Annotated in this window: 49 protein-coding genes (2 of these 49 only partly in view); 21 read left to right on the top strand and 28 right to left on the bottom strand. The window is 55.0% G+C overall.

Going from position 1 to position 57,671, the window contains the following annotated elements:
* Window positions 1-1,551, top strand: the 3' portion of a protein-coding gene (locus WG219_09100; protein WXL27593.1) for an isocitrate lyase. The gene continues 45 nt to the left of window position 1, outside the view; 1,551 of the gene's 1,596 nt are visible here — the last part of the coding sequence; the start codon falls outside the window, past its left edge; it ends in the stop codon at window positions 1,549-1,551.
* Window positions 1,552-1,822: 271 nt separating this feature from the next.
* Here WG219_09100 and WG219_09095 read toward each other — a convergent pair whose 3' ends face one another.
* Window positions 1,823-2,812: a YhdH/YhfP family quinone oxidoreductase gene (locus WG219_09095; GenBank protein WXL27592.1), complete on the bottom strand. Its 990-nt coding sequence runs from the start codon at window positions 2,810-2,812 to the stop codon at window positions 1,823-1,825.
* Between the two features lie 21 nt (window positions 2,813-2,833).
* Entirely contained in the window at window positions 2,834-3,850 is a 1,017-nt protein-coding gene (gene sohB, locus WG219_09090; protein ID WXL27977.1) for a protease SohB, read from the bottom strand.
* 199 nt (window positions 3,851-4,049) lie between these two features.
* Between sohB and WG219_09085 the strand changes: the two genes are divergently transcribed.
* From WG219_09085 to WG219_09065, 5 genes are all read left to right on the top strand, one after another.
* Window positions 4,050-4,760, top strand: coding sequence for a histidine phosphatase family protein (locus WG219_09085; protein WXL27591.1), 711 nt, complete (start codon window positions 4,050-4,052; stop codon window positions 4,758-4,760).
* A 49-nt stretch (window positions 4,761-4,809) separates the two neighbouring features.
* Window positions 4,810-5,124: an SCP2 sterol-binding domain-containing protein gene (locus WG219_09080; GenBank protein ID WXL27976.1), complete on the top strand. Its 315-nt coding sequence runs from the start codon at window positions 4,810-4,812 to the stop codon at window positions 5,122-5,124.
* A 192-nt stretch (window positions 5,125-5,316) separates the two neighbouring features.
* Window positions 5,317-6,384 carry a phosphotransferase family protein gene (locus tag WG219_09075; protein ID WXL27590.1) on the top strand — a complete coding sequence of 356 codons (1,068 nt, stop codon included), beginning with the start codon at window positions 5,317-5,319 and terminating at the stop codon, window positions 6,382-6,384.
* 35 nt (window positions 6,385-6,419) lie between these two features.
* Window positions 6,420-7,187 carry an SDR family oxidoreductase gene (locus WG219_09070; protein WXL27589.1) on the top strand — a complete coding sequence of 256 codons (768 nt, stop codon included), beginning with the start codon at window positions 6,420-6,422 and terminating at the stop codon, window positions 7,185-7,187.
* A 164-nt stretch (window positions 7,188-7,351) separates the two neighbouring features.
* Window positions 7,352-8,131 carry a TSUP family transporter gene (locus tag WG219_09065; GenBank protein WXL27588.1) on the top strand — a complete coding sequence of 260 codons (780 nt, stop codon included), beginning with the start codon at window positions 7,352-7,354 and terminating at the stop codon, window positions 8,129-8,131.
* Here the strand turns inward: WG219_09065 and nudC are convergent.
* The 7 genes from nudC to WG219_09030 all read right to left on the bottom strand — a co-directional run bounded on the left by nudC (window position 8,105) and on the right by WG219_09030 (window position 16,044).
* Window positions 8,105-8,932 (bottom strand): NAD(+) diphosphatase, encoded by an 828-nt coding sequence (gene nudC / locus WG219_09060; GenBank protein ID WXL27587.1) that lies wholly within the window; start codon window positions 8,930-8,932, stop codon window positions 8,105-8,107. The two genes, WG219_09065 and nudC, sit on opposite strands and share 27 nt — an antisense overlap.
* 1 nt (window position 8,933) lies before the next feature.
* Complete coding sequence (locus WG219_09055) at window positions 8,934-10,607, bottom strand: ferrous iron transporter B (GenBank protein ID WXL27586.1); 1,674 nt, start codon at window positions 10,605-10,607, stop codon at window positions 8,934-8,936.
* A 50-nt stretch (window positions 10,608-10,657) separates the two neighbouring features.
* Entirely contained in the window at window positions 10,658-11,470 is an 813-nt protein-coding gene (locus WG219_09050; protein WXL27585.1) for a crotonase/enoyl-CoA hydratase family protein, read from the bottom strand.
* A 207-nt stretch (window positions 11,471-11,677) separates the two neighbouring features.
* Window positions 11,678-13,936 (bottom strand): Orn/Lys/Arg decarboxylase N-terminal domain-containing protein, encoded by a 2,259-nt coding sequence (locus WG219_09045; GenBank protein WXL27584.1) that lies wholly within the window; start codon window positions 13,934-13,936, stop codon window positions 11,678-11,680.
* Between the two features lie 128 nt (window positions 13,937-14,064).
* Window positions 14,065-14,805, bottom strand: a complete 741-nt coding sequence (gene dnaQ / locus WG219_09040; GenBank protein WXL27583.1) for a DNA polymerase III subunit epsilon — start codon at window positions 14,803-14,805, stop codon at window positions 14,065-14,067.
* Window positions 14,798-15,250: a ribonuclease HI gene (gene rnhA, locus WG219_09035; protein WXL27582.1), complete on the bottom strand. Its 453-nt coding sequence runs from the start codon at window positions 15,248-15,250 to the stop codon at window positions 14,798-14,800. Before rnhA ends, dnaQ begins: the two co-directional genes overlap by 8 nt.
* Window positions 15,247-16,044, bottom strand: coding sequence for a methyltransferase domain-containing protein (locus WG219_09030; protein WXL27581.1), 798 nt, complete (start codon window positions 16,042-16,044; stop codon window positions 15,247-15,249). Before WG219_09030 ends, rnhA begins: the two co-directional genes overlap by 4 nt.
* A 140-nt stretch (window positions 16,045-16,184) precedes the next feature.
* Between WG219_09030 and gloB the strand changes: the two genes are divergently transcribed.
* From gloB to fabI, 8 genes are all read left to right on the top strand, one after another.
* On the top strand, window positions 16,185-16,958 hold the full coding sequence (gene gloB, locus WG219_09025; protein ID WXL27580.1) for a hydroxyacylglutathione hydrolase: 774 nt from the start codon (window positions 16,185-16,187) through the stop codon (window positions 16,956-16,958).
* A 99-nt stretch (window positions 16,959-17,057) separates the two neighbouring features.
* Window positions 17,058-18,653, top strand: a complete 1,596-nt coding sequence (locus WG219_09020) for a LysM peptidoglycan-binding domain-containing protein (protein ID WXL27579.1) — start codon at window positions 17,058-17,060, stop codon at window positions 18,651-18,653.
* Between the two features lie 219 nt (window positions 18,654-18,872).
* A complete protein-coding gene (locus WG219_09015) occupies window positions 18,873-20,702 on the top strand; it encodes an extracellular solute-binding protein (GenBank protein ID WXL27578.1) in 1,830 nt (609 codons plus the stop codon).
* On the top strand, window positions 20,699-22,540 hold the full coding sequence (locus WG219_09010) for an extracellular solute-binding protein (GenBank protein ID WXL27577.1): 1,842 nt from the start codon (window positions 20,699-20,701) through the stop codon (window positions 22,538-22,540). Before WG219_09015 ends, WG219_09010 begins: the two co-directional genes overlap by 4 nt.
* Before the next feature lies 1 nt (window position 22,541).
* On the top strand, window positions 22,542-23,612 hold the full coding sequence (locus tag WG219_09005) for a microcin C ABC transporter permease YejB (GenBank protein WXL27576.1): 1,071 nt from the start codon (window positions 22,542-22,544) through the stop codon (window positions 23,610-23,612).
* 4 nt (window positions 23,613-23,616) lie between these two features.
* On the top strand, window positions 23,617-24,636 hold the full coding sequence (locus WG219_09000; protein ID WXL27575.1) for an ABC transporter permease: 1,020 nt from the start codon (window positions 23,617-23,619) through the stop codon (window positions 24,634-24,636).
* Between the two features lies 1 nt (window position 24,637).
* A complete protein-coding gene (locus tag WG219_08995) occupies window positions 24,638-26,245 on the top strand; it encodes an ABC transporter ATP-binding protein (protein WXL27574.1) in 1,608 nt (535 codons plus the stop codon).
* A gap of 30 nt (window positions 26,246-26,275) precedes the next feature.
* Window positions 26,276-27,070 (top strand): enoyl-ACP reductase FabI, encoded by a 795-nt coding sequence (gene fabI / locus WG219_08990; GenBank protein ID WXL27573.1) that lies wholly within the window; start codon window positions 26,276-26,278, stop codon window positions 27,068-27,070.
* Window positions 27,071-27,227: 157 nt separating this feature from the next.
* Here the strand turns inward: fabI and WG219_08985 are convergent, their stop codons facing one another.
* The 7 genes from WG219_08985 to WG219_08955 all read right to left on the bottom strand — a co-directional run bounded on the left by WG219_08985 (window position 27,228) and on the right by WG219_08955 (window position 37,514).
* Entirely contained in the window at window positions 27,228-29,105 is a 1,878-nt protein-coding gene (locus WG219_08985; protein ID WXL27572.1) for a SurA N-terminal domain-containing protein, read from the bottom strand.
* A 211-nt stretch (window positions 29,106-29,316) separates the two neighbouring features.
* The gene (gene hupB, locus WG219_08980) at window positions 29,317-29,589 is read right to left on the bottom strand and encodes a nucleoid-associated protein HU-beta (GenBank protein WXL27571.1); all 273 of its coding nucleotides are present in this window, start codon (window positions 29,587-29,589) and stop codon (window positions 29,317-29,319) included.
* Window positions 29,590-29,726: 137 nt separating this feature from the next.
* Window positions 29,727-32,120 (bottom strand): endopeptidase La, encoded by a 2,394-nt coding sequence (lon, locus tag WG219_08975; GenBank protein ID WXL27570.1) that lies wholly within the window; start codon window positions 32,118-32,120, stop codon window positions 29,727-29,729.
* Between the two features lie 149 nt (window positions 32,121-32,269).
* Window positions 32,270-33,550 carry an ATP-dependent Clp protease ATP-binding subunit ClpX gene (gene clpX / locus WG219_08970; GenBank protein ID WXL27569.1) on the bottom strand — a complete coding sequence of 427 codons (1,281 nt, stop codon included), beginning with the start codon at window positions 33,548-33,550 and terminating at the stop codon, window positions 32,270-32,272.
* Window positions 33,551-33,666: 116 nt separating this feature from the next.
* Window positions 33,667-34,308, bottom strand: a complete 642-nt coding sequence (clpP, locus tag WG219_08965) for an ATP-dependent Clp endopeptidase proteolytic subunit ClpP (protein WXL27568.1) — start codon at window positions 34,306-34,308, stop codon at window positions 33,667-33,669.
* Between the two features lie 89 nt (window positions 34,309-34,397).
* Window positions 34,398-35,708: a trigger factor gene (gene tig, locus WG219_08960; protein WXL27567.1), complete on the bottom strand. Its 1,311-nt coding sequence runs from the start codon at window positions 35,706-35,708 to the stop codon at window positions 34,398-34,400.
* Between the two features lie 252 nt (window positions 35,709-35,960).
* Window positions 35,961-37,514 (bottom strand): sigma-54-dependent transcriptional regulator, encoded by a 1,554-nt coding sequence (locus WG219_08955; GenBank protein WXL27566.1) that lies wholly within the window; start codon window positions 37,512-37,514, stop codon window positions 35,961-35,963.
* A gap of 254 nt (window positions 37,515-37,768) precedes the next feature.
* Here WG219_08955 and phhA point away from each other — a divergent pair, with 254 nt between their 5' ends.
* From phhA to WG219_08940, 3 genes are read left to right on the top strand one after another with little or no spacing between them, the layout of a single operon-like run.
* Complete coding sequence (gene phhA / locus WG219_08950; GenBank protein ID WXL27565.1) at window positions 37,769-38,554, top strand: phenylalanine 4-monooxygenase; 786 nt, start codon at window positions 37,769-37,771, stop codon at window positions 38,552-38,554.
* Between the two features lie 33 nt (window positions 38,555-38,587).
* Window positions 38,588-38,941, top strand: coding sequence for a 4a-hydroxytetrahydrobiopterin dehydratase (locus WG219_08945; GenBank protein WXL27564.1), 354 nt, complete (start codon window positions 38,588-38,590; stop codon window positions 38,939-38,941).
* Entirely contained in the window at window positions 38,941-40,131 is a 1,191-nt protein-coding gene (locus tag WG219_08940; GenBank protein WXL27563.1) for an amino acid aminotransferase, read from the top strand. The genes WG219_08945 and WG219_08940 overlap by 1 nt, the downstream gene beginning before the upstream one ends.
* Window positions 40,132-40,143: 12 nt before the next feature.
* On the opposite strand, the gene arfB is transcribed toward WG219_08940, so the two are convergent.
* Window positions 40,144-40,557 carry an alternative ribosome rescue aminoacyl-tRNA hydrolase ArfB gene (gene arfB, locus WG219_08935; GenBank protein WXL27562.1) on the bottom strand — a complete coding sequence of 138 codons (414 nt, stop codon included), beginning with the start codon at window positions 40,555-40,557 and terminating at the stop codon, window positions 40,144-40,146.
* 284 nt (window positions 40,558-40,841) lie between these two features.
* Between arfB and ccoG the strand changes: the two genes are divergently transcribed.
* From ccoG to WG219_08920, 3 genes are all read left to right on the top strand, one after another.
* Window positions 40,842-42,257: a cytochrome c oxidase accessory protein CcoG gene (gene ccoG, locus WG219_08930; protein ID WXL27561.1), complete on the top strand. Its 1,416-nt coding sequence runs from the start codon at window positions 40,842-40,844 to the stop codon at window positions 42,255-42,257.
* A gap of 73 nt (window positions 42,258-42,330) precedes the next feature.
* Window positions 42,331-43,740: a GntR family transcriptional regulator MpaR gene (mapR, locus tag WG219_08925; GenBank protein ID WXL27975.1), complete on the top strand. Its 1,410-nt coding sequence runs from the start codon at window positions 42,331-42,333 to the stop codon at window positions 43,738-43,740.
* Between the two features lie 87 nt (window positions 43,741-43,827).
* Complete coding sequence (locus WG219_08920; GenBank protein WXL27560.1) at window positions 43,828-44,880, top strand: metal-dependent hydrolase; 1,053 nt, start codon at window positions 43,828-43,830, stop codon at window positions 44,878-44,880.
* A gap of 306 nt (window positions 44,881-45,186) precedes the next feature.
* Here WG219_08920 and WG219_08915 read toward each other — a convergent pair whose 3' ends face one another.
* The 11 genes from WG219_08915 to WG219_08865 all read right to left on the bottom strand — a co-directional run bounded on the left by WG219_08915 (window position 45,187) and on the right by WG219_08865 (window position 56,802).
* The gene (locus tag WG219_08915) at window positions 45,187-46,569 is read right to left on the bottom strand and encodes an amino acid permease (protein ID WXL27559.1); all 1,383 of its coding nucleotides are present in this window, start codon (window positions 46,567-46,569) and stop codon (window positions 45,187-45,189) included.
* 260 nt (window positions 46,570-46,829) lie between these two features.
* Window positions 46,830-48,254 (bottom strand): amino acid permease, encoded by a 1,425-nt coding sequence (locus WG219_08910; protein ID WXL27558.1) that lies wholly within the window; start codon window positions 48,252-48,254, stop codon window positions 46,830-46,832.
* 113 nt (window positions 48,255-48,367) lie between these two features.
* Window positions 48,368-49,027, bottom strand: a complete 660-nt coding sequence (maiA, locus tag WG219_08905; protein ID WXL27557.1) for a maleylacetoacetate isomerase — start codon at window positions 49,025-49,027, stop codon at window positions 48,368-48,370.
* Complete coding sequence (locus WG219_08900) at window positions 49,017-50,000, bottom strand: fumarylacetoacetate hydrolase family protein (protein WXL27556.1); 984 nt, start codon at window positions 49,998-50,000, stop codon at window positions 49,017-49,019. The genes maiA and WG219_08900 overlap by 11 nt, the downstream gene beginning before the upstream one ends.
* Window positions 50,000-51,139: a homogentisate 1,2-dioxygenase gene (locus WG219_08895; protein WXL27555.1), complete on the bottom strand. Its 1,140-nt coding sequence runs from the start codon at window positions 51,137-51,139 to the stop codon at window positions 50,000-50,002. Before WG219_08895 ends, WG219_08900 begins: the two co-directional genes overlap by 1 nt.
* A 65-nt stretch (window positions 51,140-51,204) precedes the next feature.
* Window positions 51,205-52,287, bottom strand: coding sequence for a 4-hydroxyphenylpyruvate dioxygenase (hppD, locus tag WG219_08890; GenBank protein ID WXL27554.1), 1,083 nt, complete (start codon window positions 52,285-52,287; stop codon window positions 51,205-51,207).
* A 215-nt stretch (window positions 52,288-52,502) separates the two neighbouring features.
* Complete coding sequence (locus WG219_08885; GenBank protein ID WXL27553.1) at window positions 52,503-54,281, bottom strand: ABC transporter ATP-binding protein; 1,779 nt, start codon at window positions 54,279-54,281, stop codon at window positions 52,503-52,505.
* A complete protein-coding gene (locus WG219_08880; GenBank protein WXL27552.1) occupies window positions 54,274-54,906 on the bottom strand; it encodes a DsbA family protein in 633 nt (210 codons plus the stop codon). Before WG219_08880 ends, WG219_08885 begins: the two co-directional genes overlap by 8 nt.
* A gap of 2 nt (window positions 54,907-54,908) precedes the next feature.
* The gene (locus tag WG219_08875) at window positions 54,909-55,847 is read right to left on the bottom strand and encodes a rhodanese-related sulfurtransferase (protein ID WXL27551.1); all 939 of its coding nucleotides are present in this window, start codon (window positions 55,845-55,847) and stop codon (window positions 54,909-54,911) included.
* 137 nt (window positions 55,848-55,984) lie between these two features.
* Complete coding sequence (locus WG219_08870; protein WXL27550.1) at window positions 55,985-56,278, bottom strand: BolA family protein; 294 nt, start codon at window positions 56,276-56,278, stop codon at window positions 55,985-55,987.
* A 23-nt stretch (window positions 56,279-56,301) separates the two neighbouring features.
* Window positions 56,302-56,802, bottom strand: coding sequence for a DUF2059 domain-containing protein (locus WG219_08865; GenBank protein ID WXL27549.1), 501 nt, complete (start codon window positions 56,800-56,802; stop codon window positions 56,302-56,304).
* Window positions 56,803-57,008: 206 nt separating this feature from the next.
* Between WG219_08865 and WG219_08860 the strand changes: the two genes are divergently transcribed.
* Window positions 57,009-57,671, top strand: partial view of a DUF2804 domain-containing protein gene (locus WG219_08860; GenBank protein ID WXL27548.1) — the 5' portion only. The gene runs 336 nt beyond the window's last position; 663 of the gene's 999 nt are visible here — the first part of the coding sequence; its start codon is at window positions 57,009-57,011; the stop codon falls past the right edge of the window.

Raw genomic sequence — 57,671 nt, 5'->3', positions numbered from 1 at the left:
GAGAAATTCGGCAGCAGCTGGAGCGCTATCAACCCAGAGTCCGTGGCTCGCATGCGCGCACAGAACCGCTTCAAAACCGGTCTGGAAATCGCTCAGTACACTGCTGACATCATGCGTAAAGACATGGAAGAGTACGACGCCGATTCTTCTGTCTACACCCAATCCCTGGGCTGCTGGCACGGCTTCATCGGTCAGCAGAAGCTGATCTCGATCAAGAAGCACCTGAAGACCACCAACAAAAAATACCTGTACCTGTCCGGCTGGATGGTTGCAGCACTGCGCTCTGACTTCGGCCCACTGCCGGATCAGTCCATGCACGAAAAAACTGCAGTTTCCGACCTGATCGAAGAACTGTACACCTTCCTGCGTCAGGCCGATGCTCGCGAGCTCGACCTGCTGTTCACTGCTCTGGACGCTGCCCGCGAAGCTGGCGACACCGCTAAAGCGGCTGAAATCCAGAACCAGATCGACAACTACGAAACTCACATCGTACCGATCATCGCTGACATCGACGCTGGTTTCGGTAACCCAGAAGCGACCTACCTGCTGGCTAAGCGCATGATTGAAGCAGGCGCTTGCTGCATCCAGATCGAAAACCAGGTTTCTGACGAGAAGCAGTGCGGCCACCAAGACGGTAAAGTTACCGTTCCGCACGCTGACTTCCTGGCCAAGATCGCTGCAGTTCGCTACGCATTCCTGGAGCTGGGCATCGACAACGGCGTGATCGTTGCTCGTACCGACTCCCTGGGTGCTGGCCTGACCAAGCAAATCGCTGTAACCAACGAGCCGGGCGACTTGGGCGACCTGTACAACAGCTTCCTGGATTGCGAAGAAATCTCCGAAGCCGAACTGGGCAACGGCGACGTCGTAATCAAGCGCGAAGGCAAACTGCTGCGTCCGAAGCGCCTGCCGTCCAACCTGTTCCAGTTCCGCGCTGGCACTGGCGAAGACCGTTGCGTACTGGACTGCATCACCAGCCTGCAAAACGGTGCTGACCTGCTGTGGATCGAAACCGAGAAACCACACGTTGGCCAGATCAAAGGCATGGTTGACCGCATCCGCGAAGTGATTCCGAATGCCAAGCTGGTTTACAACAACAGCCCATCCTTCAACTGGACGCTGAACTTCCGTCAGCAAGTGTTCGATGCATTCGTTGCTGAAGGCAAAGACGTTTCTGCCTACGACCGCGCCAAGCTGATGAGCGTTGAGTACGATGATACTGAACTGGCTCAGATTGCAGACGAGAAGATCCGTACCTTCCAACGCGATGGCTCCGCTCACGCCGGTATCTTCCACCACCTGATCACTCTGCCGACTTACCACACTGCCGCGCTGTCCACCGACAACCTGGCCAAAGGTTACTTCGCAGATCAAGGCATGTTGGCCTACGTGAAAGGCGTTCAGCGTCAGGAAATCCGCCAAGGTATCGCCTGCGTTAAGCACCAGAACATGGCTGGCTCCGACATCGGTGACAACCATAAGGAGTACTTCGCTGGTGAAGCTGCTCTGAAAGCAAGCGGTAAAGACAACACCATGAACCAGTTCCACTAAGAACTGACTCACCTCAACCGAGGCATGCGCTGAGGTTGAGGGTGTTGAACTGAAACAGGCCATAACCTGTTCAGACTGATCGAAAGATCCTTAAACGCCCGGTCTATGTACCGGGCGTTTTGTTTTCCTCTGCACTCCCCTAGGCATAGCCCACACACTTGCGGCGGCACAAAACCGCTCTGCACCGGGCTAACCCAGCACTCGCGGCAACATTACGGGAATTACGCAAGGTTCGGACTAATCGCAGACAGCGAATAGCCCGTACTCAAGATCAGGAAAGATTTACCAGAACACGACCAACCTGCTGGCCAGCCAGAATGCGTGAAATGTATTCGGGCAACTGCTCAATGTTGATTTCGGTGACCAATGCATCGAGATCAACTTTCCATTGCAGTGACAGCTTGTCCCACATTGAAGCCTTGGCTACCAGCGAAAGCTCCACCGAATCCACACCCAGCAGATTCACACCACGAAGAATGAACGGCAGCACACTGCCGCTGAAACTGGTTCCGGCTGTCAGACCGCAACAGGCCACACTGGCGCCATAGCGCAGCGACTTGACCACATTGAACAGAATCTCGCCGCCTACACAATCAACCGCCGCAGCCCACTGTTCTTTAAGCAGCGGCCGTTCTATGCCGGCCTCCAGCGCCGCACGAGTAACGACGTCCTGAGCCCCTAACTGACGCAGATAAGCCGCTTGTTCCGCTTTACCTGTGGCTGCAACCACTTGATAACCAAGGCGGTTCAATAGCACCACAGCAACACTGCCCACCCCGCCAGTCGCGCCAGTTACCAGCACAGGTCCCGCATCAGGGCTCAGCCCTGAACGCTCCAATTTATCGACACACAGGGCGGCGGTCAGGCCTGCCGTGCCAAGCACCATCGTTTCGCGCAGGCTCAGCCCCTTAGGGCGCTTGATCGCCCACTGAGCAGGAACCCGAATGTACTGGCCGAAACCTCCCGCCGTATTCATACCCAGGTCATAGCCGGTGACAATCACTTCATCACCGACCCCAAACTCGGAAACACTGGAAGCCTCAACAACACCTGCGGCATCAATGCCTGGTGTATGAGGAAAGCTTTTGGTGACGCCCTTGTTACCGGAGGCCGAGAGAGCATCCTTAAAGTTCAGGGAGGAATACTTGACCCGAATAAGCAACTCCCCAGCGGGCAGCTCTGCAATATCACGGGACACAATGACCTGTTCGAATCCGCCCGAATCATTTGCCCGGGCCTGCAATGCCTTGAAGCTGCTCATTCCCTCTCCCCAATAATCTGCTTACCAGAAACGCTGTTGCAGCCTGCTCAGCCACCCCAGCACAAATTGATCCAGCGCGACACTGCCAACGATACCGACACGCTCCTGCAGGGTTTTCTTCTGCGCGAAATGCAGGTGGTACAGCTCGGCAACCTTGGCCCGCTCAGCCAAGTACTCATCGCTGGTCTTCAGCTCATCGACCAGCTGCTTTTCCTTAGCGGCCATGCCCAGCCAGACTTCGCCGGTGGCAATTTTTTCGATATCAAGCTGTGGTCGGTATTGCGCGACAAAACCCTTAAACAGCTCATGGGTCGTCTCCAGATCCTCCTGGAACTTCTCACGGCCCTTCTCAGTATTTTCACCCAACACAGTGAGCGTACGCTTGAACTCACCGGCCGTCAGGACCTCTACGTCAATGTCATGCTTCTTCAGCAGGCGATGGATGTTTGGCATCTGAGCCACAACCCCAATCGAGCCCAATACAGCAAAAGGTGCAGACATAATCCGGTTGCCGATACAGGCCATCATGTAACCGCCACTGGCAGCAACCTTGTCGATACAGATGGTCAGCGGCACCCCAGCTTGACGGATACGTGCTAACTGCGATGAGGCCAAACCATAGCTGTGGACCATGCCACCACCGCTCTCCAGCCTGACCACTACCTCATCGGCCGGGGTCGCCATGCTCAGCACCGCCGTAATTTCATGGCGCAGACTCTCGGTGGCGGATGCCTTGATATCCCCCTCGAAATCCAGCACATAAACACGAGGCTTAGTGGCACCGGCCTTTTTCTCCAGCTTGGCCGCTTTAGCCTCAGCTTTGCCCGCTGCTTTAAGCTGTTCCTTGTTCAAAACAGCGTGCTCGACACGCTCCTGCAAACCTTTGAAAAAATCATTGAGCTTGCTCACCTGCAACTGGCCGGTACCTTGGCGCCCTTTGCTGCGAATGGCAGCAATTGTCAGCAAAACCACCACAAGCGCCACAACCACCGTGACCGTTTTGGCCAGAAAGCCGATGTAATCCGCCAGAAACTCCACATCCATCCCCTTGTTCGTCAAATGCGCTCAAGCACGGCGCACACTACCTTCAAGCATACCGAGGCGGTGAATGGCGGGCCAGCTAGAGGCCAATAAACTTACTAAAACGAGAATTTCAAACAAGCGTATGTTTTTTCGTTGACAGGCCAAACGCTTCCTCATAACCTCGCCAAAACTTAGAGCGGACCGAGAAACGGACGTGGGTTGCATTTACCTGATCAGACATGGCCAAGCCTCTTTCGGCGCCGATGACTACGATGTGCTTTCACCCGTCGGTATTCGTCAGGCAGAGATTCTCGGCTCACACCTGGCTGAATTGGGAACGCGCCTTGACCGCTCCATCAGTGGCGACCTGCGTCGCCAGCAACACACGGCCAATGCAGCATTGGATCAGTTGCGCAACACCCACGGCGCTGCACCAAAGCTCGAGATTGACCCAGCCTTTAATGAATTTGATACAGAAGCGGTCATCCGCGCGCTGTTGCCAGATATGCTGACGGAAGAGCCTCAGGCCCTACATATCATGCGCAATGGCGCGACTAACCGTAATGAATTTCAGAGAATATTCTCCAAATTGATCCAACGTTGGGTCAATGCGGAATACGACAACGCCAATCTGCAAAGCTGGCAGGGTTTTGTTGAACAAGTTCAAGCTGGATTAGAGCGCATACTTAATGCAGCTGAGAGCAAACAGAATATTGCTGTTTTTACCTCTGGTGGCACTATTACTGCCCTGCTCCATCTGATTACTGGAATAGCGCCAGCCCAAGCTTTTGAGCTGAACTGGCAAATCGTCAATACCTCACTGAGCTGCCTGAAGTTTCGTGGCAGCCAAGTGAGCCTAGCTTCCTTCAACAGCCACGTGCATTTACAGCTGATGAAGGCTCCGGAGCTGATCACTTACCGATAAGCCCGGCCCTGCTCCTCTATGAGCGTAGTTAAACTAAAAAAAGGAAAACATCATGAGCGTTGCTGACATCATCCAAACCATGCACTCCAAGTTCAACGCCGGCGCTGCTGCAGGCCTGGATCTGGTTTTCCAATTCAACATCGAAGACGGTGAGAACTACGCCCTGATCGTTAAAGACGGTACCTGTGCCGTTGAGCAAGGCGACAACCCGAACGCCAACGTGACCCTGATCATGGACAGCGAAACCCTGGAAGGCATCACCAGCGGCACCACCGACGGCATGCAAGCATTCATGGCTGGCAAGCTGCGCGCCGAAGGCGACATGATGCTGGCAATGAAACTCAGCGAACTGTTCCCGGTTTAATTAAACCGATGCAGGACCGAAAAACCGGAGTCGACCGACTCCGGTTTTTTTCGTCCACTAAGCTCAATCAGGGTGCTTGATCAGTGGGCAACACGCCCATCTATAACAGCTCACTCTGTATTGTGAGCAGCACACCACAGCATTAGATTAGCCAATTATCCAGGACACCTATCATAAGTAGAAGGTATACAGATGGCGCTTACTGATCAGTCTACCCAAATACGTGAAGGCGAAGAGCTAGACGCCGCAGTTATTGACCAGTACCTCAAGGCGCACATACCGGGCCTGACAGGCCAACCCCAGATCAGCCAGTTTCCCGGTGGCGCGTCAAACCTGACCTATCTGCTGAAGTACCCAAATCAAGAGTTTGTGCTGCGTCGCCCACCGTTTGGCCACAAAGCTAAATCCGCCCACGACATGGGGCGAGAGTTCCGCATTCTCAACCACCTCAATGCCGGCTTCCCCTACTGCCCCAAGGCCTACGTGCACTGTACTGATGAGTCTGTTATGGGCTGTGAGTTCTATGTGATGCAACGGGTCAACGGCATCATCCTGCGTTCGGACATGCCCGCCGAGCTGAACTTCACACCCGAACAAACCCGAAACCTGTGCGAAAGCTTCATCGACAAGATGGTCGAGCTGCATAACGTCGATTATCAGGCCTGCGGCCTAGGTGACCTTGGCAAGCCGGAAGGTTATGTGCAACGTCAAATCAGCGGTTGGACAGACCGTTACCAGAAAGCCCTGACTCCAGATGCCCCCCTGTGGGAACCGGTCATCGCGTGGCTTAACGAGAAGATGCCCGCCGACCACTCCAAGCCTGGCATCGTGCACAACGACTACCGCTTCGATAACGTAATCCTTGATCCAACCAACCCCAGCCAGATCATCGGCGTGCTGGACTGGGAACTCACCACCATCGGTGACCCACTGATGGATCTTGGTAACACCCTGGCCTACTGGATTGAAGCAAGCGATCCGGCTCCGGTACAGCTCATGCGTCGCCAGCCGAGCAATGCCCCTGGCATGCTGACCCGGCAGGAGTTTGTTGACTATTACGCGCGTAAAGCCGGTATCGAGATCAGCAATTACGACTTTTATTACACCTATGGCCTGTTCCGTCTGGCTGGCATCGTGCAGCAAATTTATTACCGCTACTTCCACGGCCAGACCAAAGACAAGCGCTTTGCTCAGTTCATCCAGATGAACAAACTGCTTGAACAAATGAGCCTGCAAGTTATCCGCAAATCACAACTGTAATCGGCACCATTGCCCGCTAGATCAAGGAATTAGCCATGTCCAAAACACAACTGTTTGACCTCGATGGCAAGATCGCATTTGTCTCCGGTGCCAGCCGCGGCATTGGTGAAGCCATTGCCCGCCTGCTGGCCCAGCAAGGCGCCCACGTGATTGTATCCAGCCGCAAGATTGAAGGCTGTCAGGCCGTCGCCGATGCGATTATTGCCGACGGCGGCAAAGCCACTGCCATCGCCTGCCACATTGGTGAAATGGAACAGATCCAGAGTGTATTCGAGCAGATTAAAGCGCAGTTCGGTCGCCTCGATATTCTGGTCAATAACGCTGCGACCAACCCGCAGTTCTGCAATGTGCTGGACACTGACCTGTCTGCCTTCCAGAAGACCGTCGACGTGAACATCCGCGGCTACTACTTCATGTCGATCGCTGGCGGCAAGCTGATGAAAGCCAATGGCGGCGGCAGCATTATCAACGTCGCCTCTATCAACGGGGTGACACCAGGCGAGTTTCAGGGTATCTACTCCGTTACCAAAGCTGCGGTCATCAGCATGACCAAGGTTTTTGCTAAGGAGTGCGCGCCCTTCGGCATCCGCTGTAACGCTCTGCTGCCGGGTCTGACCGACACCAAATTCGCCTCTGCCCTGACCGGTAACGAAGCGATCCTGAAGATGGCCCTGCAACGCATACCGCTCAAGCGCGTCGCCGACCCAAGCGAAATGGCCGGCGCAGTGCTGTACCTTGCAAGCGATGCGTCCAGCTACACTACGGGTGTATCCCTGAACGTGGATGGCGGCCTTCTGGCCTGATCCGACTGCACTTAAAAAGAGGCTTCGGCCTCTTTTTTTATTTCAATGAAAATCCCTCAATTCACAACTGGCATTTGCCTGCGGCAGGCTTTACGGCATTATCAACGGTCGGGCGCTCAAGCTAGGGACTGGCGCACCCACACTCCTGCCTATGAGTTTCGTTGATGATACTTTCTTTGGATCCGGGTTTTGAGCTGACAACCCTGCTGATTCTTGCAGCAGTGGCTTTTCTTGCAGGCTTTATTGATGCCATAGCCGGTGGCGGTGGTCTGCTCACACTGCCCGCGCTGCTTACGGTGGGGCTGCCGCCTCATCTCGCTCTGGGCACAAACAAACTCTGCGCGACTTTCGGTTCGGCCACAGCAGCCTTTACGTTTTACAAGAGGAAGCTGTTTAGCCCCGTGCATTGGCGAAATGCCTTGATCGGTACAGCAGTGGGTGCCCTACTCGGCGCACTGATCGCCCACTGGCTACCCTCGCAATGGCTTAATCAGTTACTGCCACTGGTTGTCTTTGCTTGCGGTCTTTACCTGCTGTTTTCGAAGACACCAAACTCCACTCCCGATGCAAACGCCCCCATTGGCCAAAAGCGACAATGGCCGCAAAGCGTGTCCCTCGGTTTCTATGATGGCGTTGCAGGCCCTGGAACAGGCGCATTCTGGACTGTCAGCTCACTGCTGTTGTATCCGCTAGACCTCGTCAGGGCCAGCGGTGTAGCCCGCAGCATGAACTTTGTCAGCAACGCATGCGCGCTCAGTGTATTTATCTTTACCGGGCAAGTAGCCTGGCTCCTCGGCCTGGGCATGGGACTGACGCTGATGCTGGGGGCTTATTTAGGAGCACGAACCGCGATCGGTGGCGGAGCAAAATTCATCCGCCCGGTATTTATTATGGTCGTGCTGGCATTGACGCTCAGGCTAGTTTGGCAGCACTGGCTGGGGTAGACCAAGCCGTGTGGCGACGTAACTGTCAATCAAATAACGGGCAATCGAACGCGATGCTGGAAGTGGTGGCAGGCTGCGCACATCAAACCAGCGGGCATCTTCGATTTCGTCTTCCTGAATGATGATCTCGCCATCGGCATAGTCCGCGTGGAATCCCAGCATCATGGAGTGTGGGAACGGCCAGCATTGGCTGCCCATATACCGAATATTATCGACGCTCAGCGCCACCTCCTCGCGCACCTCTCTGCGTACACAGTTCTCTGCTGACTCACCCGGCTCAACAAATCCGGCTAGTGTGCTGTACATGCCGGGAACATAGCGTGGGGAACGGGCCAAAAGAATTTCATCACCGCGGGTCACCAGCACGATCATGCTGGGTGATATGCGAGGGTAATGGCGTATATTGCAAAGTTCACAAGACATGGCCCGCTCGCCAGGCACTTGTTGGGTCGCCTCACCACATCCGCCACAAAAGCGGTGCTCGCGAGCCCAAATACCGATCTGCGACGCATAACCCAGCATCTTGTAAGTATCGATATCGCTTTCCAACATATAGCGGCGGAGGCCTTGCCAACCCAACCCGGGCAGATCAACACAGTCTTTCAGCTCAAGCACATAAACAGCATCGTCCCCAAAGTGGCCAATGCCATGCTCGGCGATAACCGGCAGATCCTGTTTCTTAAGCCACTCACGGGGAAACAGCACGCCATTGCTGTCACAGAGGAACTGTTGCTTACAGTGGGCCACTGCCCAACCGCCCGTTACAGTCGTATCCAACACACTCGGCTGCCAGCTTGGCATCTCAGACCTCCAGTGCCATGCCCAAGGCACGGACACTTTCACTGGCAAGCTCCAGTACGTTCGACTGCTTGTCGTCGGCACCGTCTACACCACCCTCAAGGTAGTACTCAAGGCTGCTCAAAGCATCGGCCAGGGTTTCCAACATCTGTTCGGATGGCATCTGCGGTGAATCGCACATCTGCGTCTGAATATAGTCGGCACAGGCACCAACCAACGCTGCAGCGCGCTCCTGACCTAGGAACCACAATCCACCACGCAACGCATGCAAGCTGAAAGGTACGTTGGCCAAGTGCATGCGGTCACCTGACGACTCCAGATACGCCGTGATGGCCCGCTTAGCCAGGGCTAAACCACCCTGAGCCTCGTCCAACACCACGATACGAGCCTCATTCAACTGATGCTGGGCAAATGAGTCCGCTTCATTTTGTTGCGCATTAGCCCGCTGCTCACGGCGCTCGCCACGCTCGAAGTCGGCCACTACACCTTCCACATACAACAGCGAGTCAGCCATTTTATGCAGTTCATGAACTTGCGGCTGCTGATCGTTTGCCCATGCGGCCACTACCGGCAATTGCCCACTCAGCGCCGAACTGGCCGAATTCAGGCCTACCATTCCCAATGTTTTACTGAGCTTAGCCAGCAGGCTGTGCAAGGTGCCGAGGCTGTCTTTCTCGAACGTGCCACGTTCTACTAAATCCAGCATGTCCTTGAGGCTATTCAGCTCATCCCGAATAGCCGAGCTGAGCGATTGCAACACCGCCTTACCCGGACCTTCCAGACGCTGGTATTCCTCTTCCAGCATATGATCGGTAAAAGGCAGCGGCATCAGGCCATAGAGTTGCGACACTTCACTTGCCAAGGGCCCTTGCGTACCGGCTAGCGCCACAAGGTATAGCAGCTCTTTCAGCACAACCTTGGACGGTTCGTACTGACCGTTCTCCAAAATAGCTTTGAGCTCACGCTCTACCCTGGCAAAAAGAGCCTTGCGCTCCTTACGAGGTATAAGCTGGCCATCTGCATGAGCTTCCGCAGCCGCTGCAGCGATCCAAAAGAGCCGTGCCTGGGCAGTATTGCTGTGCAGGCTGTCCAACCGGGTTAAAGCCCGCTCCATCAACTTCAGCCCATCAAGCGTATTGCTTTCACGCAGATAACTGAGCAGTCCTGCCTGATATCCATGGCGCAGGCGCCTCACAGCATGGGACTTTGCCGATTCATCCAAAGTCTTCGGTACACTAGCAGGCCGGTCATTATCCAAACGTACCGTATAGAAAAAGCTCTCAGGCAAGACCGGTTGGCCGGCAGCTTGACGCAGATCATTGATCGCAGGTAGCAGTAGTTCAGGAAACTCTTGGCGGTGAGTTTCGAGATTCTCCAGATAGCGTCGCAGCACGTGCAGCGCCTTGCTCAAAGCGGTCAGAAGCGTGTTACAGGCATCATCTGCACCAACCGGTATGGCGCCAGCCTGGGTCAGCATTTCCTGAGCCAGCAGCTCAGCACCCGCTAATTCAATCAAGTTAAACGTGCCACGCACCTGCTGCAGGTTGGCGACTGCCTGCTGCAACAAACTGGCGTTGTTACGATCGACGATAAAGTGCTCGAGACAAGTTTCTGCCTCTTCAAGGGTAGCGAACAGCTCATCCCGCACCAGATTTAGCGAAGTAGCCCCTGAAGCCATGAACTAACGCCCCCCAAAGATCGTTGATGAGTTCATCAATAAACCTTGCATCAGTCCTCGAACTCCGGCTTCTGCTTACTCATCTGCGCGGTCATCGCCACACGTAAGTCAGCGGACTGGAGCATGGCAGCGTTCCAGGTGGCGACATATTCCAAGCCATCGTCAACACGATGGTCACGCATGTAACGGATCATCTCCTTGGTGCCGCGAATGGCAATTGGCGACTTGCTGGCGATTTCCCCGGCGATCCCCATCACCCCGTCCAGCAGCGCCTCGCTGCTCTCATAGGTACGATTGACCAGCCCAATACTACGAGCTTCCTCACCGTTGATAGTGCGACCGGTGTATGCCAGCTCGCGCATGATGCCGTCACCGATAATGCGCGGAAGACGCTGCAAAGTACCGACATCAGCCGCCATACCGATGTCGATCTCTTTGATGGAAAACTGAGCATCATGCGTGGCATAGCGCATGTCACAAGCGGCGATCATGTCGATGGCTCCGCCCAAGCAGTAGCCATGGATAGCTGCCAGTACTGGCTTACGGCACTGATCTATCGCATTAAAAGAGGCTTGCAGTTCAAGCACTTTGCGCCGCAGCTTTTCAGCGTTACGCCCAACATCCTTGCCCATCTGGCTGCCTAACGAAGCCAGCATCATCAGGTCGATGCCAGAAGAAAAGTGCTTGCCGGCTCCCGAGATCACTACAGCGCGCACCTCATCGGTGTCGTCGATCCACTGGAAGATTTCAATGATCTCACGCCAGAAGTCCGCATTCATTGCGTTGATTTTTTCCGGACGATTGATCACGACATGAGCGACCTTATCAGCCACCGAGACGTTAAAGGCTTTGTAGTCGTTCACGGCAGTCTTCCTTATCTAATTGCGCTGGCGCGTTATGGGAACGTTCTTATATTAAAAACTTCTCAACTATAACAATCAGAAATCAAATGTCGATGCTGCTCAATGTGACGTATTACTCGCCATGACGGGTAGACATTTTTACTCGATTCGCAGCAGCGCCAAGAACAGACCCGAAACATTGCCCACCTTTGTTCCGGGTTCTGCGGTTCAAGCTTTAATGCAATTGACGCAGTAGCGCCCATTAACCCGTTGCAAACCATGAACATCGGCATCAAAGCCCGGAAAACTGCTGTCAAACGCGCGAGCAAACTCCAGATAATCAATGATCGAACGCGTTTGCGCGGTAAATCGCTCCCCCGGCATGATCAACGGAATTCCTGGCGGGTATGGCACTAGCATGACGGCGGCAATACGCCCCTCCAGCGCCTCAATCGGTACCGCCTCCACCTCACCGCGGACCAGTTGATCGTAGGCATCCGCCGGTTTCATCACCACCTCTGGCAGTACTGTGTACATACGTTTAAGAGCTTTGGCCGTGGCATTTTCGCGGTAACACCCATGCAACGCATCACACAGGTCACGCAAGCCCATCGGCTGATAGACAGATCCACCTGCCTGGGCAATGGAAGGCAGAACCTGAGTAAGCGGCAAATTCGCATCGTAGCTGCGCTTGAACTCAAGCAACTCCGTCAGCAACGTGCTCCATTTACCCTTGGTAATCCCCATGGAGAACAGAACCAAGAACGAATACAGCCCGGTTTTTTCAACAACCAGCCCACGCTCCCACAAGAACTTACTAACCACCGCAGCTGGAATACCGCGCTCAGCCAAGGTGCCATCGGCGGTTAGACCGGGCATCGCCAATGTGACCTTGATCGGGTCCAGTAACACGTAGTCTTCAGCAACATCACCGAAGCCGTGCCAATCGGCTTGTGGGCGCAGCAACCAGTCCTGAGTCGCGACGCTATCGCTACCCTCCGCTTGTGGCGGCTGCCAAATGCTGAACCACCAATCATCCGCTGAAAGGTTCTGACGCAGGTTGGCCAGCGCACGCCGAAAGCTCAGCGCTTCGTCAAAGGTTTCCTGAACCAGTGAGCGCCCTGCTGGCCCTTCCATCATGGCGGAGGCTACATCCAGCGAGGCGATGATGCCGTACTGAGGGGACGTGGAGATGTGCATCATGAAAGCTTCGTTGAAGCGCTCATGATCGAGCTGACGCAACCCACCATCTTGAACATGAATCATTGACGCTTGGCTGAACGCAGCCAACAGCTTGTGGGTTGAGTGTGTGGTACACACCAGCGGTGCGTCCGGTGTCCGGCAGGTACCCATGCCGTAACGTCCGGCATAGAACTCATGGAAGGCCGCGTAGGCATACCAGGCTTCGTCAAAATGCAGCACTTCAACGCTGTTGCCCAAAGCCTGCTTAATCAGCTCGGCGTTGTAGCACAAACCGTCGTAGGTGGAGTTTGTAACCACCACCAGTTTGACCAACGCCCCACTACGGTTCGGCTGCCGGTTACGCGCCAACGGGCTGGCTGCAATTTTCGCCTCAATCGACTCACGACTGAACTCAGATAACGGGATCGGCCCAATGATGCCCAGCTCATTGCGCTCCGGGCATAGATATAGCGGGATCGCGCCGGTCATGATGATCGAATGGAGAATCGACTTGTGGCAATTGCGATCCACCAGCACCAGATCATCTCGCCCGACCATGCTATGCCAGACAATCTTGTTAGCCGTGGAGGTGCCGTTAATGACGAAATAGGTGTGATCAGCCCCAAAGTTTCGGGCGGCACGGGCTTCAGCTTCGGCCAAAGGGCCGGTGTGATCGAGCAACGAACCCAGCTCTGGTACTGAAACCGACAAATCCGAGCGCAGGGTGTTCTCCCCGAAAAACTGGTGGAACGCCTGCCCCACTGGACTCTTCCGGTAAGCCACGCCACCACCATGGCCCGGTGTATGCCATGAGTAGTTGGACTGTGCGGTGTGTTGCACAAGTGCCTTGAAAAACGGCGGTAACAGGCAGTCTAGGTAATTACGTGCAGCACGGGCTACTTGGCGAGCCAGAAACGGAACGGTGTCTTCAAACAGGTAGAGAATGCCGCGCAACTGGTTCAGGTCGGCCATGGCGTCAGCCGGCGCATTCTCGATAGTAACCTGTTCGCCCAGCGCAAAAATCGGCAACTGTGGTGCACGGCTGCGGGCAATGCGGATCAGCTCAACCATATCCTTGAGCAGCGTCTTGTTTTCCCCCGCCCCTTCCGCTGCGACCAGGATGCAGGCCAAGCCATGGTGGGTAGAAGCAACGATGCGCCCTTCCGCAGAACTAGCCGTCGACAGGATGTTGAAACCATCCTGTTCAAGTTCTGCCGCAATGGCGCGAACGCGATCACCGGCCACAGTGTCAGCCTTGATGTCACGGTGAACAATCAGAATGGGGAACTTGAGATCTTTATACATTATGGCGTCCCTGAAGAGCGGCAGATCGAGTCTGCCTGTCTCTTCAGGTTAGTGACTTGCCAGGTCTGAAGGAACCCCACCCGTGTACGACTGTAAGAAAAGGTCGCCAGCAGATAAGTCGAGAAGGCTTAAGCTCCGCCCTCTCCTTGCTCCATTTGAACCCACAAAGGTGGCGCCCCCGCTGACTTTTCGATCACTGCCAAACGCGCCATGTGAGCCTCAAGTTCCTCGGGGCTTGCAGTGATAACTCGCGTGCGCGGTCTGTCTGCTGGCAGGCGCTTGATAGGGGTTGCCTGCTGGCGCCCGCCATCACCATCACTACCTTCACCGGCTAGCGACAGGTTGGTCTGCCCGCCGGTCATGGCCAGATAAACGTCGGCCAGAATCTCGGCATCGAGCAAAGCGCCATGCAACTCACGGCCGGAGTTGTCTACGCCGTAGCGCTTACACAGAGCATCCAGGTTATTACGCTGACCTGGATGACGCTCACGGGCCATCAACAAGGTATCGAGGATAGAGCAATGTTCGCTGATGTCAGCGCGATCTTGCTGATTCAACAAGGCAAATTCGTTGTTGATAAAACCAACGTCGAACGCGGCGTTGTGGATGATCAGCTGGGCGCCCTTGATAAACTCAAAAAACTCATCGGCGACTTCTTTAAAGCGCGGCTTGTCCTGCACGAACTCATTCGTAATACCGTGCACCGCAATCGCGCCTTCATCAATTTCGCGATCCGGCTGGAGGTAGACATGAAAGTGCCGCCCCGTCAGGCGTCGCCCCATCAGTTCGACGCAACCGATTTCGATAATCCGGTGGCCGTCTGTAACCGGCATACCAGTGGTTTCAGTATCCAGCACCACGCTACGCATGTTTCAAACCTCTCACTTCATCAACACCGCGGTTGGCCAACTGATCAGCCCGCTCGTTACCGGCATCACCGGTATGTCCGCGCACCCACCGCCAGGTCAGGTTATGGCGATTAACCTGTTCATCCAGTTGCTGCCACAAATCAGCATTCTTAACCGGCTGTTTAGCCGCCGTCTTCCAGCCGCGTTTTTTCCAATTGGGCATCCAGTCCTGAATGCCTTGCATCAGATACTGCGAGTCAGTGACCAAGCAAACATCACAACTGCGTTTGAGTTCGGCCAACGCACGGATCGCCGCAGTCATTTCCATACGGTTGTTGGTCGTGTCAGGCTCACCGCCCCACAATTCCTTTTCCACGCCCTTATAAATAAGCAGCGCTCCCCAGCCTCCAATACCGGGATTACCTTTGCAGGCTCCGTCGGTATAGATAACGACCTGTTCACTCATGTATCTGTCATTCCACGCTTAGTCGTACAGTTCTCAGACTGTCTGGGTTCATAACGGCTGACCTGAGCCACGGGCATTGGCAGCAGCTTGCCCAAAGGCTGTCGGCTATTGACCTGATTAGGCCTTACTCCACGCACCAGTTTGCGCGCAACCAACAGATAAAACCCGGCTCCAGGCAAGTTCCAGGACTGCCCCAATCGCTCCAGCGGTGCCAGCCGATGCTGCCAAGTCAGTGAAGAAAGCGGCGGACGATAGCACCCGAAGCGTCGTTTCTCCAGCACGAAACCCAGTACATTCAGCCAGTCAGTGATTCGTTCCGGCGAAATGCAGCGAGCCTTACGCAAACCGCCACGGCTCAAGTAATGCCGTGCGCCCCAGAGGCTGGATGGATTGATACCTACGATCAACAAGTGCCCCCCTGGCCTGACGCCACGGGCAGCCTCACGCAGCAAGCCGTGCGGAACTAAACTGAAGTCCAGCCCATGCTGAAGCAGTACGGCATCTGCCGAATTCTCACTGACAGGCCATGCTTGGTCTTCGCAGACAATATCTACACCACTAAACGGCGCCCCCAACCGAACGCTGCGCTGTATCTTGCCGGGTTGCGGAGGTTTTTCTGCGGCGGGGCCGTAGTGCAGCAGAAAACCTCCAAATAGACGCGCCAGTTCCTCCTCAAGCCAGGGCTGCTCCTGAGTCAGCAGCAGCTGACCTAAAGGCCCTGCCAGCCAGTCTCTGGCTGCCCGGTTTAGGGTAAGCCAGTCTTTGTCAGCGCTACTCAGTGTATGTAGGGCCATAACCTTCACCTTCTATTGCCAGCCCCCATGCGCAGGAGGTGTTTACACTGCGTGACGACCGGAGAAAACTGAGTGCTGGCTCGACGCTCACGCACGCAAAACCTAAGATGCACCTTTGTGACCTAGTTGGCGACCATCACATGATTAAAATCGACGCATTACCGGCCTTTAATGACAACTATATATGGCTCCTGCAAGCCATCGACGCGCGCCGATGTGCAGTTGTTGATCCCGGTGATGCTGCCCCGGTGTTGGCTTGGCTGAAAGATAATCCGGGATGGCAACTCACCGATATTCTGATCACTCACCATCATCACGATCATGTCGGCGGCGTTGAGCAACTCAAATCAGTCACTGGCGCGCGAGTGGCTGGTCCGGCCAAAGAGAAGATTCCTGGCCGTGATCTGGCTCTGGACGATGGTGACAGTATCGAAGTCCTAGGCGTGCGCTTCAACATCTTAGCGGTGCCTGGCCATACATTAGGGCACATTGCCTACGTTCAACCTGAGCAGCACTGGTTGTTCTGTGGCGATACCCTTTTCGCTGCGGGCTGCGGACGCCTGTTCGAAGGGACACCCGAGCAGATGCATACCTCACTACAACGCTTTGCTGCCTTGCCTGAGCAGACCCACGTGTACTGCACACACGAATACACCCTGAGCAACCTGCGATTTGCTGTCGCGGTTGAACCGGGCAACCAGCGCCTGCAGCAGCGCTTTACCGAGGTCACTCAGTGGCGTGAAGAAGGAAAAATCAGCCTGCCATCAACGATTGGCTTAGAAAAAGCCACCAACCCTTTCCTGCGCTGCAGCGAGCCCGAAATTATTGCGTCTATCACGCAGCAAAAAGGCCTTGAAGCGGAGTCGCCCGTGGCGGTCTTTGCTGCACTGCGAGCCTGGAAAGACACGTTCTGAAATGATCATTACGTCGCAAACAGTGGGCTGAAACTTGACCATGAAAGGGTCGATTCCTAGAATCGTCCGACATTTTTTACGGGATACACACCACAGCCAATGCCTTTATCACCTAGCAAGCCATTGAATTTTAAGGCATTGGCACAAGGCATCCGTAGCCTTGTGGTGATCATGTGCGTGGTGCTCGCCGGTTGTCAGACCACACCAGAGCCCCCCGATAGCAGCCGCAACACAGACCTTGCTGTTGGTCTCAACCGTGAACCCGAATGGCTTAAAACTACTGCCCGTGATGCCGAAAAACAGCCCAAAGACATCTGGGAGCGGGTACGCAGTGGCTATCAATTACAAGAGACCATTGGCCTCAATCCCCGTATTGAGCAGCAGCGTTTATGGTTCGTCAGCAACTCCTCCTTTGTAGAAAAAGCGGCTAACAGCAGCAGCCCTTATATTCACTATATTGTGGAGCGTCTCGAACAGCACAACATGCCAACTGAACTGGCTCTGCTGCCGATGATCGAAAGTGCCTACAACCCAATGGCCTACTCTAGGGCCCATGCAGTTGGGCTTTGGCAATTTATTCCCTCGACCGGACGCAACTTTAATCTGCGCCAGACCAACTGGTACGACGGGCGCCGCGATGTCACCGCGTCCACCCAAGCGGCCATCGACTACCTGAGCCGCCTCAAGGAAATGTTCAATGGCGACTGGCTGCTGGCCTTGGCGGCATACAACGCCGGTGAAGGGCGTGTCAGCCGGGCCATTGAGCGGAATGAGAAGCTGGGCCTGCCAACCGATTATTGGAACTTGTCCCTGCCGACTGAAACCCAGAACTACGTGCCAAAGCTTCTCGCCCTGTCACAGGTGATCATGACGCCACAAGCCTATGGCGTGAGCTTGGCACCGATCGCCAACGAGCCCTACTTCGAAAAAGTAGCGTTCAATCAGCGTATGGACTTGGCCAGGGTTGCCAAGATCACCAATCTCGATGAAACCGAACTCGAATTGCTCAATCCGGCTTACAAGCGCGGCGTCACCCATGACGGCCCTAAACACCTTCTGGTCCCAGCCGATAAAGCTGAACAGTTCAGCGCTAGCCTTTCCTTGCTAAAGGCCGATGAGCAGGTGAGCTGGCAAGAGTACCGCGTTAGACCCGGCGACAGTCTGCACAGTATCGCTAACCGGAATCAGATCACGGTCAACACCCTCAAAGACATCAACAAACTCTCCAGCAACAACCTTAGCGTTGGACAACTGTTGAGCATACCAACTGAGCCAACCTCGCGGCACGAACCGCTGTATCAGCGTCGTACAGTCGACACCACAGTTGCCACTAGCCGCCCTGTCACCGGCCGCACGTATCGAGTGAAAGATGGCGACAACCTGTGGCAAATCGCTCAGCGCAATAATGTAAAGGTCAGTGACATACAGCGCTGGAACAGGCTCTCAGGCAACAGCCTACGCGTCGGCCAGGTCCTCAACCTGCACGGTAGTGCGACAAACCTGGCTCAGCAAACCCGTACAACCCGTCAGCAACCGCGTCAAAATGTCACTTACTATCGCGTGCGCTCGGGAGACTCGATGTATGAAATTGCACGGCGCTTCAATGTATCCATGAGCAGTTTGCAAAACTGGAACCCCAAGGCTGGAAAATCGCTACGCCCTGGTCAGACGTTAACCCTGTACACTGCCAACTAGCGGGGCAATCATGGCTGCTGAGCGACCCCATCATTGCCTACAGCCTAGTGTTAACACAGAGCCGATTAACCACATCACCTTACATCTGCCGTAGAGAATAGTCATAAAGATAAAACGGCTTAATGGAACCCTCGTTCGAGTGCTCTTTTTCGCACCCCTACAAGCTGTTAATGTGCCCCTCAGAAGCCCTTTGACGCCACGGATCGGATACTTTATTGAATGCGTCCCCTCCTCTCGCTGATTTTCCTGACCTGCTTCATACAAAGCGCTTGGGCAGAAGTTTACGTAAGTCATGGGTTCGCCCAGTTTGGCGACCTGAAATATCCATCGACCTTCAAGCATTTTGACTGGGTAAACCCGCAAGCCCCAAAAGGCGGAACCTTGCGGATGATGGCATCGGGCACCTTCGACACACTTAACCCCTATACCATCAAGGGCTCTAGCCCTACTAGCAGCCCTAACTTCCTGCAATATGGCGTCAATGAACTTAACGCTCCACTGATGGTGGGAACGGGAATCTATGACCCTTCCGGGGATGAGCCGGCCTCCAGTTATGGTCTGGTCGCAGAGTCTGTGGAATACAGTGATGATCGCAGCTGGGTGGTTTTCAATATCCGCCCCCAAGCGCGCTTTCATGACAACACGCCTATAACCGCCTATGACGTGGCCTTCTCCTACCGTTTGCTGCTCAAGGAAGGCCATCCGCAATACAGGGCCAATCTTCAGGAAGTAAAGCGAGTAGACATACTCAACCGTCTGAGTATTCGCTTCATCCTAAAACGCCCTAATAGCGCTTTACAGATACTGCGCCTGGGCGAATTGCCTGTGCTGCCCCAACACTATTGGAAAAATCGGGACTTCAAAGCCACAACATTTGAGCCGCCACTAGGAAATGGACCGTATCGAATCAGCCGGGTAACGCCTGGACGCAGCCTGACATTTGAGCGGGTAAAAGACTGGTGGGGGGCGGATTTACCGGTTAATCGCGGCAAGTACAATTTCGACCGGGTTGAGGTCGAGTTTTACCGTGACAGTAATGTGGCTTTCGAAGCCTTTAAAGCAGACGAATTTGACATCTATATCGAACAGCAGGCGAAAAACTGGGCTACTGCCTACCGCTTCCCTGCCCTCGTTCGTGGCGAGGTGATTCGCGCTGAAATCCCGCACAAGATCCCGACACAAACCCAAGCGCTCTTTATGAACACCCGCCGGGCAGTTTTTGCCGAACGCAAAGTGCGCGAAGCCATGGGCCTGATGTTCGACTTTGAGTGGGCCAATCGAGCGCTGTTCAATAGTTCTTATACCCGCGCCAAAAGCTACTTCCCGAACAGCGAATTTTCCGCCACGGGAAAGCCCATTGGCGCTGAATGGTTGCTGCTTTCACCCTATCGTAAACAGCTTCAAGCACGTCTGTTCACAGAGCCCTACAGTGTGCCCCACACTGACGGACGGGGAATCCCCCGTGAAAACCTACGCAAAGCACTGAGCCTATTGGCCGAGGCGGGTTGGAAACCATCCGGGCAACGATTATTGAATAGCAAAGGCCAACCCTTCCGTTTCGAGATATTGCTCGTCAACCCGAATCTAGAGCGAATCTTACAGTCGTATACAAGGAATCTAGCCAGCATCGGTATCCAGGTTAGCTTGCGCACGGTTGATCGTGCTCAATACAAGCAGCGACTTGATCAATACGACTTCGACATGATTCTCACCACTCTCGCCCAAACTTTAAGCCCCGGTATTGAGCAGTCCCTGTACTTCCACTCATCCCAGGCCACTGTCAAAGGCGGACGCAACTATGCGGGTGTCGCCCACCCTGTCGTGGATGCCATGATCGAAAAATTGTTATCAGCCCAGAGCCGCGACCAACAAGTTGCTGCGACTAAAGCCCTTGACCGGGTATTGTTGTGGCAGCACTACAGCATTCCTAACTGGTATATCGATTACCATCGACTGGCTTACCGAAACCGATTTGCATTCGTCACCACGCCGCCCTACACCTTGGGGTTACGTAGTTGGTGGCTGAAATCCATGGAGAAAGCTGAATGACCCATGCTGCTCTGCGCGCACTTGCCCACGTTAGCGGGATTATCCTGCTAGGTGCCGCCAGCCTCACTCTGGCTGCACCGCAACATGCTCTGACGCTGTATGACGAAGCCCCTAAATACCCCGCAGGCTTTAAGCACTTCGAATACGTAAATCCCGATGCCCCCAAAGGCGGCACACTACGCCAGGCAGGCTTCGGCAGTTTCGATAGCCTCAACCCCTTCATCAGTAAAGGGGTCCCGGCTGACGACATCAACATGATTTATGACACCCTGCTCATCCAGAGCATGGATGAGCCCTTTACGGTCTATGGACTGTTGGCCGAGAAAATCGAGAAGGCCGATGACTGTTCTTGGGTGCGGTTTTACCTGCGCCCTGAAGCACGTTTTCACGACGCCAAGCCGGTTACAGCTGAAGACGTCAAATTCACCTTCGACTTGCTGATGAGCAAAGGCGCACCGATGTATCGCGGTTACTATGCCGAGGTTGAGCGTGCCGAAGTTGAAGCACCTAACGTGGTTAAGTTTGTCTTCAAGCATGCTGGTAACCGTGAACTGCCTTTGATCGTTGGCCAGCTTCCGGTACTGCCAAAACACTGGTGGGAAAATCGTGATTTCACCAAGGGCAATCTTGAAGTACCACTGGGCAGTGGACCGTATCAAGTCGGCAAAGTGCAGGCTGGCCGCTCCATCCGCTATGAGCGGGTCAAGGATTGGTGGGGTAAAAATCTGCCAGTGAGCCGTGGTTTCTACAATTTCGACACCCTGCAAATCGACTATTACCGCGATAACACGGTCGCCCTTGAGGCACTCAAAGCCGGTCATTTCGACTTCTGGCAAGAAACCAGCGCCAAAAACTGGGCCACTGCCTACAACATACCGGCAGTAGCAGACGGTCAGCTGATCAAGGAAGAAATCACCAACTACAACCCGGTGGGTATGCAGGGTTTTATTTTCAACACCCGTCGCCCGATCTTCAGTGATAACCGTGTACGCGAAGCCTTTTCGCTTCTGTTTGACTTCGAATGGACCAACCGCCAACTGTTCAACGGCGCGTACACACGCACCCATAGCTATTTTGAAAACTCTGAACTAAGCGCCACCGGTCTGCCCTCAGAAGCAGAACTGGCGCTGCTAGAGCCGTTACGCGAGCAGGTACCGGCGAAAGTATTTAGCGAAGCTTATGAGCCGCCTGTCACCAATGGCGACGGTATCATCCGTGAGCAGCAACGGCGCGCCTATCAATTGCTGCAAGAGGCTGGCTGGCGTGTAGACGGTGACAAGATGCTGGATGCCAACGGCCAACCGGTAAGCTTTGAGTTTCTGCTGGCACAGACCGAATTCGAACGCGTTCTTCTCCCCTACAAGCGCAACCTGTCTGATCTCGGCATCGACATGATTATCCGTCGGGTAGACGTGTCCCAGTACATTAACCGACTGCGCTCTAGGGATTACGACATGATTGTCGGCAACTTCCCCCAATCCTCATCCCCGGGTAATGAGCAGCGCGAATACTGGCACTCCAGCAGTGCAGATAACCCCGGCAGCCGCAATTTGATCGGCCTCAAGGAGCCAGCGATCGACAGCTTGGTCAACACACTGATCAAGTCTGACTCGAGACAACAGCTGATCACCAGCGCCCGTGCTCTGGACCGTGTGCTGCAGTGGGGGCATTACGTGGTGCCAAACTGGCACATCAAAACCTGGCGAGTCGCCTACTGGAACCACTTCGAGCACCCCGCCGTCAGCCCTAAGTATGATATTGGCATACACACTTGGTGGTCCCGCGACGTGCCCCAGGCATCCGAAACTGAATCAGTAACCCCAGGTTCGGAGCAATAACATGCTGGCGTACATACTGCGGCGATTGCTGCTGATCATTCCGACCCTGTTCGGAATTCTGCTGATCAACTTTGTCATCATCCAGGCCGCTCCAGGTGGCCCTGTAGAGCAGATGATTGCCAAGCTTGAAGGCTTTGATGGTGCCACCAGCCGAGTAGCCGGCGGTGGCGCAGAAGTCTCCGTTGCCGGCTCAAACTACCGAGGGGCGCAGGGCCTCGACCCGGATCTGATCAAAGAAATTGAAAAGATGTACGGGTTTGATAAATCTGCACCTGAACGCTTCTGGCTGATGGTCAAAAGCTATGCGCAACTGGACTTCGGCTCAAGTTTCTTCCGGGATGCCAAAGTCATCGACCTGATTATCGAAAAGATGCCTGTCTCCATCTCCCTCGGGCTATGGAGCACCCTGATCATGTACCTAGTATCGATCCCCCTGGGGATCGCCAAAGCCACGCGAAATGGAAGTGCATTCGATGTCTGGACAAGCTCAGCCATCATCATTGGCTACGCCATTCCAGCTTTCCTGTTCGCCATTCTGCTCATCGTGCTGTTTGCCGGTGGCAGCTACTGGGACTGGTTCCCCCTTCGCGGTCTGACCTCTAACAACTTTGATGAACTGACCTTCACTGGCAAGGTGCTGGACTACTTCTGGCACCTGGCCCTGCCTGTTACAGCGCTAGTCATTGGCAACTTCGCCACCCTCACCCTGCTGACTAAAAACAGCTTTCTCGATGAGATCAACAAACAGTATGTGGTTACTGCCCGAGCCAAAGGCCTGACCAATAACCGCGTGCTCTACGGCCATGTATTCCGCAACGCCATGTTGATCATCATTGCCGGTTTCCCCGCCGCTTTTATTGGCGTGTTTTTCACCGGCTCCCTGCTGATCGAAGTAATTTTCTCCCTCGACGGCCTGGGACTGATGAGTTTTGAAGCCGCCATAAACCGTGACTACCCGGTGGTGTTTGGCACCCTGTTTATTTTTACGCTGCTAGGTCTGGTGGTGAAATTGATCGGCGACATTACCTACACCCTGGTCGACCCTCGTATCGACTTCGAGAGCCGGGAGTAACCAGATGAAATTGTCTCCTATTGCGCAACGTCGGCTGAAGCTGTTCAAGGCTCACAAACGTGGCTGGTGGTCACTGTGGATCTTCCTCACGCTGTTCGTCATCACCCTCGGTGCCGAACTTATCGCCAACGACAAACCACTGGTTGTCAGCTACGACAACGCCTTGTATTTCCCCGTGTTCAAGCGCTACCCAGAAACCGCCTTCGGCGGCGAGTTTCCGCTACAGCCCAATTACAAAAGCCCGTATTTCCAGGAGTTAATCAAGGCCAAAGAAGGCTGGATGATCTGGCCTCCGATCCCTTACAACTACTCCAGCATCAACTACGACCTGCAAGTCCCTGCCCCCGCCCCACCTTCTGCGGAAAACTGGCTGGGCACTGATGATCAAGGCCGCGATGTACTGGCCCGGGTCATATACGGCTTCCGTATATCGGTACTGTTTGCCCTCACGTTGACCATCATCAGTTCAATCATTGGTGTGTTCGCAGGGGCTATTCAAGGCTTTTACGGTGGCTGGGTTGATCTAGCGGGTCAGCGCTTTCTCGAAATTTGGTCGGGACTTCCGGTGTTGTACCTGCTGATCATCCTGGCGAGTTTCGTGCAGCCAAACTTTTGGTGGTTGCTGGGAATCATGCTACTGTTCTCATGGATGAGCCTGGTTGATTTGGTGCGCGCGGAATTCCTGCGCGGGCGCAATCTCGAATACGTCCGCGCAGCCCGAGCGCTGGGCATGCAGAACAGCGCCATCATGTTCCGGCATATTCTGCCTAATGCCATGGTCTCCACCCTGACCTTTATGCCCTTCATTCTCACCAGTGCGATTGGCACCCTGACTGCATTGGACTTCCTCGGCTTTGGCCTTCCACCCGGCTCACCATCACTCGGCGAACTGGTTGCACAAGGTAAATCCAACCTTCAAGCACCTTGGCTGGGCATGAGTGCGTTTGTCATTCTGGCCCTGATGTTGAGCCTGCTAGTGTTTATTGGTGAGGCTGCACGTGATGCCTTTGACCCAAGGAAATAAGATGACCGAATCCAGTAGTCTGATCGAAATCAAGGATCTCGCCGTCGAATTTACCAGCGGTGATAAAACCCAGCGCGTCGTTCACCGGGTTAGTTTTACTATCCACCGCGGTGAAACGGTCGCATTGGTGGGCGAAAGCGGTTCTGGTAAATCAGTGACCGCACATTCGATTCTGCGCCTACTGCCCTACCCCATTGCTCAACACCCCAGCGGCAGCATCCAGTTCAATCAACAAGATCTGCTCAAGCTCAGTGAAAAGCAGATGCGCAGTATTCGTGGCAACCGTATTGCCATGGTGTTTCAGGAGCCCATGACCTCACTGAACCCACTGCACACCATAGAAAAACAGATCAACGAAGTGCTCTACTTGCACAAAGGCCTGCGCAATAAAGAAGCCACCAAGCGCACTCTTGAGCTGCTTGAACTGGTTGGCATCCCAGAACCTCACAAACGTCTGAAGTCGTACCCCCACGAACTATCAGGTGGTCAAAGACAACGTGTGGTGATCGCAATGGCACTGGCCAATGAGCCAGAGCTGCTAATCGCAGACGAACCGACCACAGCACTGGACGTTACCGTTCAACTGAAAATTCTCGGCTTACTCAAAGACCTGCAAGCCAGGCTGGGCATGGCGATCCTACTGATCAGTCACGACCTCAATTTGGTTCGACGTATTGCCAACCGTGTCTGCGTCATGAAGCAAGGTGAAATCGTCGAGCAGGCTGAATGCGAGACGCTGTTTACCTCACCGCAACACCCCTACACCAAACTGCTGCTAGATGCTGAACCCAGTGGCAAAGCGGCTGATCAGCCCGCCGGTAAACCCTTGCTAGAAGTGGATAATCTACGCATCTGGTTTCCGATAAAAAAAGGACTTCTGCGCCGCACGGTTGATCACGTGAAGGCCGTCGACGGCATTAACTTCAGCCTGCCACAAGGACATACCCTTGGCATTGTTGGAGAAAGCGGCTCCGGCAAGTCAACGCTCGGCCTGGCTATACTCCGGCTGATCAACAGCGAGGGCAATATCAGCTTCAACGGGAAAGCCATTCAAAGCCTGACACAGACAGAAGTCCGGCCATTGCGGCGCCAGATGCAGGTGGTTTTCCAAGATCCTTTTGGCAGCCTTAGCCCCCGCATGTCCGTTGGCCAGATCATTGGGGAAGGCTTGCGTATTCACAAAATTGGCAGCGAAGAGGAACAGGAAAAAGCCATCATCGAGGTGCTCAAAGAAGTCGGACTCGATCCAGAAACCCGACATCGCTATCCTCATGAGTTTTCCGGTGGCCAGAGACAGCGTATCGCTATCGCCCGCGCGTTGGTACTCAAGCCTGAAATGATCCTGCTGGACGAGCCTACCTCAGCCTTGGACCGCACCGTACAGCGACAAGTGGTTGAGCTGCTGCGTAATCTCCAGATCAAGTACAACCTGACCTACTTGTTCATTAGCCATGATTTGGCGGTTGTCAGAGCCTTGAGTCATCAGGTGATGGTGGTCAAACAAGGAAAAGTTGTCGAACAGGGCCCCGCAGAAAGTGTCTTCGCAGCGCCACAGAACATCTATACACAACAGTTACTGGAAGCGGCCTTTATGGCCCCAGCTAATTAATCCTTGTAGACAGGAAGAGGAATCACACACATGGGTTTTCTAACCGGCAAGCGCGTCCTGATCGTTGGTGTCGCCAGCAAGCTGTCCATCGCCTCGGGTATTGCCGCTGCAATGCACCGTGAAGGCGCCGAACTGGCCTTCACCTATCAGAACGACAAGCTCAAAGGCCGCGTGGAAGAATTCGCCGCCGGCTGGGGCTCCAGCGCAGAACTGTGCTTCCCGTGCGACGTTGCCAATGACGACGATATCACCGCCGTATTCGAAGCCTTGAGCAAGAAGTGGGATGGTCTGGACTGCATCGTTCACTCTGTAGGTTTTGCTCCTGGCGATCAACTGGATGGTGACTTCACCGACGTCACCACCCGTGAAGGTTTCCGCATTGCTCATGACATCAGCGCCTATAGCTTCGTCGCCCTGGCGAAAGCCGGCCGCGAAATGATGAAGGGCCGTAACGGTAGCCTGCTGACCCTCTCCTATCTGGGTGCAGAACGCACCATGCCTAACTACAACGTTATGGGCATGGCCAAAGCTAGCCTGGAAGCCGGTGTACGCTACCTCGCAGGCAGCCTCGGCCCAGAAGGCACCCGCGTTAACGCTGTATCCGCTGGCCCAATCCGTACGCTCGCTGCTTCCGGTATTAAGAGCTTCCGCAAAATGCTGGCTGCTAACGAGAAGCAAACTCCGCTGCGCCGCAACGTGACCATCGAAGAAGTGGGTAACGCAGCAGCGTTCCTCTGCTCCGACCTGGCTTCCGGTGTAAGCGGTGAAATCATGTACGTTGATGGCGGCTTCAACACCACCGCTATGGGCAACCTCGAAGACTAATCAGCTTCAGATAAGAGCCTACAAGCGCCCGGTGCATTGCTCCGGGCGTTTTTATTTGTGGTCGGCAAGCCCACTCGAGGGCTCCTTAGAAAACATGGCTGTAAACCATCACAATAAAAAAGGCCGCTTACGCGGCCTTTTTTAATTAATCAAACCATTACATGCGTTCGATCTTAGCGCTTGCTTCCAGCTGTTTGCGGAAAGCCTCAAAGTCTTGCTGACCAACACGCGAAGCCAGGAAGCGGCCGTACATCGCCTTCTCTTCATCGCTCAGCTGCACATCAGGCTGACTAACACCATTCAAACGGATGATGACGTAATCACCATTGCTCAAGCTGATACCGCTAAATACCGGCTTGTCAGCGGCTTCAGGCTTCGGCATACGGAATAGTGCTTGCAACACAGCAGGATCCACACCCTCTTGGCTGCGAGTTGCAGCTTCAACAACATTCCAGCTTTCGCCTTCTGCTGCCTGCTCAACAGGGGTTTTACCACTGCGCAGTGCTTTCAATTGCTCTTCAGCTTTGGCTTTAACGGCCTCCGTTGCACGCACCTTAGTCAGCTGCTTACGGATGCTATCGGCAACCTGCTCCAGCGGCAGTTGCTGAGGCTTCAGATGCTCTTTGACACGCACGACAACAACGGTGTTTGGATCAAGCTCAATCACACTGCTGTTGCTACCGTCTTCAAGGACTTCTGGGCTGAATGCCGCCTGAATCACCTGACGATTTGCAGCAATTCCGGTCGCGCCGCCCTGACGGCCAAAAGGCTCGCTCGTTTGCACAGTCAAACCAAGCTCTTGAGCAGGTTGAGCCAGATCAGAGGATTCAAAAGCTGAGTCTTCAAGTTCCTTGGAAACCTCTACAAAACGCTGCTCAACCTCACGAGCTTTGAGGTCATGCTTCAGCTTGTCTTCCAAACTGGCGAAGGTTGGTACCTCTGGCGCCTGGATGCCGATCAGCTTAATCAGATGCCAACCGAATTCAGTACGCACTGGGGCAGAAACTTCGTTTTCTTTGAGGGCATACAAGGCGTCTTCGAAAGCCTGGTCGTAGACACCTTTGCTTGCGAAACCGAGGTCACCGCCCTCCGTCGAGGAGCCCTTATCATCGGAGAGTTCTTTGGCCAGAGCAGCAAAGTCTTCACCCTGCTGGACGCGCTTTTGAATCTCTTCGATCTTAGCCTTGGCTTGTTCATCTGAAGTTTTGTCAGATATCTCGACCAAGATATGGGCAGCTCGACGCTGCTCACTCAAGCCGGCAATTTCACTCTGATAAGCCGCTTGCAGGTCTTCATCTTTAACGTCCACCTGATCAAAGAAAGCATCTTTCTTCAGTTCGACGTATTCGAGAACAACCTGCTCCGGGCTCATGAACTCGCTGGACTGCGCGTCATAATAAGCCTTGATGTCGTCATCACTGAGCGTGACGGACTTCAGGTCAGCCTTGAGGGTCAGAGTTGCGAAATCACGGGTCTGCTTTTCCAGAGCCGCGAACGCTTTAATTTGAGTGTCTGTAACAAAGCCGCTGTTACCGATACCGGCACGCAGTTGGCCGATCAGCATTTCCTCTTCCAGCATCTGGCGGAATTGCATGCGGGAGTAACCCAGCCGTGCGATTACCTGATCGAAACGCTCCGGGCTAAATTTTCCGTCTACCAGAAACTCCGGCGTGCTCAGGATGACCTGATCAAGGCCCTGCTGGGAAAACGCGAATTTTGAATCTTTTGCGCCGTTAAGCAGCAATGTGCGCTCAATCAGGCCTTTAAGAGAGGCCTCACGCAACAGTTTCTCGTCCAGCATCGAAGCATCGAAATCACGCCCGAGCTGCTGTGCCAATTGGCGACGCTGCATTTCTACAGCTTGTGTGAGGGAATCGGCGCTGATTTCCTGGCCATCCACCTCGGCTACAACCTTGCCGCTATTAGAGCTGGTAAAAATCGCCTCAACACCTGTCAGTGCCAGTAGTACGACGATGAGGCCGATAATGGTTTTGGCAATCCAACCCTGTGAATTGTCCCTGATGTTCTGCAGCATGCGTCCCCCAGAACGACTGTAGAAAAAAGCAATCGCGCAGTGTGGGTAAAGTCCGAATAGAAGAAAGGCGCATCAGGAGATGCGCCTTCTCGTAACTGGCATAGCGAACTGGTTGTTGACCGTCTCGTACAGCAATCTCGAACACTGATCTCTAATTAGCTCGCCATGTCATGGATCAGATCAACTGATCCGCAGGCAAAACCGAAGACACTTAGTTAACAGCGTCTTTCAGAGCCTTGCCAGCTTTGAAACCAGGGATCTTGGCAGCAGCAATGCTGATTGGCTTGCCAGTCTGCGGGTTACGGCCAGTACGGGCAGCACGCTCTTTAACAGCGAAAGTACCGAAGCCTACCAGCACAACGGAGTCACCAGCTTTCAGAGCGCCAGTAACGGATTCAATCACTGCGTCCAGCGCGCGGCCAGCAACAGCTTTCGGGATATCAGCAGATGCTGCGATAGCATCGATCAGTTCCGACTTGTTCACTCTTAAGTCCCCTTAATTTCTGTTGAGTTTATTTCTTGCTTTTGAATGTAAGCGAAGCTAGTGCTAGAGAGCCTGCTGACACCATTGAGCCGCTTTATAGCAAGGGCTTTAAAAAAGTGTCAAGGAAGCACTCCGGCCTAATGCGTGCTAATTCGCTCCTTGGAATCAGACTCGCGTTTATCATCCTTTGCAACGATCGGAGCCGCATCAGGTAAAGGCTCCGGGGCGTATTGCAGCGCAATTTGCAGGACCTCGTCAATCCATTTAACCGGTTTAATCTGCAGGTCTTGCTTAATATTCTCAGGAATCTCCTTCAGGTCACGCACATTTTCCTCTGGAATGATCACCGTCTTGATGCCGCCACGGTGTGCTGCAAGCAGCTTTTCCTTGAGGCCACCGATCGCCAGAACCTGCCCACGCAGGGTAATTTCACCGGTCATCGCCACGTCTGCACGCACCGGAATCTGGGTCAAAGCCGACACCAATGCGGTGCACATACCAATGCCTGCACTCGGGCCATCCTTCGGTGTAGCGCCTTCGGGCATGTGAATGTGAAGGTCCTGCTTCTCGTAGAAATCGACCGGAATTCCCAAGCTTTTGGCGCGACTACGTACCACAGTCTGAGCGGCTGTAATCGACTCAAGCATCACGTCACCCAAGGAGCCAGTTTTGATTAACTGGCCTTTGCCTGGCACTACTACAGCCTCGATGGTCAGCAGTTCACCACCCACCTGAGTCCAGGCCAGACCTGTTACCTGACCAATCTGGTCCTGCTGCTCAGCTAGCCCATAACGATGCTTACGTACGCCCAGATAGTGCTCAAGGTTCTCCGCTGTAACGGTCACATGGAAGCGTTTCTGAGCCGTATTTTCCTTCACAACCTTACGGCACACTTTAGCGATCTGACGCTCCAGACCACGCACGCCAGCCTCACGAGTGTAGTAGCGAATAATGTCGCGGATCGACTCTTCGGCAAATTCCAACTCGGTTTTTTTCAGACCATTGGCTTGGATTTGTTTTGGTACTAGATATTTCGTCGCGATGTTGATCTTCTCTGCTTCGGTATAGCCCGGCAGACGAATGACCTCCATACGATCCAATAATGGACCCGGAATATTCATCGAGTTCGATGTACACAGGAACATTACATCGGACAAATCGTAGTCAACTTCAAGGTAATGGTCGTTGAAGTTGTGGTTCTGTTCTGGGTCCAGCACCTCGAGCAGAGCCGACGCGGGATCACCGCGCATGTCCTGACCCATTTTGTCGATTTCATCGAGCAAAAACAGGGGGTTACGCACGCCAACCTTGGTCATCTTCTGAATCAGACGACCGGGCATCGAACCAATATAGGTGCGGCGGTGACCACGAATTTCCGCTTCGTCACGAACGCCACCCAACGCCATCCGCACAAACTTGCGGTTAGTGGCCGTTGCAATAGACTCTGCCAACGAAGTCTTACCAACACCAGGTGGCCCAACCAGGCACAGCACAGGGCCCTTCAGCTTCTTCACACGTTTCTGTACAGCGAGATACTCAAGGATGCGTTCCTTGACCTCCTCAAGGCCGTAGTGATCCGCCTCGAGAACCGCTTCAGCACGCGCCAGATCAAGGCGAACCTTGCTCTCAGCCTTCCAAGGTACATTGACTAACCAATCAATGTAAGAACGCACAACTGTAGCCTCAGCAGACATCGGCGACATCTGCTTAAGCTTGTTCAGTTCCGCATTGGCCTTATTCAGTGCCTCAGGGGTCATACCGGCGTTATCAATGCGCTTTCTCAGCTCATCCAGCTCGTTATGGCCTTCTTCACCGTCACCCAGCTCCTTCTGAATGGCCTTCATCTGCTCATTCAGGTAGTACTCGCGCTGGCTACGCTCCATCTGTTTTTTGACACGACCGCGAATTCGCTTCTCCACCTGAAGCAGGTCGATTTCAGCATCCAACAAGGCAAGTACATGCTCAACACGGGTTGGCAGGTCGGTGATTTCAAGGATTTCCTGCTTCTGCTCAATCTTCAACACCATATGTGCAGCCATGGTGTCGACCAGACGGGCAGGCTCTTCAATGCTATTCAGGGAGGCCAGAACCTCAGCAGGAACCTTCTTGCCCAACTGTACGTATTGTTCGAACTGACTCAGGAGGGTGCGGGTGAACACCTCCGACTCGCGCTCAGCAATCTCGGTTTCATCGATCAGTTGCACCTCGGCGCGCAAATGCGAGTCGGCCTCAAGGAAACGTGCAACTTCACCGCGCTGCTCACCCTCAACCAAAACCTTGACGGTGCCATCAGGCAACTTGAGTAATTGCAGAACAGTCGCCACCGTACCTACGCGGTACAGCGCCTCTTCAGAGGGATCATCGTCCGCCGGGTTTTTCTGAGCGAGCAGCAGAATCTGCTTTTCGCCCGTCATAGCAGCCTCGAGAGCCTCGATTGACTTTTCACGCCCGACAAATAAAGGAATAACCATGTGCGGATAAACCACAACATCGCGCAATGGCAACAGAGGCAATTCAAAGGTTGTTTTCATGATTTCGGCTCTACGGCGGCCATACGGCCGTAAACAATTGGGACTACCCTTGGCTTCTAAGATGGGGGCTGCTTTGACAAAAAACAAGCTTTAAACACGCAAAAGAAAAAGGGGCCCGAAGGCCCCTTTCTCAGTCCGCTACAAAAGCATTAAGCATCAGGTGCAGCCTTGGCCGGCAGCTCAGCACTTTCGTAGATACGGATAGGCTCAGAAGTCCCATCGATCACACTTTCATCAATTACGACCTTGCTGACATCTGACTGAGATGGAATCTCATACATGGTGTCCAGCAGTACCCCTTCAAGGATAGAGCGAAGACCACGGGCCCCCGTTTTGCGCTCAAGCGCTTTACGGGCTACCGAGTTGAGCGCGTCTGGACGGAACTCCAGCTCAACGCCTTCCATTTCAAACAGCTTAGCGTATTGCTTAGTCAGCGCGTTCTTAGGCTCGGTAAGGATCTGCACAAGTGCTGCCTCATCCAGCTCATCAAGCGTCGCGATAACAGGCAAACGACCAACAAACTCTGGAATCAGGCCAAACTTGACCAAATCGTCCGGCTCTACAGCCCGCAGCGACTCACCAACTTTCTTGCCTTCCTCTTTACTGCGAACCTCAGCACCAAAGCCGATGCCGCCTTTAGCGGAGCGCCCCTGAATAACCTTCTCCAGGCCAGCAAACGCACCACCACAAATAAACAGGATGTTGCGTGTATCCACTTGCAGGAACTCTTGCTGTGGATGCTTGCGACCGCCCTGCGGTGGAACCGAAGCAACAGTACCCTCGATCAGTTTCAGCAGAGCCTGCTGCACGCCCTCACCCGATACGTCACGGGTGATTGAAGGGTTGTCTGACTTACGGGAAATCTTGTCAATTTCATCAATGTAGACAATACCCATCTGGGCCTTCTCTACATCGTAATCACACTTCTGCAGCAGTTTCTGGATGATGTTTTCGACATCTTCACCCACATAACCGGCTTCTGTCAGCGTGGTTGCATCAGCGATGGTAAACGGCACATTGAGCAGGCGAGCCAATGTCTCAGCCAGCAATGTTTTACCGGAACCGGTCGGACCAATCAGGAGAATGTTGCTCTTGCCGAGCTCAACTTCGTCCTTTTTGTCACGCTGATTCAGGCGTTTGTAATGGTTGTAGACAGCTACAGCCAGAATTTTCTTGGCGCGCTCCTGACCGATCACATACTGATCAAGAATGCTGCTGATTTCCTTGGGTGCGGGCAACTTGTGCGCATTGCTCTCGGTCTGCGCCTCCTGCACCTCCTCGCGGATGATGTCATTGCACAGGTCAACACACTCATCGCAGATAAAAACTGAGGGGCCCGCGATCAATTTGCGTACTTCATGTTGGCTCTTGCCACAGAAGGAGCAATAAAGCAGCTTGCCGTTATCCTCGCCGTTGCGGGTGTCAGTCATTCGTTCAATCCAATGCGGTAGGCTTAAAACACAAGATGGGGCTAAATCCGGGCATTTTCAAGGGTGCAAATCACGCACACCTGAATCAGCCCGAATTTTACCGCCTTACACCGGAGTTAAACCGGCATTTGCCGCTTTTCATGAACGGCATCGACAATTCCGTACTCCAGAGCACGGGTAGCGCTCATGAAGTTGTCACGGTTGGTATCCCGCTCGATGGTCTCAAGCGTCTGCCCGGTGTGCTGGGCAAGCAGTTCGTTCAGACGCTGGCGGATGAACAGGATCTCACGAGCGTGGATATCAATATCAGACGCCTGCCCCTGGAAACCACCCAGCGGCTGGTGAATCATCACGCGGGAGTTAGGCAGGCAGAAACGCTTACCCTTAGCACCACCGGACAGGAGGAAAGCTCCCATGCTGCATGCTTGGCCAATGCAGGTCGTCGACACGTCAGCCTTAATGAACTGCATGGTGTCATAGATCGCCATGCCTGCGGTGACGGAACCACCTGGGGAGTTGATATAAAGGTGGATGTCCTTGTCCGGGTTCTCGGCTTCAAGGAACAGGAGCTGAGCGCAAATCAGGTTGGCCATGTAATCTTCAACCTGACCAACGAGGAAAATGACGCGTTCTTTCAGCAAGCGCGAATAAATGTCGTAAGCGCGCTCACCGCGGGCTGACTGCTCAACCACCATCGGCACCAAGCCACCTGCGGCCTGGACTTCTGGTACCTGCGGGAAAATTGGATTGCGGTACATTCGGCACTCGCTCCCTAAGTAGTCATACATCAAATGCGCATAAGCCAGCACGAAGGCTGGCTTATGCGTGCTCTGACAAGCTAAAGAAATCAGTCAGCTTTTGGCGCTTCAGCCGGCTTAACTGCTTCTTCGTAAGAGACTGCTTTATCAGTCACTTTAGCCTTCTGCAAAACAGTATCTACAACTTGCTCTTCCAGCACAACAGAACGCACTTCGTTCAGTTGCTGGTCGTTTTTGTAGTACCAAGCCACAACTTGCTCAGGCTCTTGATAAGCGGAAGCCATCTCTTCGATCATCTCACGAACGCGAGCGTCGTCTGGCTTCAGCTCGAACTGTTTAACCACTTCGGCAACCAGCAGGCCCAGGGATACACGACGCTTGGCTTGCTCTTCGAACAGTTCAGCTGGCAGTTGGTCAGGCTTGATGTTGCCACCAAACTGCTGAACAGCTTGTACGCGCAGACGGTTTACTTCGTTGGAGATCAGCGCTTTAGGCGTGTCGATCGGGTTAGCAGCCAGCAGGCCATCCATCACTTGGTTTTTAACCTTGGATTTGATGGCTTGGCGCAGCTCACGCTCCATGTTCTTACGAACTTCGGCGCGGAAGCCGTCAACACCGCCTTCTTTAACACCGAACAGAGCGAAGAACTCTTCGTTCAGTTCCGGCAGTTGCGGAGCAGATACGCTGTTGACAGTAACAGTGAACTCAGCAGTTTTGCCTGCCAGGTCCAGGTTCTGGTAATCAGCCGGGAAGGTTGGGTTGATTACACGCTCTTCGCCAGCTTTAGCGCCAACCAGGGCGTCTTCAAAGCCTGGGATCATACGGCCAGAGCCCAGAACCAGCTGGGTGCCCTTAGCGGAACCGCCAGCGAATGCTTCACCATCCAGCTTGCCAACGAAATCAATGTTCAGTTGGTCGCCGTTTTCGGCAGCACGCTCAACGGTTTCGAAACGGGTGTTCTGCTTACGCAGAATTTCCAGCATGTTATCGACGTCAGCATCAGCAACTTCAGCCTGCAGACGCTCGATAGCGATGGACTCAAGGCCTTCGACCTTGATTTCCGGGAATACTTCGAAGGTGGCAACGTACTCGAGATCCTTGCCCTTTTCGAAGGTTTTTGGCTCAACCGAAGGAGCACCAGCCGGGTTCAGCTTCTGCTCAACAACAGCTTCATAGAAAGTGGACTGAATCAGGTCGCCCAGAACTTCCTGGCGAGCGGAATCTTCGTAGCGCTGACGAATAACGCTCATCGGCACTTTACCAGGACGGAAGCCAGGAACTTTTGCACGACGGGCAGTCTGTTGCAGACGCTTGTTGACTTCAGTCTCAACGCGCTCAACAGGTACACCTACAGTCATGCGGCGTTCGAGGGAAGAAGTACTTTCAACGGAAACTTGCATGGATAATCCTCGTTGCACAGACATAAGCCGGCCGTTTATCGACCCCAATAATCAAGGGCATGCATTCTAGTGGCTGATTTTCAAGAAGTCACCCTGTAACAAGCGTCAATCGGGAGGGAGTTCTAAGATCAGCCTTAAGGCCAGTGAAACAGCCCCTTCATGTGCTGATTAAGAGCCCCTTTATCAGGCAGATACTGCCTGCCGTTTGAATTGACTGCCCCATAAGCCCTCCAAGCGAAAGCTAATACCCCCCTACTCCTTACCCAACCCGTACTGCCGCAGCTTGTTTGCAATGGTGGTATGGGAAACGCCAAGACGTTTGCCCAACAGCCGACTGCTGGGGTGCTCGTGAAACAGGCTTTCCAATACAGCTCGTTCAAAGCGCCCGACTATCGCGTCCAAATCCCCTTCCACGGAAAAAGCCCCGAGTGACTGAGCAGCACCATAGTCAGGCAAGCGAATGTGCTCGGCCTTTACAGTACCGCCATCACACAGGGACACAGCCTGAAACAAAGCATTTTCCAATTGACGGATATTTCCCGGCCAGTGGTAGTGGCTGAGTTTGTCCATGACTGCCGGATGCAATTTGGGCAGTGGGCAGCCAATCTGGCGGCAGGCCTGATCAAGAAAGTGTTCAACCAATGGTGCAAGGCCATCTAGACACTCACGTAGCGGTGGGATATGCAGGCTGAGTACATTCAGACGATGGTACAGGTCCTGGCGAAACTCACCTTTAGTGCACAGTTCGGAGAGATCCACTTGTGTGGCGCAAATGACGCGAACATCCAGATAAACCTCTTCATCACTGCCCACCCGCCGAAAGCATCCATCCTGCAGAAACCGCAGCAGCTTGGCCTGCAAGCGCGGGCTCATTTCGCCAACCCCATCTAGAAACAAAGTGCCGCCTGCGGTCAGCTCCAGCAATCCGAGCTTGCCTTCGGGGCGCGCACCTTCGAATGCACCGGGGCCGTAGCCAAACAGCTCGGTTTCCGCCATGGACTCCGGCAGCCCCGCGCAATTAAGCGCCATAAACGGCGACTGACCGCGCGGGCTTGCAAGGTGGCAGGCTCGCGCCAGCAGCTCTTTGCCCGTGCCGGTTTCCCCTTCTATTAATAAGGGGGCATCCAGCGGCGCCATGCGCCGGGCCTCACGCACCACTGCCGCCATGCCTTTGGAACTCTGGAAGATGCTGTCAAAGCCACGCAGTTCCTGCTTACGCACTTGATAGATGCGCTCACCCACGCGATCAGCCCGATGCAATGTGAGCACGGCTCCGGCCAGGGCGTCACTGTCTTCATGCTCGGTTTGCAAAGGCGCTATGTCCACAAGAAAGACATCGCCCTTGATCTTCACCCGCATGCCATTGATACGAGCCTTATTGGCCCGAACCAATTCGGGCAGATCAAAGTCCTCGGTATAGCGCGACAATGCAATGCCTGGCACTTCATCCACCCGCACGCCGAGCAACTGGGCCGCACTGCGGTTTGCCGCGACGATACTGCCACCCATATCGACCGACAGCACTGGGAAGTCCAGGGCACCCAGCAAAGCGTTGAGTTCAAGATGTTTACGCTCACTGGGCATCAGCCCGACACGCTTAACCCCAAATACACCCACCACTTTTTCGATCTGTGGGCGCAAAGACTGAAACTGCATGTTGATCAGGTTTGGGCAATGCATGTAGATGGCATTGCCCTGCTCGCCCCCCACCTCGCCACGGGCGACGTTTACGCCGTAGCCAACCAGCAAGTCGAGGATGTCACGGAGAATGCCAACACGGTTTTGGCAATGAATCTTGATACGCATGAAGGAGGCTCTTTTGAATTTATTGTGGCCGTACTCCTGACAAAAATGGTTGCCCGACAATCTTTCGTCAAATTTATGTGACGAAATGAAGCAGCCAAAGCAATGGAGATCTACCAATCGGGCAAGTCGTAATAAATTCTTTACGAAATCAACAAGAATTCGGCTGACACCACTGGCCACGCAACCTGTATTCAAGGCGCTCAAGGCGTATGACTTAAGGCATCACAACAACAAGACGCCTACAGGAGATGGTGATGTCGGATACCCACTATCAGGCCCGCGAACCTGATGCAGACGGTTTTATTGATTACCCTGAAGCGGAACATGAGGTGTGGAACACCCTGATCACCCGACAGCTAGCGGTTATTGAAGGGCGCGCCTGCGATGACTACCTAAACGGGATAGAGCAGCTCAACCTGCCACACCACCGCATTCCGCAACTGGCCGAAATCAACAAGGTGCTGCGCAACACAACAGGCTGGAGCGTAGCCAGGGTGCCTGCGCTAATTCCCTTCCAGAAATTTTTCGAATTGCTGGCCAGCAAGCAGTTTCCAGTCGCGACGTTTATCCGCACGCCAGAAGAACTGGATTACCTGCAGGAGCCAGACATCTTTCACGAAATATTCGGCCACTGCCCATTGCTCACCAACCCCTGGTTTGCCGAATTTACTCATACCTACGGCAAGCTCGGCCTTAAGGCCAGTAAAGAAGAGCGCGTGTATTTGGCCCGCCTGTATTGGATGACCATCGAGTTTGGCCTGATTGATACACCACAAGGCCGGAAAATCTATGGCGGCGGCATTCTCTCCTCCCCCAAAGAAACGCAGTACTGCCTGACGAGCGACCCCGAACACCTGCCATTTGATGCAGTCGAAGCCATGCGTACCCCTTATCGAATCGACATTTTGCAGCCGCTTTACTTCGTCTTGCCGGAGATGAAACGTCTGTATCAGCTCGCACAGGAAGACATCATGGCGTTACTGCGACAGGCCCAACAGCTCGGGCTGCACGCGCCTAAATTCGCCCCCAAGGCAGCCTGAGCCCACAGCACGTTATCTATAAGGAGAAAAAGCATGAGCCTTGCCCAAGCACAATGTGAAGCCTGCCGAGCCGACGCCCCCAAAGTGTCACCTGAAGAACTGGCCGAACTGATCCGTCACATCCCCGACTGGAACATCGAAGTCCGTGACGATCACATGGAGCTTGAACGTGTTTTTCTGTTCAGGACCTTCCGCCACGCCCTTGCCTTTACCAATGCAGTTGCCGCCATCGCAGAAGAAGTGGGCCATCACCCAGCCCTGCTGACCGAATGGGGCAAGGTCACTGTTACCTGGTGGAGCCATGAAATGCGCGGCCTCCACCGCAACGACTTCATCATGGCCGCCCGTACCGATGAGCTGGCCGCACACGCAGAGGGTCGTAAATAATGCATTTTCAACAGATTGAAAAAGTACCCGGTGATCCTATTTTCGGACTGCAGGAGCTGTATAAGAACGATCCTGCCAGCAGCAAAATGGAACTGGCCCTTGGCGTCTATAAAGATGAGCACGGCAACACGCCCGTGCTTGACGTTGTGAAACGCGCCGAGCAGCACTTGCTGGAGCATGAAACCAGCAAAAGCTATATCGGTAGTCATGGCGATCCACTGTTCAACCAACTCATCACCCGATTGGTACTGGGCGACAACAACCCACTGCTCGACCAGCGCGCAGCCGCCACACAGGCGCCCGGAGGTACAGGTGCACTGAGGCTTGCTGCTGAGTTCATTGCCACATGCTTACCCGGACGCAGCATCTGGATCAGCGACCCCAGTTGGCCAATTCACCAAACGCTATTTGCTGCCGCGGGTGTAGAGGTCAAGCACTACCCCTACATTGACAGCCACAACCAAGTGGCCGTGGACACTCTGCTGGACACACTAAACCGCGCCACCAAAGGTGATGTGGTTCTGTTGCATGCCTGTTGCCACAACCCAAGCGGATTTGACCTGACCGATCACGATTGGCAACGGGTGTTGGATGTAATCAAAAGCCGTGACCTGTTGCCTCTTCTCGACTTTGCCTATCAAGGTTTTGGCGATGGCCTTGAACAGGATGCCTCCGTCGTGCGCTTGTTCGCTGAGCAATTGCCAGAATTACTGATCACTCATTCGTGCTCTAAGAACTTCGGGCTGTACCGCGAGCGCACAGGCGCACTGCTGGTATGCGCAGCAAACAGTGATCATCTGCAAGCCATTCGCAGCCAATTAGCCGTTGCTGCCCGTAACCTGTGGTCAACACCGCCGTCCCACGGCGCTGCGGTTGTCACTCACATTCTGGGTAATGACGAGCTGCGCCGACAGTGGACGCAGGAGTTGGAAACCATGCGTCAACGCATCGTCCGCCTTCGTCATGGACTGGTTGAGGCGCTGGGCAGTTATGGTTTGGCTGAGCGCTTCGAGCACATTACCCGGCAGCGCGGGATTTTCTCCTACACTGGCCTGAGCATCCCGCAAGTCAAACGCCTGCAAGAAGAGTTCAGCATTTATATGGTTGGACGAGGCCGGGCGAATATCACCGGCATTAACAGTGCGCACATTGATCAGTTGGCCACTGCAATTGCCCACGTCTGTAAATAGCTGGGGCTGCCACTAAAAGTCGACCTTGCCCCGCCCTGCCTTGATAGCCCCGCGCTTGCTCTTGCCGTCCAAACGGCGTTTTTTAGAGCCCAGCGTAGGCTTGGTGGGGCGGCGCTTTTTTTCAGTTTTGCCCGCAGCCAGGATCAACTCAACCAAACGTTCCAGGGCATCCGCTCGATTCTGCTCCTGAGTTCGATACTGCTGCGCCTTAATGATGACCACACCATCACTGGTAATCCGGCTATCCCGCCACTCCAGCAGGCGCTCCTTGTAAAACGCAGGCAAGGATGACGCCTGACTGTCAAAGCGCAAATGCACTGCACTGCTGACCTTATTCACGTTCTGCCCACCTGCCCCTTGGGCACGGATCGCCGTTAGCTCAATTTCATCATCCGGCAAATGAACACTATTGGAGATCAGTAACATCGTCAGGCATCGGTTAGCTCAGAATAATCGGTCAGTTTACTCCCTCAGGATGCCGCCCGCAGGACTAAAAACCCCCGCGACAAAGGCGCACAGGCTAACTGTTTGAGCACTTAACAACTCAACAAAATAGACACCAATCAGTTGATTTATAAGGATAAATTTAAATACAGCGTGCTCAAATAAATCATCTGATACGGTTTTTATTTAAAAACCTGCTTCTGTTTTCATAACACCGCTAAGCCGATCATGCGCCCCGCCTGAATAGCCCAAGGGGGCCGAACACCGTGAGCGAACGTATCCCGGCAAAGATCGTTGAAACCATCGACCCGCGCCATCCTATCCGCCTGACACCCTCGCAAGCGGGCGGTCATATCCATACCCGCAGCTTTACCGGCCTATTTCGCAACCTGCGCCGCTATGGCGCGGGCGCATTGATGCTGCTGTACTTCGGCACCGTCTGGCTGGATTGGGGCGATCGCCAGGCTGTGCTCTGGGACCTGCTGGGCAGCCAATTCCATGTATTCGGCACCACCTTCTGGCCGCAAGATTTCATCCTGCTGTCAGCACTCTTGATCATCTGCGCGTTCGGTTTGTTCTTTATCACCAAGGTCGCGGGTCGCGTCTGGTGCGGTTACAGCTGCCCGCAAAGTGTTTGGACCTGGATCTTTATGTGGGTCGAAAAAGTCACTGAGGGTGAGCGCAACCAACGTATCAAACTGGATGAGGCGCCTTGGTCTGCCAACAAGCTGATGCGCCGTGTCAGCAAGCATGCGCTGTGGCTAGGGGTCAGCTTTATAACGGGCCTGACCTTTGTCGGCTATTTCACCCCGATTAAACCGCTCGTTTCAGACATGCTGAGCTTGCAAGCCGGAGCAACCAGCGTCTTCTGGATCATTTTTTTCACCGCAGCCACCTACATGAACGCCGGATTTATCCGGGAAAAGGTCTGCGTGCATATGTGCCCATATTCCCGCTTCCAGAGCGTGATGTTTGACGACAGCACGCTGCTGGTGAGCTACGACAGTAAACGCGGTGAAAGCCGCGGTGCCCGCAAAAAAGGCGCGGATTACCGTGCTGAAGGCCTGGGCGACTGCATCGACTGCACCCTGTGCGTGCAAGTCTGCCCCACCGGCATCGACATCCGTGATGGTTTGCAGATCGACTGCATCAGCTGTGGCGCCTGTATCGACGCCTGCGACAGTGTGATGGACAAGATGGGCTATGAGCGCGGCTTGGTGCGCTACAGCTCGGACCTGGCCATGGCCGGTGGCAAAACCAACTGGCTGCGCCCGCAACTGACTGGGTATGCCGCCATGCTGCTGATCATGATTGGCGCATTGATCTGGGCCCTGCAAGCCCGCTCGCTGGTCTCGCTGGATATCCATAAAGACCGCAGCATTTACCGCGAAAATAACCTGGGGCAGATCGAGAACATCTATCGCCTGAAGATCATCAACAAAGCGCAGAGCACTCATCACTACGTGGTGACAATCAAGAGCGATGCCCAGCTTCAACTCAGCCAGCAGCCGGTCATTCAGGTTGCCGCCGGAGAGATGTTAGACGTGCCCGTCAGCGTTGCCTTGTTAACCGCTACAGCCCCCAGCACCTCAGAGAAACTGACCTTCGAGCTGGTTGCAGTGGACGACGACAGCATCCGCGTCAGCGCCGAAAGCACCTTCGTTTCACCCCGTAACCGCTGAGGCAGGTCGCATGCCCGCCCAACAGCCAGTAAAGTACGCAGCTTTATCCAGCGCAGCGCTGAATCAGGACAAGATGAAACGCTACGAAAAGTTTGCTGACGACATCGCCGAACTGATCCGCACCGGCGTACTGGCTGCTGGCGAGCGCGTGCCCTCTGTGCGTCACGCCAGCCGCACATATGGCGTCAGTCCATCCACGGTCTTCCAAGCCTATTACCTGTTGGAAAGCCGTGGCCTGATCGTGGCCCGCGAGCGCTCTGGCTACTTTGTCCGCGAACACGCGCAACAGCCGCTGCACGAGCCGGAAATCAGCAGCAAGCAAGCCCAGACCAGCGATGTGGACGTCAGCGAGCTGGTGTTCTCCGTGCTCGGCTCTCTTAAAGACCCGGATACCGTACCGTTCGGCTCGGCCTTCCCCAGCCCAGACCTATTCCCCCTCGCCCGCCTCAGCCGTTCAATGGCCCACAGCCTTCGGGACATGCAGCCACAGGCGGTCATCGCTGACATGACCGAGGGCAACCCGGACCTGCGCCGTCAGATTGCCCTGCGCTATATGGTCAGCGGAGTCATGCTGCCCCTTGAAGAGCTGGTGATCACCAACGGCGCCATGGAGGCACTTAACCTCTGCCTGCAATGCGTCACCCAACCTGGTGATCTGGTGGCTATTGAGGCCCCAGCCTTCTACGCCTGCCTGCAAGTGCTGGAACGCCTGAAACTGAAGGCCGTCGAAATTCCTGTTCACCCTCGCGAAGGGATTGATCTGGATAGCCTCGCCGAAAGCTTGCAGCGCCTGCCAATCAAAGCCTGCTGGTTTATGAGCGGCCTGCAAAATCCGCTGGGCGCGACCATGAGCGACGACAAAAAGCGCGCCCTGTGCGAGCTGCTGCAACAGCATCAGGTGCCGATGATTGAGGATGACGTCTACGCCGAGCTGTACTTTGGCAATCAGCCGCCCAAACCGGTGAAGAGCTTCGACCGCGACGGACTAGTGATGCACTGCGGGTCCTTTTCCAAATGCTTGGCGCCGGGTTACCGGGTGGGCTGGGTGGCAGCCGGACGCTACGCCGAGCAGGTCACACGCCTCAAGCTTATGACCACCATTTCACCCTCCGTACCGGCGCAAGCCGCCATTGCTGATTACCTGCAACACGGCGGCTATGATCGTCATCTGCGCAAGCTGCGCCACGAACTGGAAGCCCAGCAGGCCTCCATGCTCGCTTCAGCCGCGCGACACTTTCCTGCCCAAACCAAGGTAACCCGCCCTTCAGGGGGCTATTTCCTGTGGTTTGAGTTCCCGGAACAAGTGGATTCGCTCAAGCTGTTCCAACTGGCACTTGCACAAGGCATAAGCCTGGCGCCGGGGCCGATCTTCTCTGCCACCCGACGCTTTGGAAATTGCGCCCGCCTTAACTCCGGCCACCCTTGGACGGCCCACAGTGAACAGGCCATGGCAGTGCTGGGGCGCATCCTGGCTTCATTCTGAGTCGGTGAAACGTTCCCTTTAAATTTCCCTGAGCACACGCGATTTAAGTCAGCTAACGTAATCGGCTGCATTAATCAGGAATAACTCATGGATTCAATCACTCAGGCTGTTCTAGGCGCCTCGATTCAGGGTGCTTTGCTGGGTCGCTGGCAGGGACGTAAAGCACTGTTGTACGGCGCAATGCTCGGTACGCTGCCCGATCTGGACGTGGTTATTGATTACGGCGATGCAGTCGCTGACATGACCTTCCATCGTGGTTTCAGTCACTCTCTATTCGTCCTGTCTGGCCTTGCCCTTGTAATGGCATGGCTGTTCAGTCGTTTTCGCGGCTCGCCCGGCTACTCTACGCAGCGACTGTTCTGGACGATTTGGCTCGTGCTCATCACCCATCCGATTCTGGACAGTTTCACCAGCTACGGCACCCAACTGTTCTGGCCGCTGATGCCCACCCCGACGGCATGGTCCAACATCTTCATTATTGATCCCCTGTACAGCATCCCTCTCCTAGTGGCGGTACTTGTGGGGCTATTGGCTGGAATGGGGAAAACTGGAGTACGCCTTTGCACTTGGGCGCTCGCGCTGTCCTCGGTCTATATGGCCTCGACGTTCGCTGGCAAATACATGGCCGAGAAACAGGTGAATGCAGAACTGGCCCGCCAGGGTATTCAGGCTGAAGCCATTTTCAGCACCCCGACGCCATTCAACACCCTGCTTTGGCGCGTGGTTGTCATGGATGGTGAGGACTATCACGAGGCCCTGGTCAGCTGGTTTGATAACAAGCCACCGAAACTCGAACGCATTCCCCGTGGCACCTCACTGGCGCAGCCCTTAGCGGAATCACCTGCCTATCGTCGCTTAGTCTGGTTTACCGATAACCTGCTGCGCTATGACCAGGTTGACGATCAGTTGATCGTCACCGATATCCGCCTGGGCATGACCGGCTACCACCCGTTCCGCTTTGCCTTCGCCACGTTAGAGGATGGCCAGTGGAAACTTGCCGAAGAAGTTCCACAGATTGCCGTGGATCGTGGTGATTACAGCCGCCTCAAACAGCTGTGGCAGCGCATTTGGGATCAGGACGTGGATATTCCGCTACGGGCATGGGCGGATGAATTGACCAGACCTACCACAGCAGGCTGATTTCTACCTCAACCCCGAAGGTGGAAACGCTATGCGGTTCCACCCTACAACACACCACCAACACCCGTAGCGTGGATTAGCCGCATCGCGGCGTAATCCATGTCTCAGGAGCCACAGCGCCGCCAAACCTGCCACAACGCAACGGTGGAAACGCTACGCGGTTCCACCCTGCAAACACATCACCAACACCCGTAGCGTGGATTAGCCGCAGGCAGTCCGGGGAAACACTGTCGCAACAACACCGATGTAGCTCCAAATAGCACAAAGCCCGGCAATTGCCGGGCTTTGTTTGTCACTATGGCTGCCTCAGCGTGATGACTTGTTCTTCAAGGTGAAGCACAACCACAACAACCCTAACCATACGGGGATCGCATACACCGAGACATTAATGCCCGGGATCAGCAGCATCACACCCAGAATAAACGCCACAAATGCCAAGCACAGATAGTTGCTGACCGGGTACCACAACGCCTTGAACTGGGTATCCACGCCCTTGGCCTGCATGGCTTTACGGAACTTGATGTGTGCCAGGCTAATCATCGCCCAGTTGATCACCAACGCCGCCACCACCAGCGCCATCAGCAGCTCCAGCGCAGATTTAGGTGCCAAGTAGTTAACCAGCACACACAGCAGCGTGACCAAGGCCGAGACGCCAATGGACAGCACCGGTACTCCCCGCTTGTTGACCTTTGCCAACGCCCGTGGCGCATCGCCCTGATCAGCCAGGCCGTACATCATGCGGCTGGTGCAATACACGCAGCTGTTGTAGACCGACAAAGCCGCTGTCAGCACTACAAAGTTGAGGATGTTCGCCGCTGTATCGCTGCCGATCAGTGAGAAAATCTGCACAAACGGGCTGCTGCTGTAAGCATCGCCACCGGCACTCAGGGTTTCCACCAGACTGTCCCATGGATGCAGAGACAGCAGCACAGCCAGCGCACCGATATAGAAAATCAGGATGCGGTACACCACCTGGTTGATCGCCTTGGGAATGACAGTCTTAGGCTGATCAGCCTCAGCCGCAGTAATTCCCACCAGCTCAAGGCCACCAAAACTGAACATGATGATAGCCATCACCATTACCAACCCGGTCACACCATTTGGGAAGAACCCACCGTGGCTCCACAGGTTGCTGACGCTAGCCTCCTCGCCACCCGCACCGCTGAACAGCAGGTAGCAACCCAGAGCAATCATGCCAATGATCGCCACCACCTTGATAATGGCAAACCAGAACTCAGCTTCGCCAAACGCCTTCACGTTGGTCAGGTTGATCGCATTGATCAGCACAAAGAATGCCGCTGCCGTGGCCCACGTCGGTATCTCGGGATACCAGTACTGCACGTACTTGCCCACCGCCGTCAGCTCGGCCATCCCCACCAGCACATACAGCACCCAGTAGTTCCAGCCAGACATAAACCCAGCCAGCGGGCCCCAATAGCTATGAGCAAAGTGACTGAAAGAACCTGCGACGGGCTCTTCCACAATCATTTCGCCGAGCTGACGCATGATCAGGAAGGCGATGAAGCCACCGATGGCATAGCCGAGGATCATCGACGGCCCGGCGGATTTCAGTACACCGGCCGACCCTAGAAACAGGCCAGTACCGATGGCGCCACCGAGGGCAATAAGCTGGATATGACGGTTTTTTAGCCCGCGCTTGAGCGAGCCAGCCTGCAACGAGTCAGACATCAGCACACACTCCACAACGGGCTGCTGGACATGGGGAGACGAGACATGGGATCACCTGTCGCTCTATTCCGTGACGGGAACACACCCATCAGGTTGATAACTCGATGGAATAAAATTGGCCAAAGGCCAAGAAAAGGTAGATGCATGTGAGCATCAGGTCACGGAAAAGGCGCGGATTATATACAGCTTTGGCCCTGTTCGCCTGCCTCAAGTGCTGAGCTAAAGCAGCCGAACAGAGCCAATTGTGCGTGGATCAGGCCTCAGCTGGTCTGAAAGTCGGCCGCATTGCGCGTAGCTCCAGCCGTGCTTCTGGAGACTTTGATCCAGTAAAAAATACCCACCACGATCAGCCATACCGGGATAGCAAAGACCGAAACACGGATACCTGGCGTCATCAGCATGACTGTCAGCATAAACAGCACAAATGCCAACACCAGGTAGTTCCCCACGGGATAGAACAATGCTTTAAAGCTGCTGTGCTGCCCGGTGCGGATTTGGTGCTGGCGGAACTTAAGGTGCGAGTAACTGATCATTGCCCAGTTGATCACCAGGGTTGCTACCACCAGCGACATCAGCAGTTCCAGCGCATTCTTTGGCACCAGATAATTCACCCCAACCGCCAAGCCCGTAACCAACGCCGATACCAGCAATGCCCGTACCGGCACACCGCGCTTATCGACCTTGGCCAGTGCCCGTGGCGCATCACCCTGCTCAGCCAACCCCAGCAACATGCGGCCATTGCAATAGGTACCGCTGTTGTAGACCGACAGCGCCGCCATCAGCACCACGAAGTTAAGGATGTGCGCAGCGGCATCATGGCCGATCAGGGAGAAAATCTTCACAAACGGGCTGCCGCTGTAGTCGTCCCCTGCACTGCTGATGCTTTGCAGCAGGGAATCCCAAGGGCTCAGGGACAGCAACACCACCAGCGCACCGATGTAGAAGATAAGAATCCGCCAGATCACCTGATTGATCGCTTTGGGAATTACCTTCTTCGGGTTCTCCGCCTCGGCAGCGGTGAAGCCCAGCATTTCAAGCCCACCAAAGCTGAACATGATGAAAGTCATCGCCAGCACCAGGCCCATGATGCCGTTAGGGAAGAACCCGCCATGGCTCCACAGGTTAGTGACCGTGGCCTGCTCCCCACCCGCGCCGCTGAACAGCAGCCAACAGCCGAGCACGATCATCCCGACCACCGCTACCACCTTGATCATGGCGAACCAGAATTCGGCCTCACCAAAGAACTTCACGTTCGCGAGGTTAATGGCATTAACCAGCACAAAAAAGGCAGCAGCGGTTGCCCAGGTGGGAATCTCTGGCCACCAGAAATGAATGTATTTGCCGACGGCTGTCAGCTCCGACATGCCCACCAGCACATACAACACCCAACAGTTCCAGCCGGACAAAAAGCCACCGAAGCGTCCCCAGTATTTGTGGGCGAAGTGACTGAAAGAACCCGCGACAGGCTCCTCAACAATCATCTCGCCGAGCTGGCGCATGATCAGGAACGCAATAAATCCGCAAAAGGCATAACCGAGAATCATTGAAGGCCCGGCGGACTTAAGCACACCAGCCGAACCTAGAAACAAGCCCGTGCCAATGGCGCCCCCTAAAGCAATCAACTGAATATGTCGGTTTTTCAGGCCGCGTTTTAACTGGCCGGTATCGGAGGTCTCATGCTGCATGACGTCACCTTGATGTTGTTATCGTGACGGATAGAACCCGCAGCGTTTGTAGCGCAGCGGAATGAGTCGGGCGGATACACCCGGGTTAGGAACTGCACGCAAGACGGATGGTGTTACGGAGCGTCCGGTTGAACCTCCGGCGCGGCCTGTCTGAACGCATCCAACGGCTCACAGCGGTTAGCCACTGCCAGCAAACGCGGATAGGCATTCAGATCGACGTGATAACGACGGGCGTTGTAAAGCTGAGGAATGAGACAAGCCTCCAGGTAACCTGGCTGCTCGCCCAAAGACAACTCATCCTTGAACACGGCTAGTCCATCCTCCACCGCTGCTAAACCGCGATGAAGCCAGTGCAGATACCAATCGGTTCTGACCGGTTCTGAAAGGTTCAGTTCATCTGCAAGGTACTGAAGTACTCTCAAGTTTGTGATCGGGTGCAAATCACACGCAATATGCAGCGCCAATGCCCGTACTTGAGCCCGCCGCACCGAATCTTCCGGCAACAGCGGCGGCCCAGCGAAACGCTCATCCAGATATTCCAGAATCGCCAACGATTGGGCAATGCGTACCCCGCCATTGCCTTCATCGACCAGCAGAGGAACTAACCCTTGAGGATTGAGCTGGAGGTACGCGTCGCTGTGCTGCTGGCCACCGTCCTTGAGCAGGTGCACAGGCACCTGCTCATAGGCGAGACCTTTCAGATTCAAAGCAATCCGCACCCGATACGCTGCACTGGAACGCCAGTAGCCGTATAGCGTCAGCTCAGCCCTCATAGCGCTGGACCACCTGGTCAATTGCACCAAACAGGCTGTTGCCAGCGGTATCAAACATCTCAATACGCAACCGGTCACCAAACTTCAGAAATGGCGTCTGTGCCTCGCCCTGCTCGATAATCTCCAACATGCGTTTTTCAGCCAGACAGCTGGAGCCTGCGCTGCGGTCATAGTTGGAAACGGTGCCCGAGCCGATGATGGTGCCGCTACCCAAGGGGCGTGTTTTTGCGGCGTGGGCCAGCAGCGTCGGGAAGTTGAAGGTCATATCAACGCCTGCATCGGGCCGACCGAAAAGCGTCCCGTTGATGTGGCTGACCAAAGGTCGGTGCACCTTGCCTTCCCGCCAATGCTCCCCCAATTCATCTGGGGTAATCGCAACCGGAGAAAAACTGGAGGATGGCTTGCTCTGATAGAAACCGAAGCCCTTGGCTAATTCACCGGGAATCAGGTTACGCAGGGACACATCGTTAACCAGCATCAGCAGCTGGATATGGCCTGCGGCCTCCGCTGCACTGACGCCCATTGGCACGTCATCAGTAACCACCGCCAGTTCAGCTTCGAGGTCAATGCCCCACGCTTCATCCGCCATCAAAATCGGGCTATGTGGCGGGATGAAGGAATCGGCACCGCCCTGATACATCAGCGGGTCGTGCCAGAAACTCTCCGGCATCTCAGCCCCACGGGCCTTACGCACCAGCTCAACATGATTCACGTAGGCGCTACCATCGGCCCAGTGGTAAGCCCTGGGTAAAGGGCTGTGGCAGGATTGCTGGTCAAATCCGAAGGCCCGCGCCTCCAGGCCATCATTCAGACGCTCATAGACAGCTTCCAGCTTGGGTCGGGTGTGCTGCCAATCATCCAATGCAGCCTGCAACGTAGCGGCAATCGTTGGAACTTGAACGGCCCGCTGTAAATCCCGCGAAACCACCACCAGCACACCGTCACGACCTTGATTGAGAGAAGCGAGTTTCATCAGCTTTCCTTACCCGGCGCACGCCAGGAGTTCACGTATTGGGGAACATCCACCGCTGACGTCACGTCAGCGATTTCCAGTGCGCGGCGGGTGTCGATCATCACCGCCACTTCATCGATAAAGGTGGCCGGGTCTTCCTGGCTCTTTTTCAGCGCCTTGGGATGCGGACCGTGGGGGAAACCGCACGGATGCAGGGTGACCATCCCGGCCTCAATGTTGTCGCGGCTAAAGAAGTTGCCACGGTGGTAGAACAGCACTTCGTCGTAGTCATCGTTGTTGTGATAGAACGGCACCTTTAAAGCGCCGGGGTCGCTCTCCACAGGCCTTGGGGTGAAGGTGCAGATCACAAAACCATTGGCGACGAAGGTGGTGTGGGCCGAGGGCGGTAAGTGATAGCGATGGCTCATCAGCGGGCGGATATCGCGCCAGTTAAGACGGAAAACACTGTTGTCGCCATGCCAGCCCACCACATCCAGCGGGTTGTAGGGATAGGTCACGGTGCTGATCTGCCCGCGTCGCTTGATGCGGATTTGCCAGGTCTGTTCGTCCTGTTGCGCCTTGAAGGCATCGTCCAGACGCGGGTAATCCAGTACCGCCGGATCAAAAATCGCCTGCGGCCCCAGTAGCCCTTTATCCGGGAGCTGATAAGCGCCGTCCGTGCTCTCAATAAGCAGCATAAAAGTGGGCTGCTTCGCCTCAATCCGCCACGCCGTACCACGCGGAATCAGCAGGTAATCGCCATCGCGGTAACTCAGGTGGCCGAAGTCGCAGTAGAACTCCCCTGCGCCTTCGTGAACAAAGAGCAGATCGTCGCCGTCGCCGTTGCGCACCAGATGGCGCATGGCGCCGTTGGTTCGCCATATGCGCAGTTTGACGTCACCGTTGTGCAGCGTCAGTGGCGCGGCCAGCGGACAATCGCGCTGGCTTTCGATGCGGTTGAAATCAAACGCATGGGGCCGCAGCGGCCCTTCCCAGTCGATCCAGCCGGTTGGCGGGTGTTTGTGATGCAAGTGCGCGGTCGGCCCGAAGAAACCTTCGCGGCCCATCTCACGCTCATAGGTGCCCTGCGGGAAGTCGCAATGTGCTTGCCGCGAGCACACGCCCTCACTCAGGGGAATACGTACCCAGTTACGACTCATGACCAGTCTCCATCCAAGGTGCCTGTTGCACCGTTGCCGGTTAGCTCAGGTAAAACCTGCGCCTATCAATCCGCAGCGATCACGCCACGCTTGATCTGGTCCTCTTCGATGGACTCAAACAGGGCCTTGAAGTTGCCCTCGCCAAAGCCCTGATTGCCCTTGCGCTGGATGATCTCGAAGAAGATCGGGCCAATCACTGTGTTGGTGAAAATTTGCAGCAGAATGCCGTCATCGCCCGGCGCGCCGTCGATCAAGATGCTCAGCTCACGCAAGGTATCTGTTGGCTCACCATGCCCCGCGACACGGGTGTCGACCTTGTCGTAGTAAGTGCCGGGCGTGACCATAAAATCGACGCCGTTTGCACGCAGTTGGCGGACAGTCTGATAAATGTCGTCGGTGCTCAGGGCGATGTGCTGGATGCCTTCGCCATGGTATTCGCGGATAAATTCTTCGATCTGGGACTTATCGTCAGCCGACTCATTGATTGGAATGCGGATCTTGCCGCAGGGCGCAGTCATCGCCCGGGACAGCAGCCCGGTGAGTTTGCCTTCGATATCGAAGTAGCGGATTTCGCGGAAGTTGGCGATACGCTCGTAAAAGCCCGACCACACATCCATTTGCCCACGGCGGACGTTGTGAGTGAGGTGATCAAGCCCCACCAGGCCGACGCTGTTGTCATGGGCGCAGCGGCCGGGGATGAACTCGAAGTCGACGTCGTAGATTGTCTTATCGCCGTAGCGATCTACCAGATACAGCAGTGACCCGCCAATGCCCTCAACGCAGGGAATGTTCAGCTCACCGAAGTTCGCGTGGCTGCCCACTAAGGTGGCGCCCTGCTGCGCCACATAAGCCGCCGCCTGAGCCGCATTCTTCACCCGGAAGGCCATCGCGCAGGCGCTCGGCCCATGCTTCTCAGCGAAGGCTCGAACATGGCCGCTAGGGCTGCCATTGAGCACGAAGTTGATGTCGTTCTGCTGGAACAGCCACACCTCTTTAGTCCGGTGTTTGGCTGTTTCGGTAAATCCCATTGCGGTAAAGAGCTCACGCAGCTGCTGGATGCCCTCGGCATTGGGTGCGGTGAACTCGACGAATTCGAAACCATCGGTACCGATTGGGTTGTGCTGTTCAATTTTGCTCACGGCGTTCATCTCGCCTCCTGATTATTGTTGTGGTGCGAATGGATGCCCTCATCACATCCCAGCCGCACCGCAGCAACAACCCGGCTAATAGCCCGCCTCAGCCCCCGCCCTTGGGCTGACTGGCAAGCTTTTATGACAGGCGATACCGAGTCGCAGAACAGCCCCCGGATTCGTAACGATTTTCTTACAAGGAGGCCAGCAGACTTGCCAGACCGATTGGCGCATCAATGCTGCAAGTTGCCGTAGAGCTTGGCGTACAACCCACCTTCTGCGATCAACTGCTGATGATCGCCGTCTTCAGCAATGTGGCCGTCATCGAACACTACAACCCTGTCAGCCTGCTTCACTGCACTGAGGCGGTGAGCAATGATCAGCGTGGTACGCCCCTGCAGGAAGGTGTTGAGCGCTTGGTGGAGTGCATATTCGGTCGCCGCATCCAGCGCTGAAGTCGCCTCATCAAGGATGACGACTTTAGGTTCTGCCAGCACCATCCGTGCGGTGGCCAGACGCTGGCGCTGCCCCCCAGACAGCCGCACACCGGATCGTCCGACCACACTGTCCAAGCCGCTGGGCAACTCACGAATGGTGTCTGCCAGCTGAGCGATTTCCAGCGCCTGCCAGCACGCTGCGTCATCCCGCTCACGGCCCATGCACAGGTTGGCGCGGACCGTGTCGTTGAACAGCGCCGGGGATTGCAAAACCACCGCTACATGCTCACGGATGGTTTCCAAGCCGATTTCCTGCTGGCTCAAGCCACCAAAGCGGATGGTCCCGGCCTGAGGCGTGTAGAGTCCAAGTAACAGCTGCACCAGCGTGCTCTTACCGCCCCCGCTGGCGCCGACAATCGCCACCTTCTCACCTGGCTTGATGCTCAAGTTCAACCCATTGAGCACGGGCTCGTCGGTGTAGGCGAAGCTCAGCCCATCGACCTCGATTCCTACAGTTTTATGGCCGCTAAACGGATCGGCATGCCCCGGGTATTGTGGCTCATCCTTGCGCGCCAGCAGCTCATTGATACGACTTAAGGCGCCGCCAGCGGCGTAGAAGGCGTACTGCAAGTTCAGCAGTTGCTCCACCGGCCCGATCATGAACCACAGGTAGCTGAACACGGCGAGCATCTGCCCGATCGACAGATCGGAGAACAGCACCGTGAGCATGGCGGCGGCGCGAAACAGGTCGATGCCGAACTGGAACAACAAGCCGCTGGCGCGGTTTGAGGCGTCGGTTTTCCATTGCGACGCAACGGCGTAGTCCCGAACCTCTTTGGCACGCAGGCCAAGGCGGCCAAGGAAGTAACCCTGTCGATTTCCAGCGCGGACTTCCTGGATGGCCTCCAGGGTTTCGGTCAGCGCCTGGGTGAAGCGCGAGGTGCTGTCGTTTTCCTGTTTTTTCAGGTGTTTGACCCGCTTACCCAGCTGTACCGTGGCGTAGATCACCAGCGGGTTGAACAACAGAATCAACAGCGCCAGCTTCCAGTGCATCCAGATCAGGATGGCGGAAGTCCCTGCCAAGGTCAGCATGGCGACCAAGAAACGGCTAAGGGTCTCGCCGACAAACTTATCCAGCGTGTCCAGGTCCGTCACCAGGTGGGTGCTGACCGTACCGCCACCGAGGCTTTCGTATTCTTCCAGCGAGATACGCTTGAGTCGCTCAATCAGGCGGATACGAATGCGGTAGACAATGTCCTTGGACAACAACGCAAACTGCTTGGCCTGCAGCACATTGAACACCAACGCCCCCATCCGCAGCAACAAGGTCACCACCAGCATCAGGCCGATATAACCGGCAGCTGTCTCCCAGCTGGCGGGCAAGAAGTTATCCATGAAGCGCAAGGCAGCATCGCCATCCTTGAGCAGCACTTCGTCCACCAGCAACGGCAACAGCAAGGGAATGGGTACGCTGCACAAGGTCGCCAGAACAGCGACCAAATTGGCCCAGATCAGTGCTTTCTTATGTCGCAGGGCCAGGCGACGGATTTCAGCCCAGCTGAGGCGGTCAACCATTCCTGGCCCTGTCCAACCAGCGCGTTAACAACGGCTGCAGCGACTCCAAGGGTTGGTAGCCGTTGGTCACCAGTGCCAGCTGACCATTGTGCTCAGCCAGCAAGGTAGGAAAACCAGCGATACCAAGGCCTTTCGCCCATTCGAAGTCAGCCTGGGTCGCATCCCTTTGTGCCTGGCTGTCGAATGCTTGGGCAAACTCAATCCGTGGGATCCCAGCCTTTTCGGCTAGCTCAACCAGCACACTGGCACGGCTGACATCCAGGCCCTGGGTATAGAAACCCTGCTGAATCAAGCGGGTCAGCGGCCATACCAACTCTGGCGCCAGACTCCGAGCCGTGACGATAGCGCGGCAGGCGGGTTCGGTGTCGTAGACAAAGCCCTCGGGGATGCCTTTGTCAAAGTTGAACAGCTGCCCGGTGGCTGCATTAACCGCCTGCCAGTACCCCAGATAACGCACCCGACCGGCTGCATCGACGGCAACGCCATCGCGGCGCAAGCCACCCACGACCAGCTCAAGCCCAACGCCATCAGCCGCGGCCTGCTCTGCGAGTGCTTCCAATACCGGCGCAAATCCCCAGCACCAGGAGCACATAGGGTCCATAACGTAGAGCAGGCGTGCTTGCATGATTAAGCCTCGCGTTTCTGACGGGCGTTGTAGCCCAGTGGGTGCGGTTGATTGCGGGCCTTGGCCAATTCAATTTGACGCTGACGCTCGCGAGCCCCTGCGCGAGTTTTCTCCGGCAACGAGTCCCAGCAATGCGGGCAGCTGATACCTGGTGTATAGAACTCAGACTGACGGTCTTCAACCGAAACTGGTGTACGACAGGCGTGGCACTGATCGTAGTCGCCCTCACTCAAGTCGTGCCGCACGGTGACGCGGTTATCAAATACGAAACAGTCGCCCTGCCACTTGGACTCTTCCTGCGGCACCTCCTCCAAGTATTTGAGGATGCCGCCCTTGAGGTGATACACCTCTTCGAACCCTTCAGTCAGCATATAGCTGGAAGCCTTCTCACAACGGATACCGCCAGTGCAGAACATGGCGACCTTCTTGTGCTTGCTTGGATCGAAGTGGGCGCGGATGTAATCCGGGAACTCACGGAACGTCTTGGTCTTCGGGTCGATGGCACCTTCAAACGTGCCGATGGAGACTTCGTAGTCATTGCGGGTGTCGATCAGCAGCACTTCCGGATCACTGATCAGCGCGTTCCAGTCTTTCGGCTCAATGTAGGTGCCAACCTTTTTGTTCGGGTCAACACCGGGCACGCCGAGTGTCACGATCTCTTTCTTCAGCTTGACCTTGGTGCGGTAGAACGGCTGCTCGTCGCAGTAGGACTCTTTGTGGTCAATGTCTGCCAAACGTGGGTCCTGAGTCAGCCACGCCAGCAAGCCATCAATACCTGCGCGGGTCGCAGACACGGTGCCATTGATGCCCTCTTCGGCCAGTAGCAGCGTGCCTTTCACGCCGTTATCCAGCATGCATTGCAACAGCGGTTCACGCAGGGATTCATAGTCAGGCAGGGAAACGAACTTATACAGCGCAGCGACAACGATCTTGTCTGTCATGGGTACTTCCTTCAGTAGTCGCCCACGTAAAGGGCGGACCGGGTAGCAGAAAAAGTTCGGCCCGAGGTCAGTGATCACCTCGGGCCGATGGCGTGCATTTTAGGGGCTTAATGCAGCGCTGTTAAGGCTCAATTGCCTCAGTGGCCTCCGCGACAGGTCGGTGAAGCCGGTGCAACGCCCTGCTCCTGCCACTCCTGCGGGGTATAGGTGTGCAGAGCCAATGCATGAATCTGCCCCATCAAATCGCCCAGGCAGCCATAAACCTTCTGGTGACGCTTAACCGCATTCAGCCCGGCAAACTGCTCACTGACGATAACGGCCTTGTAATGGGTTTCCTGTCCACGGCTGTGCATATGGCTTTCATCCAGCACATCAAGGTGCTGAGCATCAAATGCAGCTAAAGCGCCGCGCAGAAGATCAATCTTTGCCATAAAAACTCACCTGAAAACGCTGATTACTGTTTCTTGCCGCCCAGCTTGGTGGTCATCTCGTCCAGCAATTGATTGACCTTGGGCACCGCGGTTTCCAGTTTACCCTGAGTCAGCTGTGCCGAGCGTGCTGTCAGCATCGGCATTTGCTCCATGACTTTCTTGCCCAGCGGGGATTCATAGAAACGAATCAGGTCCTTCAGCTCCTGCTCATTAAAGGTGCTGGTATAGAGCTTGACCATATCGGGTTTGATTTTGTCCCAACCCACCGCCTGATCCAGCGCGGTATTGGCCTGCGCCTGATAGGTTTCCAGCACAGCTTTCTGGCTAGCTGGGGCCTTTAATTCAGCGAATCGCTGGGCAAACATGCCTTGTACCTGCGAATAAACCGGCACAGCCAACTTGTCCGCCCGAGCCAGCAAAAGGAAGCGTTCAGCATCCGCCGCGTGGCTTTTGGCATCGGCCAGCACAGGCGCACTCGCACAGGCCAGAATGAGGGCAGCACTTACAGCGGTTAAGCGTGACATGGTTGTCTCCAATATTTATCTACGAGTTTTTGTGACCCTCGTAACATCATTTTGTGCCCAAGCTATTGTCATACTCAAGCTAATAGACAATATTTAAGCACTAACGTTCTATGTATTTTTAAGACAGGTTCACACGCCAAGAAACTCATTGATAACACGCCTGTCTGAGGCTTATGGCCAATTCGGGCGCACACATGGACGTGCAAATGAACACCTTAACAACCTCTGGCACTTCCTTGTGTGACAGCAAAGGGCAACTCAACCCTGCGGCTATCGGTTTTTCATCTCACCCCGCGGTGAACTACGCCATACCCGGTCGTTATGGTCGACGCAAGCGGTGGAATCATTGGTGCATCATCAATCCCCAGTGGATGTTAGCGATTACCCATGCTGACTTTGACTACGTGGGTTTGGCCTCAGCACATTTTGTCGACTTGGTCAGCGGCGAACATTACAGCTTCAGCCAGAAACGACTCTTTGCAAGGGACTCTAGCCTTCCTGATCAGCCTTTCGATGATCACACCTTCAATCACCCTCTGCTGCAACTCAGAGTCAGCGCCACCGCCCACAACAGCACCATTACCCTAAGCGCGTCCAACCATGGCGGCCAAGCAATCCAGGCCATGCTGCACATACAGCGCCCTGCCCACCTCGAATCGGCTAATCTAGTTGCCCCCCTTGGACGCAACAGCTTTCATGCATCAAGTCGTCACCTAGGCCTGCCCTGTACTGGCAGCATCCAGCTCAACGGCCGTCTTCATGAAAGTGCCGGCACCCAGAGCTATGCTTCCTTAGACTTCGGCCGAGGTGTTTGGCCGTTCCAAAGCCAATGGACCCGCGCAGCTTTTGCCGCTCCAGGCGGCATTGCA

The organism is Pseudomonas mendocina (assembly GCA_037482215.1).
In the GTDB taxonomy this organism is placed as follows: domain Bacteria; phylum Pseudomonadota; class Gammaproteobacteria; order Pseudomonadales; family Pseudomonadaceae; genus Aquipseudomonas; species Aquipseudomonas mendocina_E.
The sequence above is the reverse complement of the archived record's forward strand: the minus strand, read 5'-3'. Positions and strand labels throughout refer to the sequence as shown.

Coding starts and splice junctions, on each gene's coding strand:
- WG219_09095 (WXL27592.1), bottom strand. CDS start 2,812: ATGAGCAGCTTCAAGGCATTGCAGGCCCGGGCAAATGATTCGGGCGGA.
- WG219_09075 (WXL27590.1), top strand. CDS start 5,317: ATGGCGCTTACTGATCAGTCTACCCAAATACGTGAAGGCGAAGAGCTA.
- WG219_09070 (WXL27589.1), top strand. CDS start 6,420: ATGTCCAAAACACAACTGTTTGACCTCGATGGCAAGATCGCATTTGTC.
- WG219_09065 (WXL27588.1), top strand. CDS start 7,352: ATGATACTTTCTTTGGATCCGGGTTTTGAGCTGACAACCCTGCTGATT.
- nudC (WXL27587.1), bottom strand. CDS start 8,932: ATGCCAAGCTGGCAGCCGAGTGTGTTGGATACGACTGTAACGGGCGGT.
- WG219_09055 (WXL27586.1), bottom strand. CDS start 10,607: ATGGCTTCAGGGGCTACTTCGCTAAATCTGGTGCGGGATGAGCTGTTC.
- WG219_09045 (WXL27584.1), bottom strand. CDS start 13,936: ATGTATAAAGATCTCAAGTTCCCCATTCTGATTGTTCACCGTGACATC.
- dnaQ (WXL27583.1), bottom strand. CDS start 14,805: ATGCGTAGCGTGGTGCTGGATACTGAAACCACTGGTATGCCGGTTACA.
- rnhA (WXL27582.1), bottom strand. CDS start 15,250: ATGAGTGAACAGGTCGTTATCTATACCGACGGAGCCTGCAAAGGTAAT.
- WG219_09030 (WXL27581.1), bottom strand. CDS start 16,044: ATGGCCCTACATACACTGAGTAGCGCTGACAAAGACTGGCTTACCCTA.
- gloB (WXL27580.1), top strand. CDS start 16,185: ATGATTAAAATCGACGCATTACCGGCCTTTAATGACAACTATATATGG.
- WG219_09020 (WXL27579.1), top strand. CDS start 17,058: ATGCCTTTATCACCTAGCAAGCCATTGAATTTTAAGGCATTGGCACAA.
- WG219_09015 (WXL27578.1), top strand. CDS start 18,873: ATGCGTCCCCTCCTCTCGCTGATTTTCCTGACCTGCTTCATACAAAGC.
- WG219_09010 (WXL27577.1), top strand. CDS start 20,699: ATGACCCATGCTGCTCTGCGCGCACTTGCCCACGTTAGCGGGATTATC.
- WG219_09005 (WXL27576.1), top strand. CDS start 22,542: ATGCTGGCGTACATACTGCGGCGATTGCTGCTGATCATTCCGACCCTG.
- WG219_09000 (WXL27575.1), top strand. CDS start 23,617: ATGAAATTGTCTCCTATTGCGCAACGTCGGCTGAAGCTGTTCAAGGCT.
- WG219_08995 (WXL27574.1), top strand. CDS start 24,638: ATGACCGAATCCAGTAGTCTGATCGAAATCAAGGATCTCGCCGTCGAA.
- fabI (WXL27573.1), top strand. CDS start 26,276: ATGGGTTTTCTAACCGGCAAGCGCGTCCTGATCGTTGGTGTCGCCAGC.
- WG219_08985 (WXL27572.1), bottom strand. CDS start 29,105: ATGCTGCAGAACATCAGGGACAATTCACAGGGTTGGATTGCCAAAACC.
- lon (WXL27570.1), bottom strand. CDS start 32,120: ATGAAAACAACCTTTGAATTGCCTCTGTTGCCATTGCGCGATGTTGTG.
- clpX (WXL27569.1), bottom strand. CDS start 33,550: ATGACTGACACCCGCAACGGCGAGGATAACGGCAAGCTGCTTTATTGC.
- clpP (WXL27568.1), bottom strand. CDS start 34,308: ATGTACCGCAATCCAATTTTCCCGCAGGTACCAGAAGTCCAGGCCGCA.
- tig (WXL27567.1), bottom strand. CDS start 35,708: ATGCAAGTTTCCGTTGAAAGTACTTCTTCCCTCGAACGCCGCATGACT.
- WG219_08955 (WXL27566.1), bottom strand. CDS start 37,514: ATGCGTATCAAGATTCATTGCCAAAACCGTGTTGGCATTCTCCGTGAC.
- phhA (WXL27565.1), top strand. CDS start 37,769: ATGTCGGATACCCACTATCAGGCCCGCGAACCTGATGCAGACGGTTTT.
- WG219_08945 (WXL27564.1), top strand. CDS start 38,588: ATGAGCCTTGCCCAAGCACAATGTGAAGCCTGCCGAGCCGACGCCCCC.
- WG219_08940 (WXL27563.1), top strand. CDS start 38,941: ATGCATTTTCAACAGATTGAAAAAGTACCCGGTGATCCTATTTTCGGA.
- arfB (WXL27562.1), bottom strand. CDS start 40,557: ATGTTACTGATCTCCAATAGTGTTCATTTGCCGGATGATGAAATTGAG.
- mapR (WXL27975.1), top strand. CDS start 42,331: ATGAAACGCTACGAAAAGTTTGCTGACGACATCGCCGAACTGATCCGC.
- WG219_08920 (WXL27560.1), top strand. CDS start 43,828: ATGGATTCAATCACTCAGGCTGTTCTAGGCGCCTCGATTCAGGGTGCT.
- WG219_08915 (WXL27559.1), bottom strand. CDS start 46,569: ATGTCTGACTCGTTGCAGGCTGGCTCGCTCAAGCGCGGGCTAAAAAAC.
- WG219_08910 (WXL27558.1), bottom strand. CDS start 48,254: ATGCAGCATGAGACCTCCGATACCGGCCAGTTAAAACGCGGCCTGAAA.
- maiA (WXL27557.1), bottom strand. CDS start 49,027: ATGAGGGCTGAGCTGACGCTATACGGCTACTGGCGTTCCAGTGCAGCG.
- WG219_08900 (WXL27556.1), bottom strand. CDS start 50,000: ATGAAACTCGCTTCTCTCAATCAAGGTCGTGACGGTGTGCTGGTGGTG.
- WG219_08895 (WXL27555.1), bottom strand. CDS start 51,139: ATGAGTCGTAACTGGGTACGTATTCCCCTGAGTGAGGGCGTGTGCTCG.
- hppD (WXL27554.1), bottom strand. CDS start 52,287: ATGAACGCCGTGAGCAAAATTGAACAGCACAACCCAATCGGTACCGAT.
- WG219_08885 (WXL27553.1), bottom strand. CDS start 54,281: ATGGTTGACCGCCTCAGCTGGGCTGAAATCCGTCGCCTGGCCCTGCGA.
- WG219_08880 (WXL27552.1), bottom strand. CDS start 54,906: ATGCAAGCACGCCTGCTCTACGTTATGGACCCTATGTGCTCCTGGTGC.
- WG219_08875 (WXL27551.1), bottom strand. CDS start 55,847: ATGACAGACAAGATCGTTGTCGCTGCGCTGTATAAGTTCGTTTCCCTG.
- WG219_08870 (WXL27550.1), bottom strand. CDS start 56,278: ATGGCAAAGATTGATCTTCTGCGCGGCGCTTTAGCTGCATTTGATGCT.
- WG219_08865 (WXL27549.1), bottom strand. CDS start 56,802: ATGTCACGCTTAACCGCTGTAAGTGCTGCCCTCATTCTGGCCTGTGCG.